Source organism: Mesorhizobium sp. P2_F8 (assembly GCF_056403655.1).
This window is the reverse complement of the sequence record NZ_JBFUFB010000010.1, coordinates 111,942-164,322: the sequence shown is the minus strand read 5'-3', so window position 1 is coordinate 164,322 and position 52,381 is coordinate 111,942. Positions and strand designations below refer to the sequence as shown.

The window sequence follows — 52,381 nt, the reverse complement described above, 5'->3', positions numbered from 1 at the left end:
CCTTCCTTTTCGGCGTAGGCCACCGCTTCTTCCCTCGTATCGAAGGTGAGCCTGATCTGGCTCCTCATGTCTCCCGACGTGGTGTAGCCCATCAAGGGGTCGATCTTCTTGCGCATCTCGGGGTCGAATTCCAGCACCCAATGGCCGGTCTTGGCCTTGCCGGACTGCATCGCGGTTTTGGCTGGGCTGAAAATGCGCGCGGACATGGCCACCTCGTTATTGTGCAAGGCAGCATCGCCACCCTGCGTCGTCATTACTGCGCAATGCGCAACACGGCAAGGTTTTTGCACTTGCCATGCAACACCGAAATGAATAGGCAACAGACCGTTCGGAGTGTAGCGCAGCCTGGTAGCGCATCTGGTTTGGGACCAGAGGGTCGGGAGTTCGAATCTCTCCACTCCGACCATCCTCTCATCGACATGCAAGGTCGGCGCCTTTGGCGCAACGGACAGTACGTTGCGCCGATTCCGGTTATGGGACTTGGCCCACTGGGAAATCCTATATCTCGAACTCACCCTGCCCCTCGTCCATGGCGCTGACGGTTTCGGCCGCCAATGCCCGCGTGATCGGTGTCTTGCGCTCGAGCGCTGTGCGGTCCAGCCGTTCCACCACACGCATCGCGGTCGCCAGCGAGCGCTCGATGCGGCGGACCAGATACTGCACGACATGCGGCTCGACCTCGACCTGGCGGTCGGCGAACAGCTTGGTGATGACGCCGGCGAGCAGGACGTCGTCGGGCTCATGGATCTCGACCGTCGCCGCAGCCTTCAGCCGCGAGGCCAGATCAGGCAGCGCAACACCCCAAGCCGAGGGAAAGCGGCGCGCCGTCAACAACAGCGTCGAGCCCGCACCACGCACCGCATTGATCAGATGGAACAGGCCTTGCTCGTCCACCGCGCCGGCATCGACATCGTCGATCAGTGCCGGCCGGGGGCCGATATTGGCGATGCTGTCACCGATACGCCTGGCGTCGACCGCCACCGCGTTGACGCGCGCGCGCCAGATCGAGGCCAGATGCGTCTTGCCGGAGCCGGCGGGACCGGCCAGCACCACCACCGGCGAGGGCCAGTCCGGCCAGCGGTCGACCAAGGCCACCGCTTGCACATTGGTGCCGGAGACGACGAGGTCGTCGCGCGAATAGCCGGTGCCGTGGCCGAGATCGAGTGGCAATTGGCGCGGCGGGTCGGCTTTCTGGTCGCTCATACGGGCTCAGCCATGCGGCCCGGCAAGGAACCTGGTCACCGRCCGAATCATGGCTTGATGGCCCTGCGCCGATCGGCCGGGAGCTCCGGCGCAATGCTGCCGTGGCCCTTGTAGAGCGGCGATTCCAGATAACGGGCTATGGCAAACCGCACCAGCACGGCAACTGCCGCCGAAGCCGGCACGGCAATCAGCAGGCCGACGAACCCGAACAGCGCGCCGAAGGCAAACAGCGAGAACATCAGCCATACCGGATGCAGGCCGACGCTCTTGCCGACCAGCCGTGGCTGCAGGATGTTACCCTCGATGAACTGGCCGATGAAGAACACCACCGCGACGGCGACGATCATCGTCCAGTCCGGCCAGAACTGGACGAAGGCGACGCCGACGGCCAACACCAGTCCGGTGAGCGAGCCGACATAGGGGATGAAGGAGATCAGCCCGGCGAACAGGCCGATAAGAATGCCGAAATTCAGCCCGGTCAGCGTCAGCCCGGTGGCGTACATGGCGCCCAGCACCAGGCACAGCGTGCCCTGGCCGCGCACGAAGCCGGCTGTTGCGGTGTTGATGTCCTTGGCGATCGCGCGCACCGTCGTGACGTTGTCGCGCGGCACCCAGCTGTCGATGACCGCAACCATGCGGTCCCAGTCGAGCAGCATGTAGAAGGCAACCACAGGCGTCACCACGAACAGGCTGACCACCGAGACCAGCGCCACGCCGGAACTCCAGATCGAGGTGAAGACCGTGGTGAGCAGGCCGAAGCCGGAGGTCAGCAGCGAATTCAGCCCGTCGCGCAAGCCATTGGCGTTGACGCCGAATTTCTGTTCCAGCCATTTCGGATCATATGACGTGATCAGGCTTTGCAGCCGGGTCAGATAGTCCGGCAATTTGCCGGCGAAATCGGCCATCTGCGTCGCCAGCACGGGAATGAGGATGACGAAGGCCAGCACCAGCACGATGAGGAAGGTGATGAGGATGACCACTGTCGCCATGAAGCGGGACAGGCCAAGCCGCTGCAACCGGTCGGCGACCGGATCGAGGAAATAGGCGAGCACCATGCCCGCAACGAAGGGCAACAGGATGGCACTGAAGACATAGAGAAAAAGCGCGAGCACCGCCGCGCCGGCCAGCCAGAAGAAGATCTGCCGGCGGAAGGTGGATGACGCGGCGAGATCGGCAGCCGCAGCCTCGATCACCGCCGCTTCTCTCTCAACAGCCGCTTCTCTCTCAGATGTCCGGATTGGAGCCTTCGCCATAGCCGCTCATATGCCTCAGCCAAGCCACGAGATAGGCCGCGGCCGAAGCCACGGTCAAGACCCCGGACAGCAATATGAGGGCTGGCCGCAGAGGGTCGAGGTGAACGGCAAGGGCAAGTTCGCCCAGCACAACCGCCGCCAGCACGATCTGGCTAGCGGTGTTGGCCTTCGACACGAAAAGCGGCTTCATCTCGACTGGATGGGCCATGACCGACGACAACACAACGGCGCAGACGATCAGCGCGTCTCGCGACACCATGGTGACGACCAGCCACAGCGGCAATTGCCCGATGAAGCCCAGGACGACGAAGACCGAAACCAGCAGCAGCTTGTCGGCAATCGGATCGAGATAGGCGCCGAGCATGGACTGCTGATTGAAACGACGGGCGATGAAGCCGTCGACGCCATCCGAAATGCCGGCAATGAGGAAGCCGGCAAAGGCCCAGTCCCAGCGCGCCTGCAGCATCGCCAACACCACCGCTGGCACCAGAACCAGGCGCAGGATGGTGATCAGGTTGGGGATGGTCAAATGCGCGCCTGTCGGGTTTGCATGCTGATAGATGATGGGAGACGGAGGGGATCGCAAGGGAGAGGCGCCACACATAGCAAAGGTAGCTGGACGGCGAGGCACCGCGACCTAGGCTCACATTGATATTCTCTGGTTAGGCTGCAGACGCCTCAAGGATGGAAATGGGTCCTCGGGTCTGAATCACTCGCTCAAGGCGTAGCCCAGCGGCGTCGAACAAGCTTGCATATTGGACCTGCGTCCTCTCCAGGCCGCCAGTGACGGCGAGCATGACCACGTCGATACCCTTGATCTGGTTCGGTTCGTCACCTGGCGGCACGAGGGTCTCGGCCACAAGCACCTTTCCGTTCGGCAACATTGCCTTGCGGCAATTTCGCAGGATCTCCGCGGCACGCCCATCGTCCCAATCGTGAACGACCTTCTTGATGACGTAGACGTCACCGGTGGGAACGCTTTCAAAGAAATCACCTGCGATATATTCGGTGCGCGGCAGGTCGCCTCCGGCACCCTGGCGTGCTGCCGCGACGCCCGAAGGCAGATCGAAAAGCACGCCGCTCAAATGGGGGTTGCGCGCCAGGATCGCCGAGAGAAGCTGACCATGCCCGCCGCCCACGTCGACGATCCGTGTGAACGGCCTGAAGTCACAAGCTTCGGCAACGGCCTCGTTACTGCCTTGGCTCAAGGCGACCATTGCACGCTGAAACAAGGCAGCCTGCTCCGGGTGTTCCGACAGCCAGTCAAACCTTGGGCTCCCGAACACCTTATCGAAGGCTGGCTTTCCGGTGCGGACAGAATGCAGGAGCTGCTCGAAGGCAAGATAGGCCTCACTGTTGATCATGCGGACGAAGTCACGGGGACCCGGCTTATCGGAGCGCAGCGCGGCGCCAACCTCCGTCAATTCGAAATGACGGGGCAGTACTTCCCTAAAGACGCCTTCCGGCGCGAGAAGTCGCATTACACGATAAAGCGCGTCAGCATCCGACTGAGTGGCAGCCGCTAGTTTATCCACCGACTTCTCGCTGACAGCCAGGAGATCGGGGATGCCGAGTTCGATAATTACGCGCAACGCCTGTGACACGGCGAATCCAAAGCCTAGCCTCATGATCTGTTGCGACGGATTGAGCATGGCCTGTCCTCGGAAGCCTGATGCGAAGCAACAGAGCACCAACAACAGCCAGGCACAAGGATGCAAAGGGGTGAAGGCGCAGACGGAGCTACGGGGTATTGCCTACCGATAAGAAGCAAGGACAGCGGGGATTTCACACAAGGGGCGCTACCGCCGCCGAAAAACCCGCTCTCCACGCTTTTTATCGGGGCAAAACTTCGGCATCCCACCGTCATCCTTGCGGGGCGAAGCCGTTCATGCGAAGAGCCCGCCAACGAAACAACGATGAGCAAGCGCCAGAAATGAGCAAGCGCAAGAACGGGCTCACCTATGCCGAGGCTGGCGTCGATATCGATGCCGGCAATCTGATGGTCGAGAAGATCAAGCCGCTGGTGCGCGCCACACGCAGGCCGGGCGCCGACGGCGAGATCGGCGGCTTTGGTGGCCTGTTCGACCTCAAGGCGGCCGGTTTCACCGATCCAGTGCTGGTCGCCGCCAATGACGGCGTCGGCACCAAGCTCAAGATCGCCATCGATGCCGGCAAGCACGACACGATCGGTATCGATCTGGTCGCCATGTGCGTCAACGATCTCGTCGTGCAGGGTGCCGAACCGCTGTTCTTCCTCGACTATTTCGCCACCGGCAAGCTCGATCCCGACCAGGGTGCCGCGATCGTCGGCGGCATTGCCGCGGGCTGCCGGCAGGCGGGCTGCGCGCTGATCGGCGGCGAGACGGCGGAAATGCCCGGCATGTATCACGGCAACGACTACGACCTCGCCGGCTTTGCGGTGGGCGCGGCCGAACGCGGCCAGCTCTTGCCGACCGACGACATCGTCGAAGGCGATGTGCTGCTTGGGCTCGCCTCCTCGGGCCTGCATTCGAACGGATTTTCGCTGGTGCGCCGCATCGTCGCCGTCAGCGGGCTGGCCTGGAGCGATCCGGCGCCGTTCAACGATGAGGCGACGTTGGCCGAGGCGCTGCTTGAGCCGACCCGCATCTACGTCAAGTCGATCCTCAAGGCCATACGCGGCACGCATGGCATCAAGGCGCTGGCCCACATCACCGGCGGCGGCTTCCCCGAAAACATTCCACGCGTGCTGCCCAAGGATTTTTCGGCCGAGCTCGACCTCGAGGCGATCGACGTCCCCGCGGTGTTCTCGTGGCTGGCCAGGACCGGCGGTGTCGCGCCGGAAGAGATGATGCGCACCTTCAATTGCGGCATCGGCATGATTTTGGCGGTCGCTTCCGGCCAGGCGGCGCAGGTTGCCGCCGTGCTGCAGGAAGCCGGTGAGACGGTAACGCCGATCGGCCGCATCGTGCCGCGCCGCGATGCCGGCGTCATCTACCGGGGCTCGATCGGCCTATGAGCGCGCAGAGGAAACGCACCGTTGTCCTGATCTCGGGGCGCGGCTCCAACATGACCGCGCTAATCGCGGCGGCCAGCGACCCGGCTTTTCCTGCCGAGATCGTCGGCGTCATTTCCGACAAGGCCGACGCCGCCGGCCTTGGTGTCGCCAAGGCGCGCGGTATCGCCACACAGATCATTCCCCGCGCCAACCATGGCAGCAAGCAGGCGCATGACGCGGCGATCGATGCGGCACTTGCAGCATTCAATGCCGAGATCGTCGCTCTGGCCGGCTACATGCGCATCCTCACGCCCGGTTTGGTCCAGAAATGGCAAGGCCGCATGATCAACATCCACCCTGCCCTGCTGCCGGCGTTCAAGGGGCTCAACACCCATGTGCGCGCGCTGGCCGCCGGCATGCGCATCCATGGCTGCACGGTGCATTTCGTCACGTCCGAGATGGATGACGGCCCGATCATCGCGCAGGCGGCCGTGCCAGTGATGGTCGGCGACAATGCGGATGCACTGGCCGCCCGTGTGCTGAAGGCCGAGCACCAGCTCTATCCGCTGGCGCTTGGGTTGGTCGCAGAGGGCAAGGCGCGCATGGCAGCCGGCCGTACCGTGCTGGCCCACTTTGCCGACGATGCCGACAATGCCACCTCGGTGGTGATGGCGCCCGACCCACTGCGCGAGGAAGCCGACCTCGAGCAATTGGCGCGGATAACCCCCTAAGCCGGGTAGATGGGGATGAAACAGCTTCTCCTGCTTCGCCACGCCAAATCGAGCTGGGAAGACCCCAAGCTCGCTGATTTCGACCGGCCGCTCGCCGGGCGCGGGTTGAAGGCCGCCAAGCTGATGGGGCGCGAGCTTGCGGCGCGCGACTGGCTGCCGGACCTGGCACTGGTGTCGACGGCGCTGCGAACCCGCGACACGTGGCGGCTGGTTGCGGCGGAGTTGCCTGCGCACACGCGGGTCACGTTCGCCGATGCGCTCTATGATGCGTCGGCAGCGGATATTTTGGGCCAGATACGTCAGACCGACGCTTCGAGCGACAGCTTGCTGGTGGTTGGCCACAATCCGGGCCTGGAATATCTGGCGAACCAGCTTGCCGCGCCGGGGTCGGAGGCCAAGGCGCGCAAGAGGATCGAGGAAAAGTTCCCGACTGCATCCCTTGCGCGCTTCGTCTTCGAGGGAGATTGGTCCGGCCTGTCCTCGGCCCGGCTGACGCATAGTCTGCGGCCGAGGGATTTAGGCTAGGTGCAAGACAGGTGTGACAGGCAACCTGCCGTCCGCCCTGCTCAAGACATCAGTTGCCCCAAATGCCCTGGCCAGATTCGGGCAAGTCGATTGTGGCTTTCGTCTTGGTGTCGGCAGCCTTGTACCCAGGCATATCCGTGTTGTTGACCGCGCCGGTGATGGCATGATCGACGCCGGCGACCGGGGCAACCATCTGGTTGGCTTCGTTGGAGCCATAGTGGTCGCTGGCGGCGAAAGCGCTGCCTGTGGCAACGAGGATGGCGGTGGCGACGAGGGCAATCCTGTTCATTTTCAAGTCTCCTGGTTCTTGGGTTGGGCGGCGTCTTGGGAGGACGGTTCCGCTAAGGACAAGACCCCAGGCAGTGCGGTTTTATTCCTTGAGACTGAACTTTTTGCCGACTGAGAAGATCGGTTGGCCCAGCGCGGCCTGAAGCGCGTCGCGTAGAAACGGATTCAGGCGGCGCGCTTAAGCCTTTGTTTTTATGCATGTCGTTGCCCCAAAACCGGGCCACTTTTGGGCGACATGCACTAGCTGACGGCTATCCCTTGTGCGCAAAAAACAAGAGCGGCGGGCCAGGCCCACCGCTCTTTGTAGTCAAGGTCTGCGTCGTGGATCAGCGGCCCCAGATGCCCTGGCCAGACTGAGGCGKCACGTTCGCATTGGCGTCCGCCTGGGCCTTTTCGGACTTCAGGATCGAGCCGGTGTGCATGGTGTCCATGTTGGAAACCGAGTGGCTGGCAACCGGCTGGTTGACGTTGCTTGAGCCATAGTTGTCGCTGCTGGCGAAGGCGGTGCCGGTGGCAACGAGGATGGCGGCGGCGGTGAGCGCTATCTTGGTCATTTCAAATACTCCTGAATGAAGGTTGATGGTTCTGGTTTGGGAGGATCCGGACAGACGCCGGCTTACCGGCCCCAGATGCCCTGGCCGGATTCCGGCTGGTTCGAATCGGGCGTCAGCCAGAAGCCGTGGTGCTCGACCGGCCTACGGATCGAAGCCGTGAAGCTGTGGTCTATTCTACCAGCGGGCGCGGACACGGCCGGCTGGTTGACATTGTCGGCGCCATAATGGTCGCTGCTGGCAAAAGCGGTGCCCGTGGCAACGAGCATGGCGGCGGCGGCGGTAAGAGCGATCTTGGTCATTTTCTTAACTTCCAGTAGTTCTCAGTTCAGTCCGTCTAGTGGCGTGCCCTTGGGAGGAATTTCGCGTCGCTCGGACCACACCGAAATGGGTTTTCCGTTCGCCGACTTCCAATCACGAAGATGTTCCTCCGCACTCCGAATCCAGACCTTGAAACGAAGCCAGTAGCTGAAGCGGCAAGAATTTTCTTTATCAATATCAAATAGTTAATAGACGCGCTCGGCCGACTGTATGCTCGTCCGCCGAGCCGGCGTTCACCATCTCATCACGGTCCGTCAACATAAATTGAACCGGGCGGTTCGATCGACTGTGGCGCTTGCGCGCAAGCCGATCCGTTCAGTTCGATTTCGGCGCCGAAATAAGCCGATCCCGTCCGAAAAAACCGTTGTCATCAGCCGCAAGACCGCATTTACCTTGCGTTGAAATCGATACTGTCGCTCATTCAGTCGGCATTGTCGGATGCCGCGGCTGATCAGGCCCGACGCGGTGAAAGACTGAAGGCGGCGGATAGTGAGACAGCGATAGAAATGCGGCTGCTGCTTGTCGAAGACAATCTCGAACTGGCCGACTGGCTGGGCAAGACCCTGCGCCAGGCGAACTATGTCGTCGACGTCGTCCATGACGGCGAGGATGTCGAGCACGCGCTGGCCGCCGGCGGCCACGCGCTTGTCATCCTCGACCTGGCATTGCCGCGCATGGGCGGCCTGGAAGTGCTGCGCACGCTGCGAGCGCGCGGCAACCGGGTCCCGGTGATCGTGCTGACCGCCAATGCCAGTCTCGACGGCCGGGTCAAAGGCCTCAATGAAGGCGCCGACGACTATCTGGCCAAGCCGTTCCAGATCGAGGAACTGGAGGCGCGCATCCGCGCGCAACTGCGCCGCGCCAATGACCGCACCGCGCCGGTGGTTGCCTGCGGCGATCTCGTCTTCGACACCAACACGCGGCTGTTTTCGCTAGCCGGCGAAACGCTGGCGCTGACCCCGCGCGAACATGCGGTGCTGGAACAACTGATGGTCAAGGCCGGGCGCACCGTGAGCAAGGCCGCGCTGTCGGCGGCGATCTACGATTTCGAGACCGATGCCGACCCCAGCGCCATCGAGATCTATGTGCACCGTGTGCGCAAGAAGCTTGAAGGGTCGCGCGTCCAGATCGCCACCTTGCGTGGCCTCGGCTATCTCTTGCGCCATGAGGATTAGCAGCCTCCGTTTGCAGTTGCTGGCCTGGGTGGTGTTGCCGCTCGCCGGGCTCGCCACCATCAATCTGTGGACCAGCCATGGCAACGCGCTGGCCACCGCCGACCTGGTCACGGACCGGATGTTGTTGGGTTCGGCACGGACCATCGCGGAGCAGGTCGCCATGACCGACGGCGTGCTCGATACCTCGATACCGCCGGCGGCGATCGAGATGTTCGATACCGGCGATCGCGACAGTGTCTACTACCATGTCAAGACTGCCAGAGGGCGGCTGCTGACCGGCTATCCCGACCTGCCGGAGGCGCCGAAGCACCCAAGCATCGAGGCCACCTATCGCGACCACCGGCTGCGGTTGCTTACTTTCAGCCACACCGTGGTCGGCGCCGGAGACGACTCGCCGATATCGGTTACCGTCGGCGTCACGCTTGCCGGGCACGATGCGATGGTGCGGCATTTGTGGTTCAACGCTTTCGCCCAGCAACTGGCGCTGGTGGGTATTGCCGGCATCTTCGTGCTGTTGGGCCTGCGTCGCGGCCTGGCGCCGCTAATCCGGCTGCGCGACGCCGTGCGGTCGCCAAGCCGCAGCGACCTCGACCCGGTCGAGGTTCCCGGCGCGCAAAGCGAGATCCGCCCGCTCATCGATGCGCTGAACGCCTATATGGCGCGGGTGCGGGCCCAGATGGCGGCGCAGCGGCGCTTCATCGCCAACGCGGCGCACCAGCTGCGCACGCCGTTGGCGTTGCTGTCAACGCAGGCGAGCTACGCGCTGCGCGAAACCGTCCCCGACGCGCGCCAGGAGGCCCTGGTGGCGCTCCAGGCTAGCTCCGGCAGACTGGCGCGGCTGGCCGAACAGCTCCTGACCTTGTCGCGCGCCGAGCCGGGCAGCCGGCGGCCGCGCGCCGACCGCGTCGACCTGACCGAAGCCGCCCGCCATGTGCTGGAAACGCAGGCGCCGACAGCAATCGGTCGCAACATCGATCTCGGCCTCGAGGAGGCAGGACCCGTGCCGGTCATCGGCGACGGCACTATGCTGCGCGAGATGATCGTCAACCTTGTCGACAACGCGCTGCGCTATTCGCCGGCCGGCGGCAGCATCACGGTCAAGCTGGCGGCCGTTGACGACGAAGCCGTGCTGACGATCACCGACGACGGGCCCGGCATCCCAGTGGACGAGCGAAACCATGTTTTCGAGCGCTTCTACCGCGTTGCCGGATCGACCGAGGAAGGCAGCGGGCTTGGCCTCGCCATCGTGCGTGAGGTCGTCGAAAATGCCGGCGGCCGCGTCACCCTCGGGGATGGCGCGACCGGCGGCCTGGTGGTTGAGGTCAGGCTGCCATTGGCGAGCAGCTAGGCTTGTCGCTCACTGCGTCTCATGCAGGGGCTGGGGACGCCATTTCGCCAAGCGATCCTCGACCATGGTCATCAGATATTCGGCACCGAGCGCCACCACCATGACGATGACGATCGCGGCATACATGCCGGCGGCGTCGAAGGATCCCTTGGCGATGTTGATCAGCAGGCCGATGCCGTATCGCGAGCCGACGAACTCGCCAACGATCGCGCCGATGATGGCAAAGCCGAAGCTGACATGCAGGCTGGCGAAAATCCAGCTCATCGCCGAAGGGACGATCACCGAACGGGTCAACTGCCAGTTGGATGCACCCAAGATGCGCGCATTGGCGATCATCGCCCTGTCGGCTTCCCGGACGCCCTGGAAGGCATTGTGGAACACGACGAAGAAAACCATCACGAAGGCAAGTGCCACTTTCGAAGCGAGGCCGAGGCCGAGAATCATGATGAAGATCGGCGCCAGAACCACGCGCGGAATGGAGTTGATCACCTTGATGTAGATGGAGAAGATATCGGCGGCCATCCGGTTACGGCCGAGGGCGACGCCGATGATGATCCCAGCAACCGAGCCAGTCACAAAGCCGATGACCGATTCCTCCATTGTGACATAGAGGTGGTACCACAGAGGCCCCTCTGACGTTCCTTCTGTCGTCCATTCGTACAGCCGCTGCGCGATCGCGCTCGGCATTGCGTAGAAGAACGGATCGATCCAGGCTTGGCGCGCGGCGATTTCCCACAGGCCGAGAAAGGCGATCAGAATGGCGACCCGCCAGAATATCACGGTGCGGCGGCGGTGCAGTGCCGCCTTCGCGGCGGCTGCCTCGATTTCCGCATCCGAAGTGCCCGGACTGAAAGCTCCTGCGCTGATGTCAATGGCGGCATCGGTCATGGCGTTCCTCCTCAGGCTGCGGCGCGCGCATAGCTGGTTTCAACCTCTTCCTTGAGGTCGGCCCAGATCGTGCGCGAGTAATTGATGAAGCTCTGTTCGTAGCGAATATCGGCGACCACGCGCGGGCGCGGCAGATCGATCGTGTAGACCGATTTCACCGTGGCCGGTCCGGCGGTCAGGACATAGACCTTGTCGGCGAGCGCAATCGCCTCTTCGAGGTCATGCGTGACGAAGACCACCGAAGCTTTTGCCTCAGACCACAGGCGCAGCAGTTCCTCGTGCATCAGCACGCGCGTCTGAACATCGAGCGCGGAAAACGGCTCATCCATGAGAAGAATCTCGGGTCCATTTATGAAAGTCTGGGCCAAAGCCACACGTTTGCGCATGCCGCCAGAAAGCTGATGCGGATAGTGCTGCTCGAAACGCGACAAGCCGACACGCGCCAGCCAGTCGCGCGCCGCGGCCGTAGCGTCCGACTTCGCTCTACCGCGAAAGAGTGGACCAGCCATCACGTTTTCGATCACCGTTCGCCAAGGAAACAAGGCGTCACTTTGAAAGACAAAACCGATGCGCGGGTCTATTCCCGTGACCGGGGCGCCCATGACGCGAACCTCGCCAGCACTTGGGCTTGCCAACCCCGTGACAAGGTTGAGGGTGGTGGATTTTCCGCAACCGGTCGGGCCAACAACGGCGACAAATTCGCCGCGTTCAACGGTCATGGTGAAATCGCGTAGTGCTGTCAGCGATTTGCCGGTGGGTGAAAGGAAACGCCGGCTGACGTTGATCAGCTCGATCGCCGGTGCATTTTTTTCAATGGCCATGGTGGAACTCCTGGGTATGAGCAAACGCCCGCCGTCGGCCCAAGGCCGCCGGACGTCAAACTGATGGGTGCCGGCGCGATGTCGTTCATCGCGCTGGCACTGTCTGCTACTTGGCGTTCTTGACGAATTCCGAGGTGTAGGTCTTGGAGAGGTCGATCTGCTTGCCCTGCAGTTCCTTCTTGAAGGCTGAAAGAACCGTCAGCACCGTCTCCGGGCCGCCTTCGGGCATGATCCCGTCGGGGGTGAACATTGCCTTGCCTGCATCGAGGGCCTTCACGTAGCCCTCCTTGTCGCCGACATAATAGTCCTTCGGCATCTTGTCGGCGATTTCGGCGCCCGTGTGGGTGTTGATGAATTTCTGCGTCTTGACGAAGGCATTGGCCAGCTTCTGCACGACGTCCTTATGCGCTTCGACCCAATCGGTCTGCATATAGAGGGAGGCGGCCGGGTAGGTGCCGCCGAGAGCAGCCTTGGTGCCTTCCATTGTGCGCATGTCGATGAGAACGGACGCTTCGCCGGTCTTCAGCAGTCGCGTGATCGTCGGCTCGGTCGTCATGCCTGCCTGGATCTTGTCCTGCTGCATGGCGGCGATGAAGGTGGTGCCGGCGCCGACCGGAACCGAAGTGAAGTCGCCCAGCTTCAAACCGTTCTTGACGGCGAGGTATTCCGTAAGAAAATTCGTCGATGAGCCAAGACCGGTCACGCCCAGGCTCATTCCCTTGAAGTCGGCTGGCGATTTGATCTCGGGGTGTTTCGCCGAAACAAGCTCGACCTCGCCCGGCGCCTGGCTGAACTGGACGATGGATTCGACGAATTTGCCCTTTGCCTGCAGGTCGATGCAATGATCGTAGAAGCCGACAACCCCCTGCACGGCACCGGCGAGCATCTCGTTTTCGGCATCGACGCCGGCCGGTTCATTCAGCAACTCGACGTCGAGACCCTCGTCCTTGAAGTAACCGAGCGCTTCGGTCAGCTTGGCGGGCAGATAGATCTGTTTCTCATAACCGCCGACCATGATGGAGACTTTTTCGTCGGCGCGCGCGGACGGCGCGGACAAGGCCATGACGGCGACGAGTGCGGTTGTGGCGGCTGAATCAAGCAGTATTCGCGCGAGCGACATGGCCTCTTCCCTTTGTTCGTTTCCCGCGCCCTCTCTCTCCCATCGCTTTCCGCGACAAATACGGGGCGCGCGCCCAACACTTATGGCACCAAGCTTTCATTCACCTTTCAAGGCCGTACCGAAAATCACCGCAAACCTTACGGATCGGTAAGCGGATGCTGGCCGATCATAGTTGGACGAGCAAATTGCCGAAGGCGAGGATCAGCGACAGGTCGTCGTCATTGTTCGCTGTCACCCGATCCCGTCGTGATGGGTCCCCTCGCTCAGCCGCCAACCCCCAGCACGTCCCGCATGTCATATTCACCGGGCGAGCGCCCCGCCACCCAGAGCGCGGCGGCGATGGCGCCACGGGCGAACATGCTGCGGTCGCCGGCCGCATGCGACAAGGTCACCGTCTCGCCCTCGGCGCAGAAGTTGACGCTGTGCTCGCCGACGATGCTGCCGCCGCGCATCACCGCAAAGCCGATCTCACCGGGCGGCCGCACGCCTGTGACGCCATCGCGGACGCGCCTTGCGACCGTGTCCAGTTCGATGCCGCGCCCGCTGGCCGCGGCTTGTCCCAGCATCAGCGCCGTCCCGGACGGCGCATCGATCTTGTGGCGATGATGCGCCTCGACAATCTCGACATCCCAGTCCTCGGGATCAATCGCTCGCGCCGCCTGCTCGACCATTCCGACAAGCATATTCAGCCCGAGCGAAAAACTGCCGGAGCGGACGATGGCGATGCTCTTCGCGGCATCCGTGATGGTGGCCAACTCAGAAGCATCGAAGCCTGTCGATCCAATGACCAGCGCCGGCCCGCCTCGATCGGCGCAAAACCTTGCCAGATCGGCCGAGGCCGCCGGCGTGGTGAAATCGATCGCCACATCGGCCATGGCAAGCGCCTCGTCGCGGCTCCCCAGCCCTTCGCTGACAATGCCTGGCCGGTGGAAGCGAGCGGCGAGCACCAGCCGCGCATCGGCCTGGACGGCGTCCGCCATCTGGCGGCCCATGCGACCCAGTGCACCCGCGATGGCGATCCTGACCGGTGGTTGGGGCATGGTACTATCTCGCGGCTATTTCCACATGCCGCGCATGCGCGCGCCAATGTCGACGCGCACCTCCGGCCGGGGCGCCCTGCCCTGTGCCGTTTGCGCGGTCGGCCACGAGACTTGCTGGAAGGCTGCAAGGATCGAGGCCGGGATGAAACGGGTGCGCGAGGCATAGAGATGGCGGTCGCCGCGCGCCGCCTGGCCATGCGGAAAGAAGCGCTGCGGCATGACCAGGCTGAGATTGTCCTTGGCCCTTGTCATCGCCACGTAGAGCAGCCGGCGCTCCTCCTCGATGTCCTCCTTGGTGCCGACCCCGAGATCGGCCGGGATGCAGCCGTCGACCGTGTTGAGCACGAAGACATTCTTCCATTCCTGGCCCTTGGCCGAATGGATGGTCGACAGGATCAGATAATCCTCGTCACGGTGCGGCGGCCCGGCCTGGTCGCTGGTGGCGTCCGGCGGATCGAGCGTCAGCTCGGTGAGGAAGCGTTCGCGCGAGGCATAGCCCGAGCCGATCTGTTCGAGCTGCAAAAGGTCAGCCCGGCGCGTGATCGCATCCTCGTGGATGCGCTCCAGATGCGGCTCGTACCACAGCCTGATCTGTTCGAGATCGGCCGGCCATTTGGCGCCGGCCCGCAGGCCGGAATAGAGGGAGACGAAGCCCGGCCAGTCATCGGCCGCGCGCTGCGGCGGGCGCCAGCCGGCCAACCCCATCGCCTCGTCCAGCGCCGTCGTCATCGTCTCGACGATTTGCGCGGCGACCGAAGGGCCGATGCCCGGCATCAGCTGCAGCACGCGGAAGCCGGCGACGCGGTCGCGCGGGTTTTCGGCAAAGCGCAGCACCGCAAGCACATCCTTGACGTGAGCAGCATCGAGGAACTTCAGGCCGCCGAACTTGACGAAGGGAATGTTGCGCCGGGTCAGCTCGATCTCCAGCGGGCCGCTGTGATGCGAGGCGCGAAACAGCACCGCCTGCGATTTCAGCGCCGTGCCGGCTTCTCGCTCGGCCAGAATGGTATCGCAGACGAAATTGGCCTGCTCGACCTCGTCGCGCACGCTCACCAGCCTTGGCTTGTCGGTGGATTTGCGCTCCGACCAAAGGTTCTTGGTAAAGCGCTCCGAGGCCTCGCCGATCACCGCATTGGCGGCGGCCAGGATGGTCTCGGTCGAGCGGTAGTTGCGCTCCAGCATCACCACATCGGCGACCTGCGCGAACTGCCGGGGAAAGTCGAGGATGTTGCGCACCTCGGCGGCACGGAACGAATAGATCGACTGCGCATCGTCGCCGACCACCGTCAACCCAGCGCCGTCGGGTTTAAGCGCCATCAGGATCGAAGCCTGCAGCCGGTTGGTATCCTGGTATTCGTCGACCAGCACATGGTCGAAACGCCCACCCAGATGCGCGGCTATTTCAGGCTCCGCCGCCATCTGCGCCCAATAGAGCAGCAGGTCGTCGTAATCGAGCACGTTCTGCGCCTGCTTGGCCTCGACATATCCGGCGAACAATTGCTTCAGCTGCTCGGCCCAGCCGGCGCACCAGGGAAAGGCGCACCCCAGCACTTCGCCCAGCGGCGCCTGCGCGTTGACGGCACGCGAATAGATGGCAAGGCAGGTGCCCTTGGTCGGAAAGCGCGCTTCCGTCTTCGAGAACCCCAGCTCATGCCGGATCAGATTCATCAGGTCGGCGGAATCCTCGCGATCGTGGATGGTGAAGGCCGGATCGAGGCCAATCTCCAGCGCATAGTCGCGCAGCAGCCGGGCGCCGATGCCGTGAAAGGTGCCCGCCCAGGTCAGAGCGTCGGTGATCACCGCGGCGTCGCGGCCGAGCACCTCGCCGGCGATGCGCTCGACGCGCCTGGCCATTTCGGACGCGGCGCGGCGCGAAAAGGTCATCAGCAGGATGCGGCGCGGGTCGGCCCCCTTGACGATCAGATGGGCGACGCGGTGCGCCAACGTGTTGGTCTTGCCCGAACCGGCGCCGGCAATGACCAGCAGTGGCCCGGCGATCTGGCCGTCACCATGCTCGACAGCCTGCCGCTGGGCGTCGTTCAGCCGGGCGAGATAGGCAGGCTGGACGGTCCGGTCCCGAAAAATCGAATCAGAGGTGGCGAGGTTCATCCCCCATCAAGCATCGTTTCTGCTTTGTTCGCAACGCCGATGCGAGAATGTCAGCCTGCCCTGCAGCCGAAGCGTGACAGCCTGCCTAGTGCTGGGGATCGATCCCCATCGCAGCCGACTGACGGCGCAAAGCTTCACGATCGTGTTGCGATGGCGGCAGCAGCAGCGGGTCGACCGTATCGGGCACGTCCTCCACCATCTTCCTGGCGATACGGTAGGTGACATAGGCCAAAGCGCCGGTGACAAGCAGACGGAACATGGTTCCAACACTCCATTGGAGCAGGACCAACCGAGGAAACGGCATTTGGTTCCCCTGGCGACCGTCTTGACCGCATAGTAGAAGATCGGGGCACAGCGAATAGGGCTTCTTGGGAAGAAGGCCGGCGCCGCTTGGGAGGAAGAATGAAGCGCCGGCCAAGCGGATAAATCAGGTCCGCCGCAAGTGACAGGTTAGCTGAGTCTTGCCCCTGCGTCACCGGGTGATCGTCTTCGTCAAACACGTACCCCGCACCGACCTGCACGTCGCCGCATCACCCGCGTGTCTTGACCATCATCCCGGCAATTTCCTTGAGCAGTTTTGCCGCCACGGTGGCGGTCAGGTTGGCGATGTCGCGAGGTGGGTTTAGTTCAACGATATCAGCCGCCACGATCGGCTGGTTGACCGATTGAATCAGGCTGATGACCTGACGCGTGGTCAGACCGCCAGGTTCGCGATGCGAGACACCTGGCGCAAAGGCCGGGTCGAGCCCGTCCAGGTCCATCGAGATATAGACCGGCGTCTTGAGATCGAGCTGCAGATCATCGCCAAACCGCGCCGCCTCGATCGCCTCGACGCCGAACCGCTTGAACTGGTCGCGATGATGGTCGTTGACGGTCCGCAGGCCGACCTGGATGAGGCGGTCGGCGAGCCGCTGTTCCATGATGCGGGCAAAGGGTGAAGTGTGGGAGCGCGGATTGCCCTGATAGGCATCGTACATATCGGGATGCGCGTCGATGTGCAGAATGGTCAGGCTGGGATGTCGGCGGCGCACCGCGCGCAGTATCGGCCAGGAAATGGCATGGTCGCCGCCGAGGCAGATCAGCGGATCGCCCAACTCCAGCACGCGCCCAACCTCACCTTCGATCAAGTCCCATGGATCGGTGGCGGCGTCGAAGCCGACGTCGCCATGATCGACAAGCCTGTCGGTCAGATCAAAACCAGTTTCGCTCCACATGCTGTAGGCATCGGAGAACAATTCGGGACGGATATGGGCAGGGGCCTGCGCCGGGCCCTTGAAGAAAGACGAGTTGTCGTCGTGGGGAATTCCCAGCAGCGAAATCCTGGTCATCAGCGTCCGATCTCCGTCAGCAGGGAATTTCAGTAAGCGCGGGAGCTGGCCGGCGATAGCGATGGTGTTTGGGCCAGCGGCGGGCGCGCCCCGGCAATCAAAACGCAATCAACTCCCGGCTTCGCCGCCCAGCCTTTGCCTGACCATGGCGACATGGAAATTGGTGCCGAACGGCAACCCGTCATCGTTGAAGTCGTAGCTCGAATTGTGCAGCGGCGCCGACGTCTCGCCATTGCCGAGGAAGACGAAACAGCCCGGCACATGGTCGAGGAAGCGGGCGAAGTCCTCCGAGCCGGTCATCGGCTCGGGGGCGACGGCGATGTTGCCGGGCTCGAAAACGCTTCTCGCGGCAGCAAACGCCGCATCGACCAGTTCGGCATCATTGCCTAGCGGCACGAATTCGCGGGTGTAGTTGACCTCGGCGGTAACATTGTAGGCGGCTGCGGTGCCCTCGGCGATGACGCGCATCTGCCGCTCGATTTCGGCGCTGACCTCGGGGCGGAAGCTGCGCGCATCGCCGAAAATGCGGGCAAGACCGGGCAGTGCGTTGCGGGTGCCGTCGGTGATCAGCTCGGTCACCGAAACCACCGATATGTCGGCCGGGCTCAGTCGGCGCGAGACGATGGTCTGCAGATTGGTGACCAGCGCGCAGGCGGCGACGAGCGTTTCGTTCCCCGAATGCGGCCGCGCGGCATGGCCGCCGAGCCCTTTCAGCACGATCTCGAAATTGTCCTCTGCCGACATGATCGGGCCGGCGCGGGTCTCGAAATGCCCGATGGGCAGGCCGGGCATGTTGTGGAGGCCAAAGATTTCGTCAAAGGGAAAGCGCTGCATCAGGCCATCGGCGAGCATGGCCAATGCCCCTTTGCCCCATTCCTCGGCCGGCTGAAGACGAAGCGCACGGTGCCGTCGAAACCGCCCTCGGCGGCCAGCAGCTTTGCCGCGCCGAGCAGCATCGTGGTGTGGCCGTCATGGCCGCAGGCATGCATGATGCCGGGATTGCCGGAACGGTAGGGCGCGGCGGATTGCTCGGTGATGCGCAAGGCATCCATGTCGGCCCTTAGCGCAATCGCCCGGTTGCCGCTGCCGCGTTTCAACGTGCCGACGACGCCGGTGCCGCCGACGCCCTCAGTGACATCATCGAGGCCGAATTCGCGCAGCTTGGTGGCGACAAAGGCCGCGGTGCGCGTTTCCTCGAAGCCGAACTCCGGATGTGCGTGCAGATCACGCCGCCAGACAATCATCTCCTGCTTCAGCGCGTCACGATCGAATTCGGACATTTCTTCTTGCCTCTCCCGACCTACCTTGCCAGTTCCGTGACCACATCAAGCAGGATGTTGGCGCCGGCAACAAGCTCGGCATCCTCGGTGTGCTCGCGCGGATTGTGGCTGATGCCGCCGGCGCTCGGCACGAAGATCATCGCTGCCGGCGCGATACGCGCCATCATCTGTGCATCGTGGCCGGCGCCTGACGTCATGGGTTTGACGCCGAGACCGCGGTTTTTCGCGGCAGCCTCGATCAGTTCGACAATGCGGATGTCGAAGATCACCGGCTCGAAGCGGGCCAGCCGCTCGACCGAGATCGTCACGCCTTCGGTGTCGGCAAGCTGTTCGAGACAGGCAGCAAGTGCGGCCTCCTCCGCCTGTAGGCGCTGCTCATCGGGGTCGCGCAGATCGACGGTGAAGACGGCCTGGGAGGGAATCACGTTGATGGCATTCGGCTCGAAGCGCATCGTGCCGACGGTGGCGACCGTCGGCGTGTTCGAGGCCTTGGCCCTATCGTGCAGGAAGGTGATGACCCGCGCGGCGGCATAGCCGGCGTCGGTGCGCATCGACATCGGCGTGGTGCCGGCATGGTTGGCGACGCCGTCGATGGTGATGCGTTGCCAGGAGATGCCCTGCAGATTCTCCACCGCGCCAATCGGCACGCCTTCGCGCTCCAGCACCGGCCCCTGCTCGATATGCAGCTCAAGATAGGCGTGCGGCTTGAGGAAGCCGGGCTCCTTGTCACCGGCATAGCCGATGCGGGCAAGCTCTTGCCCCAGCACGCTGCCGTCGGTGCCGACAGCCGCCAGCACCGTCTCGAAACCGATGCCGCCGGCATGCACCAGCGAACCCATCATGTCGGGGGTATAGCGCACGCCCTCCTCGTTGGTGAAAGCGGCAACCGCGACCGGGCGCGACGGCGAAAAGCCCGATGCCTTGAGGGTCTCGATCACCTCCAGCCCGGCAAGCACGCCGTAGCAGCCGTCATAGATGCCGGCATCGATGACCGTGTCGATATGCGAGCCGATGAGCAGTGGCGCCTGCCCGGCATTGTCGGGGCTTTGCCAGATGCCGAAAATGTTGCCGACCCGGTCGATGGCGACATCGAGTCCGGCCTGCCGCAGCCAGCCAACGAAGAGGTCACGGCCCAACCTGTCGGTATCGGAGGCGGCCAATCGGATCAGCCTGCCCTCACCGTCACGGCCGACGGCGCCGAGTTCACGGATACGGCCAAGCAGGCGCTGCGCGTCGGCCGCGATCACAAGCTTATTCCTGCAAGCATCTTGCCGGCCAGCACATCGGCCGGGCTCATGCCAACCAGTTCGGCATAGCGATGCGGGTCGGTGGCGCCTTCGGTGTTGATCACCAGCACCCGGGATCCGCCGTCGAGTCCAAGGTCCGCCTGGTTGTCGGCCACCGCCCGGATCAGCCCTGCAAGGCCGACGCCGCCGCTTTCGCCGGCGACGATCACCGGATCGCCGGCACGTGGCTGCGCCAGCCGCCGCATCGCGGCAATTGCCTCGTCCTCATCCACCGTCATGAAGGCGTCGGCGGCACGCGCCAACACCCGCCAGGCGACCGGAGAGGCCTTGTAGCATTCCAGCATCGCCATCACCGTCGGCTGGCCATGCGCAACCTTCACCACGCGCCCCGCCTGGGCGGCCGCGACAACGCAAGCAGCGCGCGCGGGCTCGACCACGATGAAGGTCGGCCTGGCATCGCCGAGCACGATGGCAAGATGGCCGGCGATTGCGGCGGCAATGCCGCCGACACCGGCCTGGACGAACACATGGGTCGGTGGCTCCCGGAGCTGGCGCAATGCTTCGCGCACGATCGCCGTATAGCCCTGCATGACGAGGCCGGGAATGCGCTCATAACCTGGCCACGAGGTGTCGGAGACCACGGTCCAGCCCTTCTCGGCCGAAACTTGGGCGGCTTGCCTGACTGAGTCGTCATAATTGCCGTCGACGCGGATCATCTCTGCGCCATAGCGAGCGATGGCGGCGATACGCTGCTGGCTGACGCCGGCGTGGACGAAAATCACTGCCCGCGCACCGACGAGTTGCGCCCCTTGCGCGACCGACCGGCCGTGATTGCCGTCGGTGGCGCAGGCAACCGTCATCGTCGCGGCAACCGCCCGAACATCCGGCTGACTAAGATCGGCCACATCGACGGGTCGACCAAGCGACCGACCTGCCTCTTCCAGCACCAGGCGGAAGACAGCATATGCGCCGCCCAGCGCCTTGAAGCTGCCGAGGCCGAGGCGAAAGCCTTCATCCTTCATATGCAAGGCACCGAGGCCGAGATCAGTCGCCAGCGCCGGCAGCGCATGCAGCGGCGTCATCCGGTGATTGTCCCGATGGGCAAGGAAACGCTCGACCGTGTCGGCCCCGGCGACCCCGAGCGTTTCGGCATCGGCCGGGTCGAGCGGCTGGCGGTGCAAGGCATTGCGGTTGGGCAGGAACACTGGGCGATCGGGTAGGAACACTGGCGGCCTCCTTGGCAGTTCAGCGAGAACATATTGCAGGACTGGCGCAAAAAGCGCTGTAATACGACGCTCGAAATGCAAGTTTGTTTCGTTAGGGATGTCTCGATTGCCTGTATTGCCATCCTCACTCGATAGTTTCGATCTCGCCATCCTTGCCATCCTGCAGCGGGACAATACGACGCCCCAGCGGGTTATTGGCGAGGCCGTCAATCTTTCGGCGCCGGCGGTGCAACGCCGCATCAAGCGAATGGAACTGACCGGCGTCATCGCCGGCAATGTTGCCCTGGTCGAGCCGGCGGCGGTCGGCCAGCCCATCACCATCTTCGTCGAGGTGGAGCTCGAGAGCGAACGCACCGAACTCATCGATGCGGCCAAGCGGCAATTCTCGGCCGCGCCGGAAGTCCAGCAATGCTACTACGTCACCGGCGAGGCCGATTTCATCCTGGTCATCACCGTGGCCGACATGGCCGCCTATGAGGCGCTCACGCGAAAACTGTTCTTCGACAGCAACAATGTGCGGAAGTTCCGCACCTTCGTCGCCATGGACCGCGTCAAGGTGGGGCTAAAGGTGCCCTTGCCCGGTTGAGAATTTGCTGGCAGCCAGACCCGGCTGCCATGCTTTTGACATTCTCCGAACGCGAATTTGTTGACGGAGGCGCGCTTGGACGACACCACCCCAGTTGCAATCATCGGTGCCGGGCCAGCGGGTCTGGCCGTTGCCGCATGCCTGCGGCAGGCCGGGGTCGACTTCGTTCTTCTCGAAAAAGAGGCGCAGGCAGCACCCGCGTGGCGAAGCCACTATGAGCGCGTCCACCTGCACACGACCAAGCGCTATTCCTCGCTGCCTTTCGTGCCCTTTCCCAAAGATTATCCGCGCTATGTGCCGCGCGATCTCTTCGCCGACTATCTCGATGCCTACGCGCAACGCTTCGACCTGCGGCCCCGCTTTGGACAGACCGTGCGGATGATCACCCGGCAAGGTAGAGGCTGGCATGTCGAAGCGACATCCGGCGCCCTGCATGCCTCCCACGTTGTGATCGCGTCGGGCTACAACGCCGAGCCGCTGATGCCCGAATTTGCCGGCGCCGATGCCTTCAGGGGTCAAAGGCTGCATAGCGCCGACTATCGCAACGCCACGCCTTTTGCCGGCCAGTCGGTGCTGATCGTCGGCATGGGCAACACCGGAGCCGAGATCGCGCTCGATCTGGTGGAAGGTGGTGCGCGGCCGACGATTTCGGTGCGCGGCGGCGTTCATATCGTGCCGCGCGAGTTGCTTGGCGTGCCCATCCAGATGGTCGGCATGGCGGCTCGCCTGATGCCGCAACGCATCAATGATGCTTGTTCCCCGTCATCCTCGATCTGGCACTGGGCAGGCTGGAGAAATACGGGCTCAAGCGACCGAGCCAAGGGATGCTGCAGCAGATCGCCGTGGCGTCGCGCATTCCGGTGATCGATGTCGGCACGGTCGGCAAGATCCGCGAAGGCGCAATCAAGGTCGCACCCGACATTGCCGAGATCACCGAGCAAGGCGCCCATTTTGCCGACGGCAAGCGTGGCGAGTTCGATGCGATCATCTTCGCCACTGGCTTCCGGCCGGGCTACGCCAGGTTGCTGCAGCCTGGAATCCAGCCGAGCCGCAGCGGCGTCAATGGGAGGGCTTCGGAACTCGGCCTCTATCTCATCGGCTTTCACAATCCGGTCACCGGATTGCTGCGCGAAATCTCGATCGAGGCAGGGCAGATCGCCGACGACATCCGGCTGCGGCGAGACCGAAAGAAAGCGGCCGAATTCCTGCCGGTATGATTTGGCACGAGAGGAGGAGAGCTCTCTTCAGCTTCAGTCTGCCGCGCGCAGCCACACCTTGTTGTCGTGGAAGGCAGCGCCACCATAGGGTGCCGGCGCATCGGCGCCGGTCAGCACGTTGATGCCTTCGCCGCGCTCATGCGCGCTGTTTGGCCAGATGCCCTCGGCGATGACGACGCCACGCTTGATGCCGTCGAACAGTCTTGCGTGCAGCACCACTTCGCCGCGGTGGTTGCCGACCTCGACGCGGTCGCCGTCGGCAAGCCCATGGGCCGCCGCATCGTCGGGATGCAGAAGCAGTTCCGGCCGCACTTCCTTGGCCTTCGACACCGGTGTTTCCGAAAATGTCGAGTTGAGGAAATTGCGCGCCGGCGATGTCGCCAGCCGGAACGGATGCGCCTCATCGGCGACCTCGATCAGGTCGACATGGTCGGGGAATTCCGGCAGCCGCTCCACCGGGCCGAACAGACCCATGCTCTTCGGCGGCCGGTTCGGCGCCGCCTGCCCGGCCCAGTCGGCGCGGAAGCGGAATTTTCCATCCGCATGGCCGAACCCCTTGATGAAATGCGCGGTGTCGAAATCCGGCTGCAGGTCGACCCACTTGTCTTCCTTCAAGCTGTCGAAGCTGCCCAGCCCGCGCTTGCCCAGGATGATGTCGATATGCTGCTGTTCTGTCAGGCCGAAGCCTGGACGATCGGCGACGCCGAGGCGCTCAGCCAATTCCTCGATGACGAAATGGTTGGTGCGTGGCCCTTTCGGCGGGTCGATCAGCTTGGGGCCGAGCGTGATGTGCTGGTTGCCGCCGCCCTTGTAGACGTCGTCATGCTCGAGGAACATTGTCGCCGGCAACACGACATCGGCGAGCTTTGCCGTGTCGGTCATGAACTGCTCGTGCACGCAGGTGAACAGGTCGTCGCGCAGAAAACCCTGCTTCACCAGCCGCTGCTCGGGCGCGACATTAACAGGGTTGGTGTTCTGGATCAGCATCGCCGTCACCGGCGGGCCGCCATAGAGCGCGTCCTTCGCCCCGGTCAGCACCGGGCCGATGCGCGAATGGTCGAGATAGCGGACCGAGGGATCGCGCATCTTCGTGCCTTCCAGCACCTCCTGGTTGAGCTTGAAGATGCCGGAATTGGAATGGAAGGCGCCACCGCCCTCATATTGCCAGCAGCCGGTGACGGCGGCGATGGAGGCGGCGGCGTGCATGTTGACCGAGCCGTTGCGCTGGCGCGAAAACCCGTAACCGAGACGGAAATAGGTCTTCTTGGTCGTGCCGACGAGGCGGGCGAAATCCTCGATCTCGGCGACCGTCAGACCGGTGATGCTGGCCGCCCATTCCGGCGTGCGCGTCCGCAGATGCTCTTCCAGCCCCTTTGGGTCGTCGGTGTATTTTTCGAGATAGGCGCGGTCGGCCATGCCTTCCCTGAACAGCACGTGCATGACCGCGCAGGCCAGCGCGCCGTCGGTGCCGGGCTTCAGCACCAGGCCGAGGTCGGCCTGCCTCATCGTCGCGTTCTCATAGACGTCGATGACGACGATCCTGGCGCCGCGCTCCTTGCGCGCCTTGATGGCGTGGGTCATGACGTTGACCTGCGTGACCACGGCATTGGTGCCCCAGATCACCACGCAATCGGATTTCGCCATCTCGCGCGGATCGGGCCCCCGCAAGGCTCCGGCCCCCATCATCCAGCCGGTCCAGGCCAGATTGGTGCAGATCGAACCGAAAAAGCCGGAATACTTCTTGGCGTGGCGCAGCCGGTCGATGCCGTCGCGCTGCACCAACCCCATCGTGCCGGCATAGTAATAGGGCCAGACGGTCTCCGAGCCGTATGTCTTCTCGGCCGCGATGAACTTTTCGGCGACGAGGTCGAGCGCGGCCTCCCAGCTGGCGTCTTTCCAGGCGCCGTCGCCCTTGGCGCCGACCCGCACCAGCGGTTTCAGCAGGCGGTCGGGATGATGGACGCGGTCGGCATAGCGCGCGACCTTGGCGCAGATGACGCCTGCCGTATAGCTGTTGGCCTTGGCGCCATGGACGCGGCCGATGCGGTTGCCGTCAAGCAGCTCGACCTCGAGCGCGCAGGTCGATGGGCAATCATGCGGACAGGCCGAATGGCCGATGCGAAGCTTGGCGTGCTGGTTCATGGGGGTTGTCTAGCGGCTATCGAATGCGGCGTGTAGGGCCAGATGAGGCCCTTACCTTCTCCCCCTACTCAGCCGTGCCTTCCTCGTATTCGGCCGACATGGTCAGCCATTTTTCCTCGTGGCCTGCCAGCGTTTGGGCCAGCTGTGAGCGCTCCTTGGCCAGCCGGGTCGCCGTCGAGGGATCCTTCTCGTAGACGGCCGGATTGGACAGTTCGTCCTCGATGCCGTCGATGCGCTTGCGGATGCGGTCCATCAGCGCTTCGGTGGCGCGGATTTCCTTGGCCAGCGGCTCGAAGGCGGCGCGACGCGCTGCTGCATCGCGGCGGCGGTCGGCCTTTGACGCCTTGTCCGCCTCGCGCTTGCCGCGGCGGTCGCCGGAGACACCGGTGACCAGCGTCTTGTAGTCTTCTAGGTCGCCGTCATACGGGTTGACCGCGCCGTCCTCGACCAGCCACAGCCGGTCGGCGGTCGCCTCGAGCAGATGGCGGTCGTGCGAGATCAGGATCACGGCGCCCGGAAATTCGTTCAGCGCATGGATCAGCGATTCGCGGCTGTCGATGTCGAGATGGTTGGTCGGCTCGTCGAGGATGAACAGGTTCGGTCCCTCGAAGGCCGACAGACCCATCAGAAGCCGCGCCTTCTCACCACCCGACAGGTCCTTGGCGGCGGTGTTCATCTTCTCGGTGGTGAGGCCGAACTGGGCGACACGGCCGCGCACCTTGGATTCCGGCGCCTCCGGCATCAGCCGGCGGACATGCTCATAAGCGTTCTCCTCCGGGCGGAGATCGTCGAGCTGATGCTGGGCGAAGATCGCCACCTTCAGGCCGGGCGCCACCGTCATGGTGCCGGTCTCCTGCTTCAGCCGGCCGGACAGCAATTTGGCGAAGGTCGACTTGCCGTTGCCGTTGGCGCCGAGCAGCGCGATGCGGTCGTCGGCGTCGATGCGCAGCGTCATCTTCTTGAGGATCGGCTGCCCCTCGGTGTAGCCGACATTGACGTTGTTCAGCGCTACGATCGGCGAGGCTACCGTCTTCACCGGCTCGGGGAAGCAGAACGGCCGCACCGTATCGTTCACGATCGCGGCGATCGGCTTCATCCTTTCCAGCGCCTTGATGCGCGACTGCGCCTGTCTCGCCTTGGAAGCCTTGGCGCGGAAGCGTTCGACGAAGGATTCCATATGTTTGCGGGCGGCTTCCTGCTTGACCCGGCCCTTCTCCTGAAGTTCCTTCTGCTCGGTATACTGACGCTCGAACTGATCGTAGCCGCCACGCCAAAAGGTCAGCTTCTTCTGGTCGAGATGAACGATAGAATTGACAGCGCGGTTGAGCAGGTCACGATCATGCGAGATCAGAAGAACGGTGTGCGGATACTTCGACACATAGTTTTCCAGCCACAGCGTGCCTTCGAGATCGAGATAGTTGGTCGGCTCGTCGAGCAGCAAAAGGTCGGGCTCGGCAAACAGTACGGCCGCGAGCGCCACGCGCATGCGCCAGCCGCCGGAGAAGGACGAGGCCGGGCGGCGCTGCGCAGCATCGTCGAAGCCGAGACCGGCAAGAATGGTGGCCGCGCGCGACTCGGCCGAGTGCGCGTCGATGTCGGCCAGCCGCATGTGGATGTCGGCGATACGGTGCGGATCGGTGGCGGTCTTTTCCTCTTCAAGGAGTGCCGTGCGCTCGAGATCGGCCTTGAGCACGATCTCGATCAGGGGGTCCTCGGTGCCGGGCGCTTCCTGCGCCACCTGGCCGATGCGGGTGTTCTTGGGCAGGCTGATCGAGCCCGTCTCGGAGGCGAGATCGCCGGTGATGGCCTTGAACAGCGTCGTCTTGCCGGTGCCGTTGCGACCGACAAGACCGGCCTTGGTGCCGGCCGGCAAGGTCAGCGAGGCGTGGTCGAGAAGCAGGCGTCCGGCCATGCGGAGCGAAAGGTCGTTGATGATCAGCATGGCCGCGCTTTTGCACCGGACATCAACGCTTCGCAAGACCTTGCGGGCCAGTTGGCCGCACAAGGCCTGAAAACGACGCCCGCAAAGGCATCGTCAAGGCAGCCGATCAGCCTGCCTACCTGGCCAGGAAGCGCTCAGGAAGTCGCCTTGCGCTTCGTCGCCTTGGCTGCGACGGCCGGCGCTGCTGCCGGCTTGCGGCCAAGTCCTGTCGACTTTGCCAGCGCCGACCGTGTCGCCGAATAGTTTGGCGCAACCATCGGATAGTCCGGCGGCAAGCTCCATTTGGCCCGGTAGTCGTCCGGGCTCAGGCCATAATCGGTCCTGAGGTGTCGCTTGAGCGACTTGAACTTCTTTCCGTCCTCAAGACAGATGATGTAGTCGGGAAACACCGACTTCTTCGGGTTCACGGCCGGAATCAGGCTTGGGCTTTCCGCGACAGGTGCACCAGCCAACTTGCGCACCGAAGCGCTGACGCTGGCAATCAACTCAGGCAGACCGGAAGCCGGAAGCGGATTGTTGCCTATGTACGCCGAGACAATATCGGCCGTCAGTTCGATAACGGTCTTATCATCGATATTTGACAATTCTATCACCCTATTTCCGACAAAGTCATCCACCCCAGTGAAGACTTGTGTCTTTGTATCTTTTTAACCGCGCCCCCCAACGGACCGCCAAGTCTCAACAAGGAATCAAGACTCGCAAAAATACTTTTCATGGGAAATCGACGTCACGCAAATTAGAAAATCTAATACTTGGGACTAGCAGACTTAGCAGCATGACCGTCGGCCAATATCTCTAGAATACGCTTCCAACGGGCGCAACGGCTGAAGTCCTTTTGCTCTATAGCCTTTTCGGCCTTCATGGCGGCATAAAGCGGTGCCTCGGCGCCAAATTCCTTGATCAGCCAATGCGCTTCCTGCCTGGCCAGACGTTCGTTTTCGTCAAACATGGTTCTCGGCCTCCGAACGTTCCACGCCGACCGCGACGCAACTGCCGATGACGAGGACGGCTCCGACAATGGCCGTCATCGTCAGCCTTTCGCCCGATAGCGTCAGCAGCAGCGTCGAAGCGATCGGCGTGAGATAAGCGACGACCGCGACCTTGCCGCTGCCTTCGAGCTTCAAGGCGCGTGACCAGAAGTAGTAGCCCAACCCCATCGGACCGGCGCCGAGATAGAGGCCGAGAGCCAGGTCCGTGCCGACGGGCCAGGCGAAACCGTCGCGAGCGCACCACAAGAACGTCAAGGCGACACCGATCAGCGACGAGGGCAGCAACAGGCGATCCGGCGAGGTGGCGACCCGTCCCACCATGACCGAATAGAACGCCATGCACAGTGCGGACCCGAATGCGGCGACATAGCCGACGAGATCGCCCTGGAGCCAGGATTGGTTACGCCCCCCCGAAATCACCAGTGCAACGCCGATGAAGCCCACGACCGCGGCGAGGCCCAGCAGTGCCGGGCGCCGCGGATTCTGCAGAGCGATGACCGCCGCAGCGACCATCAACGGCCACGTGTAGGCCACCAGATTGGCCTCGATCACCGGCATCGACGCGAAAGCGATGTATTGCAGCACCATGGTGCCGACCAGACCGATGAAGCCGACCGCGAGCGAGACGAGCGCGGGCCCGGCCGAGACCGGCGCGGGCCTTTCCCGGCTCATCAACCGGATGGCGGCGAAGACGAGCGCAGCTCCTGTAAATTGCAGGAACTGCACCTGCGACACCGGATGGCTGGCCAGCAGGGATTTGCCGACCAGCGCATTGGTCGACCACAACGCCACCGCGCCGGCAGCAAAGACCAGCGCGGATGCCGAGCCGGATCCATGCCGAAGCAACCGGCGTGGCGCTCTATCTCTGCGTTCGACCATGATCCTGTCCGAAAGCCGGTTCCCACTTTTCGAGATCATGGCTCATTACCACGATTCCCTGGCTCCGCCCGGAATCGGCGCCTCGGACGACGCCGGAACGGGATGCTCTTGCTCGAACCGGCGATAGGCCGGCAACTGGTTGGTCCAGACGTCTTCGGCCAGCTCGTTGACCCATTCGCGGTCATGGTCGTTGTCGGCGGCGAGATAGAACATGCGGTTGTCGTCGACATAGGGCTTGGCCACCGAGCGCTGGTTGAGCACCAGCGTGACGCGCTCGCCGAACCGGATCGGCGCGGTGCGATGCAGGACACCGAGAAACTGCCCAAGCGTGGCGTAGTTCATCTTGTGATCGATGCGCATGACGCGGTTGCGCGGAATCTCGCGGCCGGATTCGAGGATGGCGCGGCCGGTTTCGGAGTCGTCGCAGTAGATTTCGAGGTGGCCGCCGACCAGCGGATTGCTGATCGACAGCGGAATGAGCTCGGTGACCGGAACGCCATCGCAATGCCATTCAACGGCGCCGTCCTTGGGATTCATGAAGGTCACCGTCGAGCCGACGATCGACAGCGGATAGGGCTCAAGCTTGGTGCCCATCATGTCGGACAGCCGCTCCAGGCGCAGCTTGTCATGCAGCAACTCCTTGATCTCGGGGATGAAACGGTCGGCGCCGGTGATGAAGGTCAAGTCAAGGTGCTTGTGTACGGCGTGGCTGGCCTTGAGCTTCAGAGCAGCTTCTTCAATTGCTGCAAGCAGGGCCGGGTCATAGCCGTGCAGATATTGCGCGACGCCGAAACTCGACACCTTCCAGGCGGTTTCGTGACCGATGATGGCTTCGCGGCTCATCGCATAACGCAGTTCGGGGATGGTATGGGCGTTCATTGTACTTCTCCGGGGCGGGGGCAACACTTGGGAAACAGTCGATTAGATCACCCACCCCTGTAAAATTAGGAATGCTGGTGCTAGTGTAAGCCCAGCTTAAGGTCGAAACCGTGCGTCTGCTCAGTCAGGTCAACCTCAATTCGCTGAAAATCGTGGAGAGTGCTGCGAGGCACGGGAATTTCACGCGCGCCGGCGAAGAACAGTTTATCACCGCTTCAGCGGTCAGCCAGCGCGTCAAAAGCCTTGAGGATCAACTGCGTTTCAAGATTTTCCAGCGCGGCGGCAATGCTGTGTCATTGACGCCGGAGGGCGAGACTTATGTCTCGCGCGTTCGCGAGGCGCTGGAGCGGATCGTCGCCGCCAGCATGGAGGCGACCGGGCAATCGCAGGAGCATGTGTTGAAGATATCGGTGCTGCCGACCTTTGCGGCACGCTGGCTGTTTCCGCGCCTGCCGCTGTTCCAGCGGCAATATCCCGATATTGTCATGCGGGTCTCGACATCCTACGCGACGCATGAATTCACGACTTCCGAGTTCGATCTCGAAATCCGCTATGGCGACGGCCACTTTCACGGGCTGCAGTCGGATCTGCTGTTCCGGGAAGACCTGACGCCGGTGTGCAGCAGGAAACTCTTCCACGAAATCCTGGGCGACAAGCCTCCGTCGAAGGTGAGGCCGGAGGATCTGCGTCACTTCACGCTGCTGCATTCCGACACCTGCACCCAGAACTGGCAATCGTGGCTCGACTTCGCCGGCGCCGGCTTCGTGCTCCGGGAGACCAAAAGCATCTATTTCGATTCCTGCATGATGTCCTACGAGGCGGCTAACGCAGGATTGGGATTTGCCGTGGCCAATCGAGCCTATATGGCCAGCGATATCCGGGCCGAAAGGCTGGTGGCCCCATTCAAGGTGCACCAGCCGAATACGGCGGGGTGGTATTTCGTCTGCCCCGACAAGACGCTGCACGCTCGCAAGGTATCGCTGTTCAAGCAGTGGATCGCGGCCGAAGCCGCACTGACGCAGAACCAATTGGACAGCGAGACCGCCGGCTGAACTTCGATCAGCCCCCAACCGGATCAGGCGAAAGCCCTGCCCTCCTCGGTGCGCTGGAAGAGCATCAGGTCCAGACCCAGGCTTGGCCGTCCCAGGATGGTCAGGATCGTATGTGCCTGGCCGCGGTGATGTGTCTGGTGGTTGAAGACATGATCCAGCGCCGGGGCCAGCCTCTGCGAGACCGTGCGCATGTCCGAGACCGTCATATAGGTGAAGCGGCCCGCCAACGCCTTGTCGCTGAGGCCGCCGACCCAATCGATGATCCTCCTGTCCTCGGCTTCACGCGCCATCCGCAGGCCGGGCAAGGCCCGGTGCAGGACGGCATCCAGCGTCGTCGGCGCGTCGCCCTCGCCGGTGAAGCGCTTCATCCAGATGCGGTCGGCTGTCAGCAAGTGATTGAGGGTGCCCATCATCGAGCCGAAGAAGGCGCCGACATCGCGGTTGAATTCCTCTTCGTCGAGTTCGGCGGCGGCATCGTAGATGCGGTTGTTGGCCCATTGATTATAGGCCGCAAACATCATGAAATGCTGTCTCATGGCTTCCCCTCGGCTCGCATCGATGCGGGGCCTACCTAACCCGCTAGGGGTCCAACGCCAATGACCATTCTGCTCTATGACCTCGTCGGACGCGACGCCAGCCGTCCGTTCAGCCCGCATTGCTGGAAGGTGGCGATGGCGCTTGCGCACAAGGGGCTCGACATTTCGACCGCACCGACGCGCTTTCTCGAGGTGCCGGCTGTCGAGGGCGGCGTTTCGAAAACCGTTCCGGTGATCCGCGACGGCGAGACGGTCGTCGCCGATTCCTTCGCCATCGCGCTCTATCTCGACGAAGCCTATCCGGGTCGGCCGACGCTGTTTGGCGGCGAAGGCGGCAAGGCGATGGCGCGCTTCATCGAACGCTGGTCGCAGTTGACCATCCATCCCTATGTCACCACCGCGGCGATCATCGACCTTCACGCCATGCAGGACGAGGAGAACGCTGCTTATTTCCGCCAGAGCCGCGAGCAACGCCTTGGCAGGAAGCTGGAGGATGTCGTCACCGCGCGCGACGCCGGGCTGGCAACATTCCGCGCCGCATTGGAGCCGCTGCGCTCAATGCTCGGCTACCAGCCCTATATTGGCGGCGCGTCGCCGCTGTTCGCCGACTACATCGTTTTCGGCGCCCTGCAATGGGCGCGCATAGCCTCGCCCTACCAGCTGCTCGACGACAGCGACGTGGTGGCGCAATGGTTCGCCCGCTGCCTCGACCTGCACGGCGGGCTGGCACGAAAGGTGGCGGCGGCGTGACGCCGTCGCGCCTGACCTGGCGCTGGGCAGCCACGCAGGCTGTCAATCCCTTGCGGGGAAGGCCACCTGCGAGATAGCCAAGCCTACTTGGCTGCCGCTTTTTTTGGCGTGCTGGTCTTTGTGGCAGGCTTCGCCACCTTGGGGGCGGCTTTTGCCTTGGGAGCAGCTTTTGCCTTGCCGGCGCCAGCTGCCTTTTTGGCTGCCGACTTCCCCCCGGCATCCTCCTGGTCGATGTCGGCTACCGCCTGATGCCAATGGCGATCATGCTGACCGGCCGGTTGTCCCTCTTCCAGCCAGATCTGATGCGCGCGGTTGCGAATGCGTTCCTGCCGATCGTCTGCCATGATCATGTTGTCTCCCTTCGGGCCGACTTCAGCGCGGCGCCGACACGCAACTATAGCAAGCAAAGCATCGCATGACAGCCATCCGATCTCGCCTGCTGAGTCCGCCTCATCGGCGCCGGCCTGACACAGAAACGCACAGTTGCTCCGGCCCTTCACATCGCTCCGGGCGTTCATTGCTCGGAATTGGCTTTCTGTCCGCTTCGCGGACCGTCCCTCGCCCCTTTGGCCTCACCCCTTGGCAATGGGCCGGGCGGCTTGTATAGAGCCCGCCACTCTCAATTCCATTCTCATCACAAGGACGACCCATGGCGCTCGAACGCACCTTTTCCATGATCAAGCCGGACGCTACCCGGCGCAACCTCACCGGCGCCATCACCAGGATGCTGGAAGAGGCCGGCTTGCGCGTCATCGCCTCGCGCCGGGTCTGGATGAGCCGTCGTGAGGCGGAAGGCTTTTATGCCGTCCACAAGGACCGTCCGTTCTTCGGCGAGCTGGTGGAGTTCATGTCGTCGGCACCGACCATCGTGCAGGTGCTGGAAGGCGAGAACGCCATTGCCAGGAACCGCGAAGTGATGGGCGCCACCAACCCGGCCAATGCCGCCGAAGGCACCATCCGCAAGGTGCATGCGCTGTCGATCGGCGAGAACTCGGTGCACGGCTCCGATGCGCCGGAGACGGCAGCAGAAGAGATCAAGTACTGGTTCTCGGACACCGAGATCGTCGGCTGACACGACAGTCCAGACCTTGGACCCTGTAAAAAGGCCGGCGTCTCKCCGGCCTTTTTCATTGGTGCAACGATCGGCTCTCGCCGCGCCGGGGTGACGCCGGACCGGGCATCAGCTTGCGGCGCTGAAGCGCAGGATCTCACGGCCATCCTTGTCCGATATGACGAGCTTGCCGTCGCCGACGCTGTATGACGCCGCCTTGGTCAATGCATCGAACAGCGCCTTTTCCTCAGCCATCACCTCGGGCGCGCAGGCCTTGTAGGTCGAGCCGATGTCGCTGATCGCGATCGCCTGGCCTTCGACCTTGGCGGTGGCGAAATAGGTGTTGCAGGGACCGCTGCCGCCCGCCTTACCAGCCTCGCTGATCCTGAACGTGGCTTGCGGCGCGGCGATGGCGCCAATGCCGTCAACATAGTCGACCAGCCAGATCTGACCAATGACAGAAGCCGTCTGCTCGGTGCTCGGCGTGACCATCTTCAGCATGATGGTCTGCGGCACGTCGGTCAGCGGATCGACCTGATGGCGCATATCGGAGATGAACAGGAGCTTGCCGTCGACGGTAATGCGGGCTTGCAAGGCGTAGGTCATCTGCGACCGGATGACGGAGGGATCGAATTTGATCTCGAAGCTGATCGGCACCTGGCCGGCCGGCTTCATGTTCTGCTCGCCGATGATCGTGGCCGGCGCGTCGGCCAGCGAGACATCGGCAAGCTGCACGGAGAGCACGGCACTGGGCGGCAAGGCTATGCGCTCGCGATAGATCACCTCGCCCCGCACGGCATTTTCGGCGGCAGCAGACAGTTCCGGCACGGCCAATATGCCGACGACCAGAGGCACGAAACCGAAGACGAAGAACTCCGCGATCCTGTCCAGCATGACCATCTTCCCTCGCCCAGGCTGACCAACCGCGGTCAATTGGCCAAAGGATTGCGGTCAATGCATGGCTGCGAAAGGATTTTATTCGGACGGTTTCCAGCGCTGTGCGGCCTTGGCGTCGGCTTCCTTGGCCTCGACCCAGCCGCCCTCGGAGCCGTCAGCGCGATGCTCCTTCTTCCAGAACGGCGCGCGCGATTTCAGGTAGTCCATGAGAAAGTTCGCCGCCTCGAACGCCGCCTGGCGATGCGCTGATGCCGCCACCACCAGCACGATGTTGTCGCCGGGCGCGATCTTGCCGTGGCGGTGGATGGCCGTGAGGCCTTGCAGCGGCCAGCGCTGGACCGCTTCAACGGCGATGCGGCTGATCTCGGCTTCCGCCATGCCGGGATAATGCTCGAGTTCGAGTGCTGCGAGCGCGCCCTGCTCGTCGCGGCAAAGGCCGGAGAAGGTCACCACGGCGCCGATATCGGCGCGGCCTTGCGTCAACCTGGCGATCTCTGCAGCGACGTCGAAATCGTCGCGCTGGATCCGCACCGTCGGCACCACGGCGGCCGACATGGTCAGCCCCCGGTCATCGGCGGGAACAGCGCAATCTCGCGAGCCCCTGATATCTTCTCGCGGTGCTCGACATGTTCCTGATTGATGGCGACGCGGATCACGTCGGGATATTGCAGCGCGTGCTCGTAGCCCTCGCCACGCGATTTCAGCCAGCGCAGGAGGTCGGCGACCGTCTCGATGCCGGCAGGCAAGTCGACGTCTTCCTCGGGCAGGCCGATCCGCTCGCGCACCCAGGCAAAATAGATGAGCCGGGTCGTCATCTCACTCGTCCATGATGTGCTTGAGGCCGGCGCGGAAATAGTCGTAGCCGGTGTAGAGCGTGACCAGCGCCGCGATCCACAGCAGCACCAGGCCGGTCTGGGTGGTCAGCGGGAAGATCTTGTCGCCGGCCGGCCCAGCCAGCAGGAAGGCGATGGCGACCATCTGGATCGCGGTCTTCCATTTTGCCAGTTGCGTCACCGGCACCGAGACCTTGAGCGCCGCCAGATATTCGCGCAGGCCCGAGACGAGGATTTCGCGGCACAGAATGATGATCGCCGCCCACAGCGACCAGCCGGCGATGCCGGCATGGCGATCGGTATCAGCCGCCAGCAGCAGCAGGCAGGTGGCGACCAGCAGTTTGTCGGCGATCGGGTCGAGCATCTTGCCGATGTTGGAGGTCTGCTGCCAGGCGCGCGCCAGATAGCCGTCCAGGTAATCCGTGACGCTTGCGAGCAGGAAGATGATCAGCGCCGACCAGCGGGCGAACTCGCTCGACTTCAGATGTCCCTCGAGAAAAAAGCACAGCACCACCAGGGGCACCGCGACGATGCGGGCGTAGGTGAGCATGTTGGGCAGGTTGAACGCGCGCTTGGCCATATCTTTGGGGAACTCTTTCTGCGTGCCTACTCAAATCAGAAGCCAATGTAGGGGGTCAACAGGCCAAAATCGATTGGCCAGCCGAAAACGACCGAATCCCTTAGCTCTCATGAAAATGGTTGTAGACCAGTTTCGCCACCTGCTCGGAAATGCCGTCGACTTTCCTTAGATCCTCGATGGCGGCACGGCTGACCGCCTTGGCGGTGCCGAAATGCATGAGCAGGGCGCGCTTGCGGCCGGGGCCGATGCCGCTGATCTCGTCGAGAGGGCTCTTGACCATCTCTTTCTTGCGGCGCGCACGGTGCGAGCCGATGGCGAAACGGTGCACCTCGTCGCGCAGCCGCTGGACAAAGTAGAGGACGGGATCGCGAACCGGCAGCGAAAACGAGTCCCTGCCCCTGACGAAGAAGCGCTCGCGGCCGGCATCGCGGTCCTGGCCCTTGGCGATGCCGATGGCCACGACGCGGTCCTCAATGCCGAGATCCGAGAGGATCTTGCGCACCGCCGTCATTTGACCCTGGCCGCCGTCGATCAGGATGACGTCGGGCCAGGCCGGGAAACTGCCGGAGATGTCGTCCTCGATATCATCGGCCGCCTCGCCTGCTGCCGCATCGTCGGCCACGACGACATCGCCATGCTCCTTGAGCAGCCGCGAGAAACGCCGCTCCATCACCTCGCGCATCATGCCGAAATCGTCGCCCGGCGTGATCTCGGTCGAGCGGATGTTGAACTTTCGATACTGGTTCTTGACGAAGCCTTCCGGCCCGGCAACGACCATGGCGCCGACGGCATTGGTGCCCATGATGTGTGAGTTGTCGTAGACCTCGATGCGCACCGGCGGCTTCGGCAAGCCAAAGGTCTCGGCAAAACCGGCGAGCAACCGGCCTTGCGTCGAGGTTTCGGCCAGCCGGCGGCCGAGCGCCTCGCGGGCGTTCTGCAGGGCGTTGTCGGTCAGGTCCTTCTTCTCGCCACGCTGCGGCACCGAGATCGCGACCTTGCGGCCAGCGCGGGTGGAGAGCGCTTCGGCCAGCAGCTCCTGGTCCTCGACGGGGCGCGACAGAAGAATGGTGCGCGGCGTCGGCTTGTTGTCATAGAATTGCGCTAGGAACGAGCCCAGCACTTCCGATCCCTCCAGCGCCGGATCGGCCTTGGGGAAATAGGCGCGGTTTCCCCAGTTCTGGCCGGTGCGGAAGAAGAACACCTGGATGCAGACCTGGCCGCCTTCCTGATGGATGGCGAAGACATCGGCTTCGTCGACGGTCGCCGGGTTGATGCCCTGATGGCTCTGCACATGCGACAGGGCCGCCAGCCGGTCGCGATAGATGGCGGCGCGCTCGAAATCGAGGTCTTCCGAGGCCTGCTGCATGGCGGCCGAGATTTCCGTCTTCACCTTCTGGCTGCGGCCAGACAAGAAGTCCTTCGCCTCACCGACCAACTCGGCATAGCCCTCGTGCGAAACCTCTCCGGTGCAGGGGCCGGCGCAGCGCTTGATCTGGTAGAGCAGGCACGGCCGCGTCCGGTTCTCGTAAAAGGAGTTGGTGCAACTGCGCAGCAGGAAGGCGCGCTGCAGCGAATTGATGGTGCGGCCGACCGCCCCGGCGGAGGCGAAAGGGCCGAAATAGTCACCTTTGCGCGATCGCGCGCCGCGATGCTTGTAGATGCCGGGCGAGACGTGATCACCGGTCAGGAGGATATAGGGAAACGACTTGTCGTCGCGCATCAACACATTGAATCGCGGTCGCAAGCGCTTGATAAGGTTGGCTTCGAGCAGCAGCGCTTCGATCTCGGTGCGGGTGACGACGAACTCCATCGTCGACGTTTCGCGCACCATGCGGCCGATGCGGCTGGTGTGGAACCTGCCTTGTGCGTAGTTGGTGACGCGCTTCTTCAGGCTGCGCGCCTTGCCGACATAAAGCACATCGCCGGCGGCGTTCATCATGCGGTAGACGCCAGGCGCGTTGGGCAGCCGCTTGACCAGCGTCTGGATTACCTCGGCGCCCACCATGCCTTCGGCGTCGCCGGCATGCGGCGTCCAGTCGATGGCGGTGAAGGCTATCTCGGGCCCGGCGGGTTCGACGATCTCCTCCACCGCCTCGTCCTCAAGGTCGAGTTCGACTTCGGGAGGCATGTCGTCGGCGCCACTGCGTGGCTTGCTTTTCTGATCTACGGGACTCATTCCGCCATGCCTGTCACATCGGGCGTCTGCCATGCAAGATGCTGGCCGCCATCGAGCGCGATCATCTGGCCGGTGACAGAGCGCGCTTCCCAGAGATAGCGGATGGTGGCCCCGAATTCCGGCAATTCCGGGCCGCGCTTGAGAATCAGACCCTCGACCTGCGCGGCAAAATCGCTGTCGTCCTGGCTGGCGTTCTTCAGGGTCGGCCCCGGGCCGATGGCATTGACGCGGATACGGGGACCGAGCGCTTGCGCCATCATCTGCGTGGCCGTCCACAGCGTCGACTTGGAGAGCGCATAGGAGAAATAGCGCGGTGTCGGCCGCCAGACGCGCTGATCGATGATGTTGACGATCAGGCCCTCTTGTCCCTTCGGCAACGCCCGGGCGAAGGTCTGCGCCAGCAGCGCCGGCGTCTTCACATGCACGGCAAAGTGCCGGTCCCAGGCCCGCCAGTCGAAGTCCAGAACCGAATCGTCCTCGAACAGCGATGCATTGTTGACCAGCAGGGACAGCGGCCCGAGCGCTGCTTCCGCCTGGCCTATGAGGTCACCGGCGGCGTCCATGTCGGTCAAGTCGGCGGCGACCACGGCGGCACGGCCACCGCTCCGGTTGATCAGCCCGGCCATTGCATCCGCTTCGTCGCGCGACCGATTGCAGTGGATGGCGACGGCAAAACCATGGGCGGCGAGATCCTCGACGATCGCCCTGCCGATCCGTTTCGCCCCGCCCGTCACCAGCGCCGTGGCAGTGGCTATGCTCATAGGGTGTCAATCCTCAATTTCGGCCCGAAAACACGATGCCGGCGAAATATGGCCTGGCAGGCGTTAAATGGCGTTCGCACCTTGGGCAGCATTGTGGCGAACCCACCGATTGGGTACTCCGACTCGTCCTGGACCAGGAGCCGTCCGACCGCAATATAGGACGCTGGACTCCTTGCACCAAGCGGTGTGCAGTGCAGCACGACACTGCTCCTGCCATTTCGCTGTTGCGAAGATGCAACGTCAAGTTTCAGCCTCATTCGCGCCGGGGAATGACCCAAGTTCAGGTTCGCTTCAGCCGCATTTTGACACGACATTTGGAACCGACGAACGCCAGATCCGTTTCACCCCCCGGACGGGTCGATGGCGATCGTGAGAAACAAGCCTGTGTCCTGTGGCTTAAGGAGTAAAGAACAATGCAAGCCAATCTCAAATTCGCACGGCCGCTGGCCGTGGCGCTCGGGCTCTTCGCCCTCAGCGGAACTGCCTATGCCGCCGACGTCGTCCAGGAAGAGCCGCCGGCACCCGCCCCGGTTGCTGAATTGCCTGTGGCGTCCTGGGCCGGCCCCTATGCCGGTATCAATCTCGGTTATGGCTTCAGCGGTCGTACCAAGGAAAGGGATTTCGGCGTTGAAACCGATACCAAGGGTTTCGTCGGCAGTGCCTTCGGTGGCTACCAGTGGCAGCAGGAGAACTTCGTCTACGGTGCTGAAGCCGAACTCGGCTACAATGGCGTCAAGGGCGACGATAACGGCATCGACTCCAAGGCCGGCTTCGAAGGCTCGCTGCGTGCCCGTCTTGGCTATGCCGTGACCCCGGAAATCCTGCTCTACGGCACCGGCGGTCTCGCCGGCAGAAGCCTGAAGGTGGAAGATACTGTCCTTGGCACAAGCGATAGCGCTACCATGCTCGGCTGGACCGCCGGTCTTGGCACCGACATCAAGCTGACCGACAATGTCTTCGGCCGCGTCGAGTATCGCTACACCGACTTCGGCAGCAAGGACTTCGGTGGTGGCATCGGCAACGTCAAGGCCACCGACAACCGCGTCACTTTCGGCGTCGGTATGAAGTTCTAAGTCGTTCAAGCCACGACACGAAAAAGCCGGGCCTCGCGCCCGGCTTTTTTTGTATTCAATGGATCACATCACCCGGGGATGCAGCCTTTCAACTCGGGAAATTTCTCATCGAAGCGCGCTGCCCAGCGCGTCAGCCGGGCGCGGCCCTTTTCCCACTTTCCGGCAAAGCGCAGGGCGAGATAGCCAAGGCAGGCGCGCAACGCGATCTGCCCGGCGGTGATCTTCTTCGGCAGCTTTGGCGGGTTGGCGTTGAGCAGATCGAGTGCTGCCGTGATCTTCGCCCACTGCCGGTCGAGCCAGGGCTGATAGACCATTTCTTCAGGCCGCGTGCGTCGTTCATAGACCATCGACAGCGCGCAGTCGCAAATGCCGTCTGCCAACGCCTCCAGCACCTCGGCCTCGAGACGCTTGTCGGGGTTGCGCGGAAACAGTGCGTTCTTCGAAACACGGTTGAGGTGCTGGGTAATGGCGCGGCTGTCATGGATCGAGCGACCGTCGTCAAGCACCAACACCGGAATCTTGCCGAGCGGGTTGGCCTCGATCAGCACCGCCGGTTTGTCCTCGGTCTTGACCGGCACCGCATCGATGGCGATGCCGGCATAGGCCGCGGCCATACGCACCTTGGAGCTGTAGGGAGAAGTGGAAGCGTAGAGCAGTCTGGGCATGATCGGGTTCCTGTTTGCCGGCCGGCACTTTTGACCGGGAGCGGCTGCCCGGCAATGGCCAGGCAACAAAAAACCAACTGCCAGAAAACCGGTGATGGTTTCCTGCCATGACCATCGTGACTTGGCTACAGACGGATACGCGATCCACATCGAGGAAGAAGACTACCGCAGAGCGGAACATCCGATCTGCTTTTGATCCTCCGCAACCCCGGCTTCGCGGCGGGGCATTCGTTTCATGGCCAGGTGTGAAAGAAGACCAAACCGCGCGAGCAAGCGAGGCAGCCTGTCCGGCGCCTCGCTTTGCTGCCCTGGCCCCCTTCGCCGACCGTCTTGCGCACCTCCCGAAAACCAGTTGCGGTTTCCGGAATGATCATGCGTCGATCGCAAGTGTCAAAGCGTTCTCCGCGCATCCAGCAGGACACACAGCGCTCCAACTAGACCTGGTCTACTTCTTGGCCGGCGCCTTCGCCTTTGCCGGCGCTGCCTTGGCCTTGGGGGCCGCGGCTTTCTTCACGGCGGGCTTTGTCGCTGCCGCTGCCGCTTTCTTGGCCGGTGCTGCCTTGGCGGCGGGCTTGGCCGCGGCCTTCGCGGGCGCTGCCTTCTTGGCTGCGGGTTTCGCCGCCGGCTTGGCGGCCGGCTTCTTGGCCGGTGCTGCCTTGGCGGCCGGCTTTGCCGCGGCCTTCGCCGGCGCTGCCTTTTTCACTGCCGGTTTGGCCACGGCCTTGGCCGCTGCCGGCTTCTTGGCCGGTGCTGCTTTTGCCTTTGCCGGTGCTGCCTTCGGCTTGGCCGCGGGTGCTGCTTTCTTCACTGCTGCCGCGACCTTCGCCGTTGCTGCTTTCACAGGTGCTTTCTTTGCCGGTGTCTTGGATGCCGGCGCCTTAGACGACTGCTTCGCCATGTCATGCCCCTTGCGTTACGCCGACGGCCGTGAATGACCTCGACGGGCAATGCATATCTGACTCGCGGCTCTCTAGCCAGCGAAGCAATAGACTGATTTTCGCAGCTTAAATTTTGGTTACCGATGGCTCACGATCATGCTGATCATCACAAAAATCCGCTGCTGATCTTCAATCATTGCCAGCAGTTCACCGCCGACATTCTGCGCACCCCGCTAGACCGATCGCGCCGCGAAGCTCAGAAGGTCAGCGAGCGGCTTTGTGCATTGATCCTCGGCCGCGAACATCAACACCTGCTGCTTGTTTGAAGTGATCATCTCGTGCAGGCGGACGATCTACATAGATCACGAGAGCAATGCGATGACCGATCGCAGCATCACCTTGTCAAGCATGATCCCGCCACCCTTGCAAATGAATTGACAGATGACTCTGGCGCGCAGAGTATTCTGCATGAGACGAAGGATTGCTTCGATGTCGATCACACATGAGCAGGTGGCGCTATCCGGGATCGTCGAGACGGCGCGCCATGGCGTTGGCCGCGTCGACGACAGTGTCTGGCTTGGCCGTACCGGAGCCGCTCGATGAGCGCCGACGAAATCATCCACCAGAGCACGCGACTCAGGATCATGGCCACCCTGAACACGCTGGAAAGGCGCGAGATGCTGGAGTTCACCCGGCTGAAGGCCATCGTTGGCGCCACCGACGGCAATCTCGGCGCGCATCTCGATACGCTGGCCAGGGCCGGTTATGTCGATATCGAAAAGCTGTTCGTCGGCCGCCGGCCGCAGACGCGCGTCAAGGCAACGACGAGCGGGCGGCGCGCGTTCCGCGGACACGTCGCTTTCCTGCGCAAGATCATTGATCAGGCCGAAGCGTCGCGGCGCAGAAAATAGCCCTGCGATTGCGCGACCTCTCTGTATCTCTTGTTTTGAGGCAATTCCCTGAGGGAAAGCGCTACGCGCTTTTCCCGGGAAAACCGTTTCACACTTTTCCTGGAATTGCTCTAACGCGTGGCGACCACGGCGAAGCCGGCGCCGATCATCATACCGCCCGCCGCGCGGTTGACCCGGCGCACGATCTTGGGCGTGCGCAACAGGCTGCGGGCACGGCCGGCCAGGACGACATGGCCGCCGATCACCACGACCTCGACAGCCAGGATCACCATCGTCAGCACACCGAGATGACCAGCGTCGAGCGACGTGCCAACCACGTTCGGCAGCAGTGCCACGTAGAACAGCGGCATTTTCGGATTGCCGAGGTTCAGCGCGATACCCGTCGCGAAGATCGCCAGCAGCCCGCGCCGTCCAGAGATGGGTTGCAGGTCCGGCACCACGGGCACGGCGGTCCACAACCTGATGCCCATCCAGATCAGATAGATCGCTCCGCCATAACGAAGCACCGTCATGGCGATCGCCATCTTCGCGGCGATGAAAGACAGGCCGAAGACGGCGAGGACCAGGAAGATGAGGATGCCGACCACAGTGCCTGCGCCATAGGCAATGCCCGACGCGGCACCGCTGGAGATCGTGCGGGCGACGATCGTCATGTTGTCCGGACCGGGACTGGCAGCGAACACGAAGAAGGCAGCCGTGAAGGCGAGGATGGTGGCAAGGTCCATGAAGACTCCCGAAAGTGATCTGTTGCTCTCGGGCGTTCAGGCTAGCCGATTTGCCTGTCGGCAACATCAGGAATTATCGGGTTCCGCACGACGCGCATTTTGGTCATTGATAGCCGAGGCAGATGGCGCCGAGGGCGACGACGGCGCAGGCGCCGATCCGCCGCGGCGTCAGCATCTCGCCGAGGAACAGGCGTCCGATGACGGCGGCGAAGACGACGCTGGTTTCGCGGATCGCGGTGATGGGAGCGGCCGGCCCGAGCGCGAAGGCCGCGACCACGACACCATAGGCCAAAAGCGCGAACAGGCCGCCCGCCAGCGCCTTCCTCCGGCGCCCGCAGGTCGACAATGAGCCGGCCACGGCAGGCAAGGAACGTCGCCGACAGCAATGCACCATAGATCACGAGAACCCAGGCGGTGTAGGCGCCGGCATTTCCCGCCGCGCGGACGCCGATCGCATCGACCGTCGCATAGGCGGCGATGATCGCTGCCGTTGCCAGTGCATAGAGTATCGATGTCGTGGCGGCCCGGCCTCTGCCGAGCGAAAGGCCCATGATGCCGCCGGCGACCAACGCAACACCGACGGTCTGCCGCTGGGGTGAGCTGCTGGTTGGCCAGGAGGAATCCACCGAGCGCGACAAGCAGCGGCACGCTGCCGCGAACGATCGGATAGACCTGTCCCAGTTCGCCATATCGGTAGGCGGCCACCAGGAACACGCTGTAGCCGACCTGCAGGCAGGCCGAGAGCACGACATAGGGCCAGGCCGGCGCGGCCGGAAGGGTGAGGAAGATGGCGAAGGGAATGGCGAGCGCCGTACTGGAGAAACTCATGACGGTGACGGTCCACAACCTGTCGCCCCCGGTTCGCAGGAAGGCGTTCCAGGTGGCGTGCAGGATCGCGGCAAACAGCGCGAGCCCGATGACCAGCGGGCTCATCGCGACCTGCGCGAAGCGGCGATGATGTCCAGGGCCGTCTTGCGGGCGGCGCGAATGGCGGTGTCCGCCTGCCCCATCTGCGCCAGCAGCGTCGCACCTTCGATCAGCATCAGCAGGACCGCAGCCACGCTTTCGGCGCGACCGCGCGGCATCTCTTCTTCGAGGATTGACTGCATGCGCTTCTTGAGGCCGTTCTTCTGCCTGGCGACAGCCTTGAACACCGGATGTTCCGGATCGCCGAACTCGGCCAGCGCATGCGCGAACAGGCAGCCATGGAAATCCGGGCTGCGGAACCAGCGATCGTGCCAGTCGAAGATCTTTGCAATTTTCTTCCCGGGCGTCGCGACCTCCTCGGCGAGGCGGTCGAGTTGGCGATCAAAACGCCTGGCGCGATAGTCGAGCACCTCGACGATCAGTTCGTCCTTGCTGGGAAAGTGACGGTACATCGTCATCTTGGCCACATCGGCCTCGGCGATGATCCGATCGATGCCGGTGGCATGGAAACCGGCGCGCTTGAACAGCCCGTAGGCCGTTTCAACGACGTGCTGGCGTTTGTCGGAAGCAGGCGACGATGTCATGGCGCTTACCAGTGATGAGACAGGTCTGTCTCATGTTTATGCGACGGATCGCCTCTTCTGTCAACACAGCACAAAAAGAGCGCCTGCAGCGGGTAGAGCCGCAGGCGCGAAAAGGAATCGGAACGGAAAACCCGCGCTCAGCGCAGGATGCGGCAGCGGCCGTTGTAGACCATCCAACGGTCGAAGCCTGAGACGCAGAATTCGACATTGTCGCCGATCGAGGCGAAGCCCTGGCCTTCCTCGATCAGGTACCAGATGGTGCGATCGCGCCCGTCGGACAGGCTGACGGTGGCGCCGCAATAGCGGCGGCCGATCGGCCAGGTCTCGTTGGCCGCCAGATACAGATGCTGGTGGATGCGCCGGAAATCGGTGATCTGCACGTTGGGCAGATGCGGCACGTGATGCACCTGATGGGAAAAGCGGCTGGTGATCTTGTTCAACACCCAGGCCTCGCCGCAGACGCCGCCATCGTCGTCGGAATAGACGCCAAGGTCGGCCGCCTGCACGGCCTGGGTAAGGCCGAGAGGCACGGCAAGCGGAGTGCAGAGCGAAATCAGGGCAGCAAGTGCGGATTTGGCGAAGCGAGTCATGGCAGCCTCTCAAGGTCGATTGCGCGCACTCTGCGGATTCGCTTGGCGGCGGTCAAGCGGTTGCGGAAACAATGGTTTCCCAGTTCGGAACGACGTTGGCCAAAGCCGAACCCCGCATGGAAACCGGAACGGCTCCGGCACATGGAGACCCGGACGGAAAAGTGAGCTCGAGCCCCCGCGCCTCTCTACTCGCCGGCCAGCCATTCCAGCGACCAGTGCGCCGGCTTTTCTACGGCGAGCACCCTGTGCAAGGCAGGCATCAATGTCCGCAGTTCGCCCTCCAGCGTGAAAGGCGGGTTGACCACCAGCAGGCCGCTGCCGTCGAGACTGGGTTGCGAAGAGGCGGGCCTGATCTCGAATTCTATGTCGAGCAGCTTCGGGATGCCGGATTGCTTCAGCGCCTTGCGGAAAGCGATGATCGCCTTGCGGTCCTTGATCGGATACCACAGCGCGTAGATGCCGCCAGGCCAGCGCTTGTGCGCCCTTATGAGCCCATCGACGAGGCGCTCGAACTCACCCGCTTCCTCGAATGGCGGATCGATCAGCACCAGGCCGCGCTTTTCCTTCGGCGGCAGATGCGCGCCGAGCGCCAGCCAGCCATCGAGCTCGATGACACGGGTCTGGAAATCGCCGGCAAAGAGCGTTCTCAGCTTCGCGACATCCTTGGGATGCAGCTCGATCGCCGACAGCCGGTCCTGCGTGCGCAGGAGATGGCGCGCAATCATCGGTGAGCCCGGATATTTCTGGATGCCGCCCTCGGGATTGAGCGACCGCACGGTCTCCAGATAGGGCGCGAGCAGTGCCGTCACCGGCGCGGCGAACGAGGCATCGATCAGCCGGCCGATGCCGCCCTGCCACTCGCCGGTCTTTTGCGCTTCGACCGAGGACAGATCGTAGCGGCCGATGCCGGCGTGGGTGTCGATGACGCGAAACGCCTTGTCCTTCTGCTTCAGATAGTCGAGCAACCGCGTCAGCACGACATGCTTGACGACATCGGCGAAATTTCCGGCGTGATAGGCGTGGCGGTAGTTCACTTGGAGCCCCTGCCCCAGCGCGGCGGTGGCGGCTGCGAATTCGGATTTTCCGGCCGGCCGCCACGACTGCGCAGGGAGAACAAAAACCCGATCAGGCCGACCGCCATCAGCGCGTAGCCGACCGGCCGCGCGCGGCCGTCGATCTCGCCGGCACCGGAGCGCAGGATCAGGTCGACCGCGCGCATCGGAATGTCATCGGCATCACCCGGGCCGACGGTGAAGAGGTACGGACCCGGGCTGACGCTCGCGATCACGCCGGCCTCATCGCGAAAAATCTTGTCGGGCAGCTGCGGGCTGGCCTGCCGTGGGTTGTCCGAATGGTTGAACTGCAGCGTCGAGGCAAGCACCGTTCGGCCATTGGTGGCCGATGTCAGCGTCAACACCGTGCGCTGCTGCGAGACGATGCGCTCGGCCCTCGCGGTCAGGTCGACCAGCACCCGCACCGGTGCGTCGCGGCTGCTGAGCGGCACCGTCAGCGGCTTGAAGCGGCCCTGCTCGTAGACACGCCATGTGCCGATCTCGTGGCCGGAGAAATTGCTCATCGCCCAGGGATAGATGAAACCGGTGCCGATGCCGGCGAGCAAGATCAGGACAAACAGAAAGCGCATTCAGACAGCCACCTTGTAATCGTACCTTGCCGGACAACTAGCTCGCATTGGTGTTGTCGCGCAGGCGTTCCATTTCATCCAGCAGCATCTCAAGGCCGAGCTCGAATGTCTTGTCGAAACCGGCCCTACCAAAATAGGCCCCGGCTGTCATGACGCTGGGAAAATCCCGCGCCAGCTGCTCGTCGCTGACCGTGGTCACCGCCGAAGGACCCTTGGCGTAACCTGCGGTCTCGTCGAGGATCGCGCCCATAAGGTAGTAGCTCGTGGCGCGGAACAGCCTTGCACTCAGCTCCGGACCGAAGCCGCCTGCTTCGAACAGGCCGATGACACTATCCAGCTTGGCAAGACATGCTGGCGAATTCATGCGGTAGACGACAACGAACGGCGCGAAGGCCGGATGCTCGGTCGCGACGCGACGGTATTCCTGCATGCCGACGCGGATCCTTTCGCGCCAGGGCATGCTGGCGTCGGGGATAACAATCGCGCTGATCTGCCGGTCGACCAGCGCCTCGTAGAGATGCGCCTGCGAAGGGAAGTGATGATAGATGCTCATCGCCTCGCAGCCGAGCGCGGCCGCCAGCTTGCGCATCGAAAAGCCGGTAAGCCCCTCACGCTCGATCACCTGGAAGGCCGCGTCCTCGATCATCTCGCGAGACAGCCGACCGCGCACTCTCTTTTTCTTGATCGATGAGTCCATGGCGTCGCTTGACAACTTACACTGTAAGGTTCCCTTTCGACATTACCTTACACAGTAAGGCTAACAAAGACCAGAGGAGAAAACCATGTCGAACCGTCGCATTTCCAAATCCGTGCAGTCGTCCATCCGCCGTGCGTTCCTGCTCACCGCCGCAGCCTGCATCCTGTCGCTCGGCGCGGCTCCGGCCCATTCCGATGAATACGATGCAACCATCAAGGACATCCAGTCGACCATGGGCGGTGTGCCCAGTTTTGTGAAGCAGTTCCCCAAAGCCGGCCTGCCTGGGGCCTGGGCCGAGGTCAAGGCCATCCAACTCAGCGACAAGACCGCGCTGCCACCAAAGGTCAAGTCGCTGATCTCGCTGGCAGTGGCGGCGCAGATACCTTGCAACTACTGCATCTGGTCGGACACCCAGGACGCCAAGCGCGCCGGCGCCACCGACGAAGAGATCCAGGAAGCCGTGACAATGGCTGCGCTAACCCGCCACTGGAGCACCATCTTCAACGGAATGCAGGTCGATTTCGACACGTTCAAGAAGGAAATGGGCGGGGAGTAGCATATCCCGACCCTCGAAACGGGCAGCGATTCCGGACCGATCCGAGATAGCGTGGTCGCCTTTGTTCGTCGCTTATTCCTGATTGTGATGGCCCGCGGGATGCGGCCATCACCGTCCCTTCGCACAGTCGCACCCGGCTGCCGTTCCGCCCACTGCCCGATCGAAGGAACCGTGGAAGACGACACTCTACCTAAAATGACCGATACTCCCCTGTGAAATGTATACCTATGCGCGCATTGCCACAAAATGAGACCATTGCCACGGCCTTGGCGAAGAGGTGGCTTGATGCACGAGTATTACGAGCAACACTGGGAAAATGCGTGAGAGCCAACTTCACCGCCAGTCAGCAATTTTTTTTATCGCTTTTCGGCTTTTTGTATAATTTCTGCAATATCAGGCTGTGACGCGTCAGCTTTTTATCAAGCTGCATTGATGAAATATGGACATCAGAATCTTTATATTTGTAGCCCGAGCGGTTTTGGGCAACAATCCCATTGCACGCTGAAGGTCTGACGATCGCTCCAGATCGCTTAAGTCTATTTTCAGTTGTATTTTTCCTGGACTATACGCTGAATTGGACCATGGTGCCGATCCCGGCATTTCCTCGCCGTCAGGGCTTCGACATCGCCTGGAAACAGCTTGCCAAGCCTGTCGACGGATTTTTCGGCAGCCAACCAATACATTGATTCACAACGAGGATCCGCTTCCGGAACAGCGCGGGTCCGACCGGCTCATGATTAACCATTCGCGAACAGACACGGTTAAGGTTTCGCTAATTTAGTTGACTAGGATTTCCACAGGTATATTTTCAATGCGTTGGGATGTGCAATTTGGGCGAGCAATCGACGATGATGACACTGGGCGTGTGATCGCGATTTCGGGGCGCAGAGAAATGCTGAACAGCAGCATACAGATCGTGTAGCAGCACAAGCTCCGCGAGCCCAAGAACATTAGCGCACATCAATGATGGCGGTTCCGCAGATGCGGAGGTTTGCCACGTTCTGAAGGACGTGGCCGGGCAATGCTTTTGTCCCGGCCCGGGCGGTAGCGTGCGCGGTGCGTGAGAGGAAAGCATGAGTAAGCTCATCAAGGTTCTGAAACTGGAGTCCGGGAGCGGTCAAAGGGGCGCCAACCAAAACCGAAGCCACGCCCTGGTCGCCGGAGGTGCGGGATTTTTGGGATCGCATCTGTGTGAACGTCTTTTGCGGGACGGATATGACGTTGTCGCGCTGGACAATTTTCACACCGGCAAGAGATACAATCTCAATGCCCTTCTGCGTAATCCGAGATTCACGTGCATCGAGCACGACATCGTCAATACTCTCCCTTTGGGTCTTCAGTTCGATGAGATCTATAATCTCGCCTGCCCAGCCTCTCCGCCGCATTACCAGGAAGACCCGATCCATACTTTCAAGACAAGCGTGCTTGGTTCACTGAACCTTCTGGAACTGGCGCGACAGAACAACGCCAAGATATTCCAGGCCTCGACGTCCGAAGTCTATGGCGACCCTTTCGTGCACCCACAGCCTGAGAGCTACTTCGGCAACGTCAATACGCACGGACCGCGGTCCTGCTATGACGAGGGCAAGCGCTCGGCCGAAACCCTGTTCTTCGACTATTCGAGAACATATGGCCTCGATATCCGCGTCGCCCGCATTTTCAACACCTATGGCCGCCGCATGCAGCCCGATGACGGGCGCGTGGTTTCGAACTTCATCGTCCAGGCGTTGCGCGGCCAAGACCTGACCGTCTATGGCAGCGGCATGCAGACGCGTTCCTTCTGCTATGCCGACGACCTGATCGAGGGCTTCGTCCGGCTGATGAATGCGCCGAGTGCGCCCGCGCATCCGGTCAACCTCGGCAATCCCGGCGAATTCACCATCATGGAACTGGCGACGCTGGTCATCAGCTATACCAACTCGCGATCGAAGATCGTGCATCGGCCTCTGCCGGTCGACGATCCCAGACAGCGCAAGCCGGACATTTCCTTTGCCAGGGCCAATCTCGGTTGGGAGCCGAAAATCGGCCTGAGCCAGGGGCTCGCGCAGACCGTCGACTATTTTGAGACCCTGCTCTACGGAAGCAAACTGGTCAAAGGAGCCGCGGCGTCATGACTCGCCCGGCAATCCTGGTGACGGGCGGGGCCGGCTTCATCGGCAGCCACACCTGCAAGCAGTTGGCCGGCGCCGGCTATTTGCCTGTGGTTTTCGACAATCTGAGCCGCGGTAACGAGAAATCCGTCGCCTGGGGTCCGCTTGTCGTCGGCGATATCCGGGACAGGGATGCGCTGCAGGGGGCAATCAAGACGTACCGGCCGACAGCGGTCATCCACTTTGCGGCGCTGGCCTATGTCGGCGAGTCCGTTCAGGAGCCGGCTGAATACTATTCGACCAATGTGACCGGCACCATCGCGGTGCTCGATGCGGCGCGAGCGAACGCCATCGACAACATCATCTTCTCCAGCAGCTGCGCAACCTACGGCGTGCCGGACGCGTTGCCTGTTCGCGAGACGTCCTCGCAAAATCCGATCAGCCCTTACGGGCGCACCAAGCTGATGGGCGAACAGATCATCGGCGACTATGCGTCCGCATACGGAATGAAATTTGCCATCCTGCGCTATTTCAACGCTTGCGGCGCCGACCCCGACGGCGAGCTTGGTGAGTGGCATTCGCCCGAGACGCACCTGATTCCCAGGGTGCTCATGGCCGCATCAGGCATCATCGACGAGATCGAGGTTTTCGGCACGGACTACGACACGTCGGACGGCACGTGCGTACGGGACTATATCCACGTCAGCGATCTGGCCCGCGCCCATCTGAAAGCTCTCATGCATCTCGAGGGCGGCGGACAAAGCCTGGCGGTCAACCTCGGCACTGGCCGGGGCGTATCCATCAAGGAGATTGTCCAGGCGGTCAGCCGAATGACGGCAAGACCGGTTCCGGCCGTCTTCAGGACCCGGCGCCCGGGAGACCCGGCGGAGCTCTACGCCGATCCGGGAAGCGCACGCGAACGTCTCGGCTTTGTGCCGGAGCTTTCCGACATCGACACGATCGTCAGGACGGCTGCCCCCTTCTTTGGCCTGAAGGCGAAATCGACGAGACTGCCGCCTACCAAGACGGCAGCGCCTGTCGCCGCTCGGTGGCTCAGGAATAGCGGGGGCGGCAGCTCGCGCGCTGGCCAAATCCGCTAGGGCTGCAGATATACGGCGAGTTCCCCAGGAACGTGCCGCCATTGCCCGGATTGTAAGAGGCCTTCACCGGCGCCGGCGTACGCACCTTGATCCGCGGCGGCGATGCAAAAGCGTAGGCTCTTTCAATGGTCCGCACCGCGCTCGTCATATAGACAAGAGGCTCGCTTCTGGACGAATGAGCGATGAACGTGGCGCGGACTGGCTGGACCGCGGGTTTGCTGCCAAGCGAGTGGACCACAGGCTTGACCGAATTGGTCTTGGTTGCATCGACGCTCTGGCAACCCGAAACCATCGCGATCGCCACCGCAGCCACAATCATGAATGCGCTGTTCTTGCCCGAGCGAAACGCGCCCATTGCGGAATTTTTCATTAGATGTCCCCTGCCAAAGGCGCGATGCGACATACTTTGCTTTCGTCGCTTTCACGCCGCGTAAGCGACTGCTCGCTACCACATACGCAGGAACATTAGACTTCACTTATTAAAATTCATGAAAACCGAATGGTGAGCTTACCGTCTGGTCGTTCCGTCGGATTTTATTAAAATGCGATCAATCTGCAATCGGCCCGCCGACGGCACTGGCCGGACTGCTTAACATAAGCGATTCGGCAACGCCTTGACAGGCACCGACAGGAGCATCCTGGCTCGACACAGAGACGGATCTGGATTGTTTCTCGACCGGTCAGGATGGGTGCCGGCGCGGGGTTGCGAAAATCACTGGGTGTGTCATGGCTCGTGCGAGGTGGCAGTTCCGCTCAACCGCCGCTTTTGACCGGCGCTGGCTTCCGATCAGGGCTGATCATCTGACGCATCTTGTCGAAAGTCGCAGCGGTCGTGTCGCCGGATTTGAACTTGTGGTACTCCTGCCCGGGCTGCGCCGGCGACGCCTGGAAAACGTACCAGGAACCGCTCGGATCCTTCATCTGGTATATCGTGCCGCCCAATCGGTGATGGCTGAAGCAGGTTCGCCCCTGCGAGCTACCGGCAAGTGTCGTCCATTTTGCATCCATGCATAATTTGCCATTCTCGGTGATCAACCACCTGCCCTGGCCGATCGACGCGTTCGCGCCGCCGGTCCAGGCGCGAAGTTGGCGCCCATCCTTGGCAAAATAGGCTGCACCGTTTTCCCAGACCCATGTGCGGCCAGCATAAAGGGGAAACAGTTCCGCCGGAGTGAGCGGCGCTGCCGCGGCGACCGCCGACAAATCAACCTCTTCGGCTGTCGCGGCGTTTGGGCCGCTGAC

59 protein-coding genes, 1 tRNA gene and 2 pseudogenes (2 of these 62 only partly in view) are annotated in these 52,381 nt (G+C 62.8%); 19 read left to right on the top strand and 43 right to left on the bottom strand.

All coding sequences use genetic code 11. From position 1 onward, the window contains the following. Positions 1-206: the 5' portion of an ETC complex I subunit gene (locus AC1DZP_RS24410; RefSeq protein WP_095086744.1), read on the bottom strand. The gene continues 100 nt to the left of window position 1, outside the view; the window shows 206 of its 306 coding nt (coding positions 1-206); its start codon is at positions 204-206; the stop codon falls past the left edge of the window. A 123-nt stretch (positions 207-329) separates the two neighbouring features. On the opposite strand from AC1DZP_RS24410, the gene AC1DZP_RS24405 reads away from it, so the two are divergent. Beyond that, positions 330-406, top strand: a tRNA-Pro gene (locus tag AC1DZP_RS24405). A gap of 92 nt (positions 407-498) precedes the next feature. Here the strand turns inward: AC1DZP_RS24405 and hdaA are convergent. The 4 genes from hdaA to AC1DZP_RS24385 all read right to left on the bottom strand — a co-directional run bounded on the left by hdaA (position 499) and on the right by AC1DZP_RS24385 (position 4,108). After that, on the bottom strand, positions 499-1,203 hold the full coding sequence (gene hdaA, locus AC1DZP_RS24400; RefSeq protein WP_477305909.1) for a DnaA regulatory inactivator HdaA: 705 nt from the start codon (positions 1,201-1,203) through the stop codon (positions 499-501). A gap of 47 nt (positions 1,204-1,250) precedes the next feature. Next, positions 1,251-2,456, bottom strand: a complete 1,206-nt coding sequence (locus AC1DZP_RS24395) for an AI-2E family transporter (RefSeq protein WP_477305907.1) — start codon at positions 2,454-2,456, stop codon at positions 1,251-1,253. Continuing rightward, positions 2,428-2,985, bottom strand: a complete 558-nt coding sequence (locus AC1DZP_RS24390; protein ID WP_477305906.1) for a CDP-alcohol phosphatidyltransferase family protein — start codon at positions 2,983-2,985, stop codon at positions 2,428-2,430. Before AC1DZP_RS24390 ends, AC1DZP_RS24395 begins: the two co-directional genes overlap by 29 nt. Positions 2,986-3,118: 133 nt before the next feature. After that, positions 3,119-4,108, bottom strand: a complete 990-nt coding sequence (locus AC1DZP_RS24385; RefSeq protein WP_477305904.1) for a methyltransferase — start codon at positions 4,106-4,108, stop codon at positions 3,119-3,121. A 281-nt stretch (positions 4,109-4,389) separates the two neighbouring features. Here AC1DZP_RS24385 and purM point away from each other — a divergent pair, with 281 nt between their 5' ends. The 3 genes from purM to AC1DZP_RS24370 are packed head-to-tail and all read left to right on the top strand — an operon-like array spanning position 4,390 to position 6,689. Continuing rightward, a complete protein-coding gene (gene purM, locus AC1DZP_RS24380) occupies positions 4,390-5,454 on the top strand; it encodes a phosphoribosylformylglycinamidine cyclo-ligase (protein ID WP_167392159.1) in 1,065 nt (354 codons plus the stop codon). Beyond that, positions 5,451-6,164 carry a phosphoribosylglycinamide formyltransferase gene (gene purN, locus AC1DZP_RS24375; RefSeq protein ID WP_477305902.1) on the top strand — a complete coding sequence of 238 codons (714 nt, stop codon included), beginning with the start codon at positions 5,451-5,453 and terminating at the stop codon, positions 6,162-6,164. The genes purM and purN overlap by 4 nt, the downstream gene beginning before the upstream one ends. Positions 6,165-6,179: 15 nt before the next feature. After that, a complete protein-coding gene (locus tag AC1DZP_RS24370) occupies positions 6,180-6,689 on the top strand; it encodes a SixA phosphatase family protein (protein WP_477305900.1) in 510 nt (169 codons plus the stop codon). 49 nt (positions 6,690-6,738) lie between these two features. Here the strand turns inward: AC1DZP_RS24370 and AC1DZP_RS24365 are convergent, their stop codons facing one another. From AC1DZP_RS24365 to AC1DZP_RS24355, 3 genes are all read right to left on the bottom strand, one after another. Next, a complete protein-coding gene (locus AC1DZP_RS24365) occupies positions 6,739-6,978 on the bottom strand; it encodes a DUF680 domain-containing protein (RefSeq protein WP_477305898.1) in 240 nt (79 codons plus the stop codon). Between the two features lie 325 nt (positions 6,979-7,303). Next, positions 7,304-7,531 (bottom strand): DUF680 domain-containing protein, encoded by a 228-nt coding sequence (locus AC1DZP_RS24360; protein ID WP_477305896.1) that lies wholly within the window; start codon positions 7,529-7,531, stop codon positions 7,304-7,306. Between the two features lie 62 nt (positions 7,532-7,593). Next, complete coding sequence (locus tag AC1DZP_RS24355) at positions 7,594-7,830, bottom strand: DUF680 domain-containing protein (protein WP_477305894.1); 237 nt, start codon at positions 7,828-7,830, stop codon at positions 7,594-7,596. A gap of 525 nt (positions 7,831-8,355) precedes the next feature. On the opposite strand from AC1DZP_RS24355, the gene AC1DZP_RS24350 reads away from it, so the two are divergent. After that, positions 8,356-9,024, top strand: a complete 669-nt coding sequence (locus AC1DZP_RS24350) for a response regulator (RefSeq protein ID WP_477226315.1) — start codon at positions 8,356-8,358, stop codon at positions 9,022-9,024. Further along, positions 9,014-10,372 carry a sensor histidine kinase gene (locus AC1DZP_RS24345; RefSeq protein ID WP_477305892.1) on the top strand — a complete coding sequence of 453 codons (1,359 nt, stop codon included), beginning with the start codon at positions 9,014-9,016 and terminating at the stop codon, positions 10,370-10,372. The genes AC1DZP_RS24350 and AC1DZP_RS24345 overlap by 11 nt, the downstream gene beginning before the upstream one ends. Positions 10,373-10,381: 9 nt before the next feature. Here the strand turns inward: AC1DZP_RS24345 and AC1DZP_RS24340 are convergent, their stop codons facing one another. The 10 genes and pseudogenes from AC1DZP_RS24340 to AC1DZP_RS24295 form a co-directional block, all read right to left on the bottom strand. Beyond that, positions 10,382-11,260 carry an ABC transporter permease gene (locus AC1DZP_RS24340; protein WP_477305890.1) on the bottom strand — a complete coding sequence of 293 codons (879 nt, stop codon included), beginning with the start codon at positions 11,258-11,260 and terminating at the stop codon, positions 10,382-10,384. An 11-nt stretch (positions 11,261-11,271) separates the two neighbouring features. Next, positions 11,272-12,081: an ABC transporter ATP-binding protein gene (locus AC1DZP_RS24335; RefSeq protein WP_095086248.1), complete on the bottom strand. Its 810-nt coding sequence runs from the start codon at positions 12,079-12,081 to the stop codon at positions 11,272-11,274. 106 nt (positions 12,082-12,187) lie between these two features. Then, positions 12,188-13,144 carry an ABC transporter substrate-binding protein gene (locus tag AC1DZP_RS24330; RefSeq protein ID WP_425352298.1) on the bottom strand — a complete coding sequence of 319 codons (957 nt, stop codon included), beginning with the start codon at positions 13,142-13,144 and terminating at the stop codon, positions 12,188-12,190. A 320-nt stretch (positions 13,145-13,464) separates the two neighbouring features. Next, entirely contained in the window at positions 13,465-14,241 is a 777-nt protein-coding gene (gene dapB, locus AC1DZP_RS24325; RefSeq protein ID WP_477305888.1) for a 4-hydroxy-tetrahydrodipicolinate reductase, read from the bottom strand. A gap of 15 nt (positions 14,242-14,256) precedes the next feature. Beyond that, the gene (locus tag AC1DZP_RS24320) at positions 14,257-16,350 is read right to left on the bottom strand and encodes an ATP-dependent helicase (protein WP_477305886.1); all 2,094 of its coding nucleotides are present in this window, start codon (positions 16,348-16,350) and stop codon (positions 14,257-14,259) included. 85 nt (positions 16,351-16,435) lie between these two features. Next, a complete protein-coding gene (locus AC1DZP_RS24315) occupies positions 16,436-16,609 on the bottom strand; it encodes a hypothetical protein (RefSeq protein ID WP_477305884.1) in 174 nt (57 codons plus the stop codon). A 271-nt stretch (positions 16,610-16,880) separates the two neighbouring features. Then, a complete protein-coding gene (locus AC1DZP_RS24310; protein ID WP_477305882.1) occupies positions 16,881-17,678 on the bottom strand; it encodes an agmatinase family protein in 798 nt (265 codons plus the stop codon). Positions 17,679-17,786: 108 nt separating this feature from the next. Then, positions 17,787-18,958 (bottom strand): annotated as a pseudogene (locus tag AC1DZP_RS24305) (amidohydrolase). Between the two features lie 20 nt (positions 18,959-18,978). After that, positions 18,979-20,205 (bottom strand): allantoate amidohydrolase, encoded by a 1,227-nt coding sequence (locus AC1DZP_RS24300; RefSeq protein ID WP_477305880.1) that lies wholly within the window; start codon positions 20,203-20,205, stop codon positions 18,979-18,981. Beyond that, the gene (locus AC1DZP_RS24295; RefSeq protein ID WP_477306084.1) at positions 20,202-21,410 is read right to left on the bottom strand and encodes a diaminopropionate ammonia-lyase; all 1,209 of its coding nucleotides are present in this window, start codon (positions 21,408-21,410) and stop codon (positions 20,202-20,204) included. Before AC1DZP_RS24295 ends, AC1DZP_RS24300 begins: the two co-directional genes overlap by 4 nt. 127 nt (positions 21,411-21,537) lie before the next feature. On the opposite strand from AC1DZP_RS24295, the gene AC1DZP_RS24290 reads away from it, so the two are divergent. The 3 genes from AC1DZP_RS24290 (at position 21,538) to AC1DZP_RS24280 (ending at position 23,234) form a co-directional block, all read left to right on the top strand. Further along, entirely contained in the window at positions 21,538-22,017 is a 480-nt protein-coding gene (locus AC1DZP_RS24290) for an Lrp/AsnC family transcriptional regulator (protein WP_477305878.1), read from the top strand. Between the two features lie 75 nt (positions 22,018-22,092). Continuing rightward, a complete protein-coding gene (locus AC1DZP_RS24285) occupies positions 22,093-22,881 on the top strand; it encodes a flavin-containing monooxygenase (protein ID WP_477305876.1) in 789 nt (262 codons plus the stop codon). After that, on the top strand, positions 22,842-23,234 hold the full coding sequence (locus AC1DZP_RS24280; protein ID WP_477305874.1) for a hypothetical protein: 393 nt from the start codon (positions 22,842-22,844) through the stop codon (positions 23,232-23,234). The genes AC1DZP_RS24285 and AC1DZP_RS24280 overlap by 40 nt, the downstream gene beginning before the upstream one ends. Before the next feature lie 33 nt (positions 23,235-23,267). On the opposite strand, the gene AC1DZP_RS24275 is transcribed toward AC1DZP_RS24280, so the two are convergent. From AC1DZP_RS24275 to AC1DZP_RS24250, 6 genes are all read right to left on the bottom strand, one after another. Then, complete coding sequence (locus AC1DZP_RS24275) at positions 23,268-25,376, bottom strand: molybdopterin-containing oxidoreductase family protein (RefSeq protein ID WP_477305872.1); 2,109 nt, start codon at positions 25,374-25,376, stop codon at positions 23,268-23,270. 64 nt (positions 25,377-25,440) lie between these two features. Beyond that, positions 25,441-27,318, bottom strand: a complete 1,878-nt coding sequence (locus tag AC1DZP_RS24270; protein WP_477305871.1) for an ABC-F family ATP-binding cassette domain-containing protein — start codon at positions 27,316-27,318, stop codon at positions 25,441-25,443. A 134-nt stretch (positions 27,319-27,452) separates the two neighbouring features. Further along, entirely contained in the window at positions 27,453-27,902 is a 450-nt protein-coding gene (locus tag AC1DZP_RS24265) for a Ros/MucR family transcriptional regulator (protein ID WP_477305869.1), read from the bottom strand. A 161-nt stretch (positions 27,903-28,063) separates the two neighbouring features. Next, the gene (locus AC1DZP_RS24260) at positions 28,064-28,267 is read right to left on the bottom strand and encodes a hypothetical protein (protein WP_095086282.1); all 204 of its coding nucleotides are present in this window, start codon (positions 28,265-28,267) and stop codon (positions 28,064-28,066) included. Further along, a complete protein-coding gene (locus AC1DZP_RS24255; RefSeq protein WP_477305867.1) occupies positions 28,260-29,186 on the bottom strand; it encodes a DMT family transporter in 927 nt (308 codons plus the stop codon). Before AC1DZP_RS24255 ends, AC1DZP_RS24260 begins: the two co-directional genes overlap by 8 nt. A gap of 45 nt (positions 29,187-29,231) precedes the next feature. Further along, the gene (locus tag AC1DZP_RS24250; protein WP_457151393.1) at positions 29,232-30,065 is read right to left on the bottom strand and encodes a hypothetical protein; all 834 of its coding nucleotides are present in this window, start codon (positions 30,063-30,065) and stop codon (positions 29,232-29,234) included. A 110-nt stretch (positions 30,066-30,175) separates the two neighbouring features. On the opposite strand from AC1DZP_RS24250, the gene AC1DZP_RS24245 reads away from it, so the two are divergent. Further along, positions 30,176-31,117, top strand: coding sequence for a LysR substrate-binding domain-containing protein (locus AC1DZP_RS24245; RefSeq protein ID WP_477305865.1), 942 nt, complete (start codon positions 30,176-30,178; stop codon positions 31,115-31,117). A 23-nt stretch (positions 31,118-31,140) separates the two neighbouring features. Here AC1DZP_RS24245 and AC1DZP_RS24240 read toward each other — a convergent pair whose 3' ends face one another. Continuing rightward, the gene (locus AC1DZP_RS24240) at positions 31,141-31,653 is read right to left on the bottom strand and encodes a DinB family protein (RefSeq protein WP_477305863.1); all 513 of its coding nucleotides are present in this window, start codon (positions 31,651-31,653) and stop codon (positions 31,141-31,143) included. Between the two features lie 60 nt (positions 31,654-31,713). Between AC1DZP_RS24240 and AC1DZP_RS24235 the strand changes: the two genes are divergently transcribed. Beyond that, the gene (locus AC1DZP_RS24235; RefSeq protein ID WP_477305861.1) at positions 31,714-32,403 is read left to right on the top strand and encodes a glutathione S-transferase family protein; all 690 of its coding nucleotides are present in this window, start codon (positions 31,714-31,716) and stop codon (positions 32,401-32,403) included. Positions 32,404-32,486: 83 nt separating this feature from the next. Here the strand turns inward: AC1DZP_RS24235 and AC1DZP_RS24230 are convergent, their stop codons facing one another. Continuing rightward, complete coding sequence (locus AC1DZP_RS24230) at positions 32,487-32,921, bottom strand: DUF2934 domain-containing protein (RefSeq protein ID WP_457154578.1); 435 nt, start codon at positions 32,919-32,921, stop codon at positions 32,487-32,489. Between the two features lie 131 nt (positions 32,922-33,052). Here AC1DZP_RS24230 and ndk point away from each other — a divergent pair, with 131 nt between their 5' ends. After that, the gene (gene ndk, locus AC1DZP_RS24225) at positions 33,053-33,475 is read left to right on the top strand and encodes a nucleoside-diphosphate kinase (protein WP_027048827.1); all 423 of its coding nucleotides are present in this window, start codon (positions 33,053-33,055) and stop codon (positions 33,473-33,475) included. A 108-nt stretch (positions 33,476-33,583) separates the two neighbouring features. Here ndk and AC1DZP_RS24220 read toward each other — a convergent pair whose 3' ends face one another. From AC1DZP_RS24220 to AC1DZP_RS24195, 6 genes are all read right to left on the bottom strand, one after another. Beyond that, positions 33,584-34,348: a YbaY family lipoprotein gene (locus AC1DZP_RS24220; RefSeq protein ID WP_477305859.1), complete on the bottom strand. Its 765-nt coding sequence runs from the start codon at positions 34,346-34,348 to the stop codon at positions 33,584-33,586. Positions 34,349-34,429: 81 nt separating this feature from the next. Further along, entirely contained in the window at positions 34,430-34,906 is a 477-nt protein-coding gene (locus AC1DZP_RS24215) for a molybdenum cofactor biosynthesis protein MoaE (RefSeq protein ID WP_477305857.1), read from the bottom strand. Between the two features lie 2 nt (positions 34,907-34,908). Then, on the bottom strand, positions 34,909-35,166 hold the full coding sequence (gene moaD / locus AC1DZP_RS24210; protein ID WP_095086303.1) for a molybdopterin converting factor subunit 1: 258 nt from the start codon (positions 35,164-35,166) through the stop codon (positions 34,909-34,911). Position 35,167: 1 nt separating this feature from the next. Continuing rightward, entirely contained in the window at positions 35,168-35,764 is a 597-nt protein-coding gene (gene pgsA, locus AC1DZP_RS24205) for a CDP-diacylglycerol--glycerol-3-phosphate 3-phosphatidyltransferase (protein WP_095086306.1), read from the bottom strand. Positions 35,765-35,864: 100 nt separating this feature from the next. Further along, a complete protein-coding gene (gene uvrC, locus AC1DZP_RS24200) occupies positions 35,865-37,940 on the bottom strand; it encodes an excinuclease ABC subunit UvrC (protein WP_477305856.1) in 2,076 nt (691 codons plus the stop codon). Then, positions 37,937-38,701, bottom strand: coding sequence for an SDR family oxidoreductase (locus tag AC1DZP_RS24195; protein ID WP_477305854.1), 765 nt, complete (start codon positions 38,699-38,701; stop codon positions 37,937-37,939). Before AC1DZP_RS24195 ends, uvrC begins: the two co-directional genes overlap by 4 nt. Before the next feature lie 413 nt (positions 38,702-39,114). On the opposite strand from AC1DZP_RS24195, the gene AC1DZP_RS24190 reads away from it, so the two are divergent. Further along, positions 39,115-39,774: an outer membrane protein gene (locus AC1DZP_RS24190; protein WP_477305852.1), complete on the top strand. Its 660-nt coding sequence runs from the start codon at positions 39,115-39,117 to the stop codon at positions 39,772-39,774. Between the two features lie 68 nt (positions 39,775-39,842). On the opposite strand, the gene AC1DZP_RS24185 is transcribed toward AC1DZP_RS24190, so the two are convergent. Beyond that, a complete protein-coding gene (locus AC1DZP_RS24185) occupies positions 39,843-40,439 on the bottom strand; it encodes a glutathione S-transferase family protein (protein ID WP_477226297.1) in 597 nt (198 codons plus the stop codon). 445 nt (positions 40,440-40,884) lie between these two features. Beyond that, the gene (locus tag AC1DZP_RS24180) at positions 40,885-41,337 is read right to left on the bottom strand and encodes a hypothetical protein (protein ID WP_477226296.1); all 453 of its coding nucleotides are present in this window, start codon (positions 41,335-41,337) and stop codon (positions 40,885-40,887) included. A gap of 123 nt (positions 41,338-41,460) precedes the next feature. Between AC1DZP_RS24180 and AC1DZP_RS24175 the strand changes: the two genes are divergently transcribed. Beyond that, the gene (locus tag AC1DZP_RS24175; RefSeq protein ID WP_477305850.1) at positions 41,461-41,643 is read left to right on the top strand and encodes a hypothetical protein; all 183 of its coding nucleotides are present in this window, start codon (positions 41,461-41,463) and stop codon (positions 41,641-41,643) included. A 273-nt stretch (positions 41,644-41,916) separates the two neighbouring features. Next, positions 41,917-42,228: a transcriptional regulator gene (locus AC1DZP_RS24170; RefSeq protein ID WP_477305848.1), complete on the top strand. Its 312-nt coding sequence runs from the start codon at positions 41,917-41,919 to the stop codon at positions 42,226-42,228. 110 nt (positions 42,229-42,338) lie between these two features. On the opposite strand, the gene AC1DZP_RS24165 is transcribed toward AC1DZP_RS24170, so the two are convergent. The 7 genes and pseudogenes from AC1DZP_RS24165 to AC1DZP_RS24135 form a co-directional block, all read right to left on the bottom strand. Then, positions 42,339-42,953 carry a LysE family translocator gene (locus AC1DZP_RS24165; RefSeq protein WP_477305846.1) on the bottom strand — a complete coding sequence of 205 codons (615 nt, stop codon included), beginning with the start codon at positions 42,951-42,953 and terminating at the stop codon, positions 42,339-42,341. Between the two features lie 103 nt (positions 42,954-43,056). Then, positions 43,057-43,886: pseudogene (locus AC1DZP_RS24160) on the bottom strand (EamA family transporter). Next, positions 43,883-44,464, bottom strand: a complete 582-nt coding sequence (locus AC1DZP_RS24155; RefSeq protein ID WP_477305844.1) for a TetR/AcrR family transcriptional regulator — start codon at positions 44,462-44,464, stop codon at positions 43,883-43,885. Before AC1DZP_RS24155 ends, AC1DZP_RS24160 begins: the two are co-directional and overlap by 4 nt. Positions 44,465-44,601: 137 nt before the next feature. Then, entirely contained in the window at positions 44,602-45,054 is a 453-nt protein-coding gene (locus tag AC1DZP_RS24150; protein ID WP_457154274.1) for a hypothetical protein, read from the bottom strand. 185 nt (positions 45,055-45,239) lie between these two features. Continuing rightward, positions 45,240-46,088 carry a 23S rRNA (adenine(2030)-N(6))-methyltransferase RlmJ gene (locus tag AC1DZP_RS24145; RefSeq protein WP_477305842.1) on the bottom strand — a complete coding sequence of 283 codons (849 nt, stop codon included), beginning with the start codon at positions 46,086-46,088 and terminating at the stop codon, positions 45,240-45,242. Continuing rightward, positions 46,085-46,696, bottom strand: a complete 612-nt coding sequence (locus AC1DZP_RS24140) for a hypothetical protein (protein ID WP_457154272.1) — start codon at positions 46,694-46,696, stop codon at positions 46,085-46,087. The genes AC1DZP_RS24145 and AC1DZP_RS24140 overlap by 4 nt, the downstream gene beginning before the upstream one ends. Positions 46,697-46,733: 37 nt before the next feature. Beyond that, entirely contained in the window at positions 46,734-47,393 is a 660-nt protein-coding gene (locus AC1DZP_RS24135; protein ID WP_477305840.1) for a TetR/AcrR family transcriptional regulator, read from the bottom strand. Positions 47,394-47,478: 85 nt separating this feature from the next. Between AC1DZP_RS24135 and AC1DZP_RS24130 the strand changes: the two genes are divergently transcribed. From AC1DZP_RS24130 to galE, 4 genes are all read left to right on the top strand, one after another. Beyond that, positions 47,479-47,949: a carboxymuconolactone decarboxylase family protein gene (locus tag AC1DZP_RS24130; protein WP_477226289.1), complete on the top strand. Its 471-nt coding sequence runs from the start codon at positions 47,479-47,481 to the stop codon at positions 47,947-47,949. A gap of 494 nt (positions 47,950-48,443) precedes the next feature. After that, on the top strand, positions 48,444-48,635 hold the full coding sequence (locus AC1DZP_RS24125; protein WP_477305838.1) for a hypothetical protein: 192 nt from the start codon (positions 48,444-48,446) through the stop codon (positions 48,633-48,635). A gap of 387 nt (positions 48,636-49,022) precedes the next feature. After that, positions 49,023-50,063, top strand: a complete 1,041-nt coding sequence (locus AC1DZP_RS24120; protein WP_477305836.1) for a UDP-glucuronic acid decarboxylase family protein — start codon at positions 49,023-49,025, stop codon at positions 50,061-50,063. Further along, positions 50,060-51,139, top strand: a complete 1,080-nt coding sequence (gene galE, locus AC1DZP_RS24115) for a UDP-glucose 4-epimerase GalE (RefSeq protein WP_477305834.1) — start codon at positions 50,060-50,062, stop codon at positions 51,137-51,139. The genes AC1DZP_RS24120 and galE overlap by 4 nt, the downstream gene beginning before the upstream one ends. On the opposite strand, the gene AC1DZP_RS24110 is transcribed toward galE, so the two are convergent. Both AC1DZP_RS24110 and AC1DZP_RS24105 read right to left on the bottom strand, forming a co-directional pair. Beyond that, a complete protein-coding gene (locus AC1DZP_RS24110; RefSeq protein WP_477305832.1) occupies positions 51,093-51,542 on the bottom strand; it encodes a hypothetical protein in 450 nt (149 codons plus the stop codon). The genes galE and AC1DZP_RS24110 overlap by 47 nt on opposite strands. Positions 51,543-51,892: 350 nt before the next feature. After that, positions 51,893-52,381 carry the 3' portion of a DUF995 domain-containing protein gene (locus AC1DZP_RS24105; RefSeq protein WP_477305830.1) on the bottom strand. 141 nt of this gene lie beyond the right edge of the window, so 489 of the gene's 630 nt are visible here — the last part of the coding sequence; its start codon lies beyond the right edge, outside the window; the stop codon is at positions 51,893-51,895.

What these genes read in the sequence shown, in the direction of transcription:
- AC1DZP_RS24330 (WP_425352298.1), bottom strand. Translation starts at nt 13,144, where the DNA reads ATGGCCTTGTCCGCGCCGTCCGCGCGCGCCGACGAAAAAGTCTCCATC.
- AC1DZP_RS24170 (WP_477305848.1), top strand. Translation starts at nt 41,917, where the DNA reads ATGAGCGCCGACGAAATCATCCACCAGAGCACGCGACTCAGGATCATG.
- purN (WP_477305902.1), top strand. Translation starts at nt 5,451, where the DNA reads ATGAGCGCGCAGAGGAAACGCACCGTTGTCCTGATCTCGGGGCGCGGC.
- dapB (WP_477305888.1), bottom strand. Translation starts at nt 14,241, where the DNA reads ATGCCCCAACCACCGGTCAGGATCGCCATCGCGGGTGCACTGGGTCGC.
- AC1DZP_RS24280 (WP_477305874.1), top strand. Translation starts at nt 22,842, where the DNA reads ATGCTGCAGCAGATCGCCGTGGCGTCGCGCATTCCGGTGATCGATGTC.
- AC1DZP_RS24230 (WP_457154578.1), bottom strand. Translation starts at nt 32,921, where the DNA reads ATGAACGCCCGGAGCGATGTGAAGGGCCGGAGCAACTGTGCGTTTCTG.
- AC1DZP_RS24120 (WP_477305836.1), top strand. Translation starts at nt 49,023, where the DNA reads ATGAGTAAGCTCATCAAGGTTCTGAAACTGGAGTCCGGGAGCGGTCAA.
- moaD (WP_095086303.1), bottom strand. Translation starts at nt 35,166, where the DNA reads ATGACGACCCGGCTCATCTATTTTGCCTGGGTGCGCGAGCGGATCGGC.
- AC1DZP_RS24345 (WP_477305892.1), top strand. Translation starts at nt 9,014, where the DNA reads ATGAGGATTAGCAGCCTCCGTTTGCAGTTGCTGGCCTGGGTGGTGTTG.
- AC1DZP_RS24340 (WP_477305890.1), bottom strand. Translation starts at nt 11,260, where the DNA reads ATGACCGATGCCGCCATTGACATCAGCGCAGGAGCTTTCAGTCCGGGC.
- AC1DZP_RS24140 (WP_457154272.1), bottom strand. Translation starts at nt 46,696, where the DNA reads ATGCGCTTTCTGTTTGTCCTGATCTTGCTCGCCGGCATCGGCACCGGT.
- AC1DZP_RS24165 (WP_477305846.1), bottom strand. Translation starts at nt 42,953, where the DNA reads ATGGACCTTGCCACCATCCTCGCCTTCACGGCTGCCTTCTTCGTGTTC.
- AC1DZP_RS24255 (WP_477305867.1), bottom strand. Translation starts at nt 29,186, where the DNA reads ATGGTCGAACGCAGAGATAGAGCGCCACGCCGGTTGCTTCGGCATGGA.
- hdaA (WP_477305909.1), bottom strand. Translation starts at nt 1,203, where the DNA reads ATGAGCGACCAGAAAGCCGACCCGCCGCGCCAATTGCCACTCGATCTC.
- AC1DZP_RS24270 (WP_477305871.1), bottom strand. Translation starts at nt 27,318, where the DNA reads ATGCTGATCATCAACGACCTTTCGCTCCGCATGGCCGGACGCCTGCTT.
- AC1DZP_RS24130 (WP_477226289.1), top strand. Translation starts at nt 47,479, where the DNA reads ATGTCGAACCGTCGCATTTCCAAATCCGTGCAGTCGTCCATCCGCCGT.
- AC1DZP_RS24385 (WP_477305904.1), bottom strand. Translation starts at nt 4,108, where the DNA reads ATGCTCAATCCGTCGCAACAGATCATGAGGCTAGGCTTTGGATTCGCC.
- purM (WP_167392159.1), top strand. Translation starts at nt 4,390, where the DNA reads ATGAGCAAGCGCAAGAACGGGCTCACCTATGCCGAGGCTGGCGTCGAT.
- galE (WP_477305834.1), top strand. Translation starts at nt 50,060, where the DNA reads ATGACTCGCCCGGCAATCCTGGTGACGGGCGGGGCCGGCTTCATCGGC.
- AC1DZP_RS24220 (WP_477305859.1), bottom strand. Translation starts at nt 34,348, where the DNA reads ATGCTGGACAGGATCGCGGAGTTCTTCGTCTTCGGTTTCGTGCCTCTG.
- AC1DZP_RS24215 (WP_477305857.1), bottom strand. Translation starts at nt 34,906, where the DNA reads ATGTCGGCCGCCGTGGTGCCGACGGTGCGGATCCAGCGCGACGATTTC.
- AC1DZP_RS24335 (WP_095086248.1), bottom strand. Translation starts at nt 12,081, where the DNA reads ATGGCCATTGAAAAAAATGCACCGGCGATCGAGCTGATCAACGTCAGC.
- AC1DZP_RS24195 (WP_477305854.1), bottom strand. Translation starts at nt 38,701, where the DNA reads ATGAGCATAGCCACTGCCACGGCGCTGGTGACGGGCGGGGCGAAACGG.
- AC1DZP_RS24320 (WP_477305886.1), bottom strand. Translation starts at nt 16,350, where the DNA reads ATGAACCTCGCCACCTCTGATTCGATTTTTCGGGACCGGACCGTCCAG.
- AC1DZP_RS24185 (WP_477226297.1), bottom strand. Translation starts at nt 40,439, where the DNA reads ATGCCCAGACTGCTCTACGCTTCCACTTCTCCCTACAGCTCCAAGGTG.
- AC1DZP_RS24240 (WP_477305863.1), bottom strand. Translation starts at nt 31,653, where the DNA reads ATGAGACAGCATTTCATGATGTTTGCGGCCTATAATCAATGGGCCAAC.
- AC1DZP_RS24370 (WP_477305900.1), top strand. Translation starts at nt 6,180, where the DNA reads ATGAAACAGCTTCTCCTGCTTCGCCACGCCAAATCGAGCTGGGAAGAC.
- AC1DZP_RS24155 (WP_477305844.1), bottom strand. Translation starts at nt 44,464, where the DNA reads ATGACATCGTCGCCTGCTTCCGACAAACGCCAGCACGTCGTTGAAACG.
- uvrC (WP_477305856.1), bottom strand. Translation starts at nt 37,940, where the DNA reads ATGAGTCCCGTAGATCAGAAAAGCAAGCCACGCAGTGGCGCCGACGAC.
- AC1DZP_RS24235 (WP_477305861.1), top strand. Translation starts at nt 31,714, where the DNA reads ATGACCATTCTGCTCTATGACCTCGTCGGACGCGACGCCAGCCGTCCG.
- AC1DZP_RS24190 (WP_477305852.1), top strand. Translation starts at nt 39,115, where the DNA reads ATGCAAGCCAATCTCAAATTCGCACGGCCGCTGGCCGTGGCGCTCGGG.
- AC1DZP_RS24355 (WP_477305894.1), bottom strand. Translation starts at nt 7,830, where the DNA reads ATGACCAAGATCGCTCTTACCGCCGCCGCCGCCATGCTCGTTGCCACG.
- AC1DZP_RS24310 (WP_477305882.1), bottom strand. Translation starts at nt 17,678, where the DNA reads ATGACCAGGATTTCGCTGCTGGGAATTCCCCACGACGACAACTCGTCT.
- AC1DZP_RS24135 (WP_477305840.1), bottom strand. Translation starts at nt 47,393, where the DNA reads ATGGACTCATCGATCAAGAAAAAGAGAGTGCGCGGTCGGCTGTCTCGC.
- AC1DZP_RS24260 (WP_095086282.1), bottom strand. Translation starts at nt 28,267, where the DNA reads ATGTTTGACGAAAACGAACGTCTGGCCAGGCAGGAAGCGCATTGGCTG.
- AC1DZP_RS24175 (WP_477305850.1), top strand. Translation starts at nt 41,461, where the DNA reads ATGGCTCACGATCATGCTGATCATCACAAAAATCCGCTGCTGATCTTC.
- AC1DZP_RS24110 (WP_477305832.1), bottom strand. Translation starts at nt 51,542, where the DNA reads ATGTCGCATCGCGCCTTTGGCAGGGGACATCTAATGAAAAATTCCGCA.
- AC1DZP_RS24315 (WP_477305884.1), bottom strand. Translation starts at nt 16,609, where the DNA reads ATGTTCCGTCTGCTTGTCACCGGCGCTTTGGCCTATGTCACCTACCGT.
- pgsA (WP_095086306.1), bottom strand. Translation starts at nt 35,764, where the DNA reads ATGGCCAAGCGCGCGTTCAACCTGCCCAACATGCTCACCTACGCCCGC.
- AC1DZP_RS24350 (WP_477226315.1), top strand. Translation starts at nt 8,356, where the DNA reads ATGCGGCTGCTGCTTGTCGAAGACAATCTCGAACTGGCCGACTGGCTG.
- ndk (WP_027048827.1), top strand. Translation starts at nt 33,053, where the DNA reads ATGGCGCTCGAACGCACCTTTTCCATGATCAAGCCGGACGCTACCCGG.
- AC1DZP_RS24250 (WP_457151393.1), bottom strand. Translation starts at nt 30,065, where the DNA reads ATGAACGCCCATACCATCCCCGAACTGCGTTATGCGATGAGCCGCGAA.
- AC1DZP_RS24395 (WP_477305907.1), bottom strand. Translation starts at nt 2,456, where the DNA reads ATGGCGAAGGCTCCAATCCGGACATCTGAGAGAGAAGCGGCTGTTGAG.
- AC1DZP_RS24180 (WP_477226296.1), bottom strand. Translation starts at nt 41,337, where the DNA reads ATGGCGAAGCAGTCGTCTAAGGCGCCGGCATCCAAGACACCGGCAAAG.
- AC1DZP_RS24275 (WP_477305872.1), bottom strand. Translation starts at nt 25,376, where the DNA reads ATGAACCAGCACGCCAAGCTTCGCATCGGCCATTCGGCCTGTCCGCAT.
- AC1DZP_RS24150 (WP_457154274.1), bottom strand. Translation starts at nt 45,054, where the DNA reads ATGACTCGCTTCGCCAAATCCGCACTTGCTGCCCTGATTTCGCTCTGC.
- AC1DZP_RS24365 (WP_477305898.1), bottom strand. Translation starts at nt 6,978, where the DNA reads ATGAACAGGATTGCCCTCGTCGCCACCGCCATCCTCGTTGCCACAGGC.